The following is a 55922-nucleotide window of genomic DNA, read 5'->3' on the forward strand; positions in this document are numbered from 1 at the left end:
TTACGCCGTCAATGTCAAGACGTGGGAACCCATATGACAATGCTTTAGCAGAAAATTTCTTTTCTATACTCAAAACCGAATGCATTTACAGGACGAAGATAAAGACATTTGATGAAGCACGGCAGCTCATTGATGATTACATCTACTTTTACAATCACCAGCGTATTCAACTCAAAACAAAACTGACTCCGCTTGAATTGCGAAGCCAGTTCGTTGCTTGATTTAATTATCCATAGGGGCTTTTTTGTGCTGTACGCACAAAGTGGTTCGGTTCAGTACAGGGCGTGGGTTTTAGATTTACCGCCTACCATGCCGCTCAGAAGTTCGGCGTGACAGGCTGGGTGAAAAATCTTTACGACGGCACTGTTGAGGCTGAATTTGAAGGCACTGAAGCCGATGTGGACAGTACACTTATGGAAATAGATAACGGCACATTTATACGCATTGAAAGCATGGATGTAGAGCGTATCCCTCCTGAGGGCGACTCCATGTTTATAGTACGATGAAAACGGAGTAGACGAACCATGAAAAAGATAAACATCAATAAACTAAACAGCAAAGTAGCAGAGCAGAGCGGATTCATCGCTGAATGTAATGAAAAGTACGAAAAGAAACTCCGCCGTGCAGCTGAAAGGATAGCTGACGAACACCGCGAGCGTCCCATAATCCTTCTTGCAGGTCCTTCGGGCTCGGGCAAGACCACCACGGCGCTTAAAATAGATAATATGCTGGATGATATGGGCATACATACCCATACCATATCAATGGACGACTATTTTCTGCCCAAGGGCTTTTTTGAGCACGTTGTAAACGAGGACGGCTCGCCCGATTATGAATCTCCCATGCGGATAGATATCAACAAGCTCAATGAGCATATGGAGAAGATATCACGCTGTGAGGAAGTAATGATACCTAAATTCAATTTTGCTGAACAGTCATCTTCCGACGGCTTCCTGTTCAAGCGCGGCAAGGACGATATCATCGTTTTTGAGGGCATACACGCTCTCAATCCGCAGGTAACAGGCGGTGCAGGGGAGTTTGCAAGATGTATGTACGTCAGCGTCCGCACCCGTATCGAACTGAGCAGCGGTGCGCTGGTTCATCCCTCGATGATAAGGCTCATGCGCAGACTTATCCGCGATGAAAGGTCGAGAGGAAGAGGTCCCGCTGAGACTTTTGATATGTTCAAGAACGTTTCCCGCGGTGAGGAGAGGTTCATACTGCCTTTCAAGTACCGCGCAGAGGAAGAAAAGGAATTCTCGCTGGATACCTATATAGGCTATGAGCCCGCCGCATATAAGGGACTTCTGCTGGATAAAATGAGAGATGCCAGCAAGACCTACAAGGACTTCGACAAGTACAAGAGCATACTTGGTCTGCTAGAGGAAGTTGACCCCATAGATACCGACCTCATCGGCAAGGATACCCTTGTCAGGGAATTCCTCGGCGGAAGTATATATACCGATTAGGAGAAACATTATGATAGGTAAACTGCTTTCACGCGAGGAATGTGCAAAATGCAGGCTCTGCTGCTGTTTTGACAGCTATGACCTCTGGGAGACTCCCGTGATAGAAAAAAGCACCCGCCAGAGTATACTAGATGATTTCAAGCCCGATCAGGATTTTCTCGATCTTGAAGATCACAGCCTGCTGAAAATGCAGAAAGAGCCCGACAGGGACTTGTATTACTGCTCGCTGCTGGATCATGAAAAGGGCTGTATCATGGGCACCGAAAAGCCTTTCGACTGCCGCATATGGCCTTTCAGGGTGATGGACTTGAACGGCACAAGGGTCATAGCACTTTCAACGGTGTGTCCCGTTGTGCAGACAAGACCCCTGTGCGAGATACAGGCGGTGGCTAAGGAGCTTGCACCACAGATATTCGCGTATGCGGACAGAGCACCGTTCGCGGTGAAAAAATATATCAGCGGCTATCCCATAATGGTCGCGGAGGAGTGTTGAAAATGACAGAAATAGATGTTGCCTGCCCTATGTGCGGGGACATTAACCGTATAGACAGCGGTCTCACCGCTGCGGTATGCCAGAGCTGCGGCGCGGCTTTTGCCGTACCAATGCAGAAAGCGGAGGTGTTTATCCCCGAAGAACAGCCTGTAAATAACGGTCCCGAGTTTGCCATGCGTGCAGGTGTGCTTGAAAAGTATAACGGCAGTGACCCTGTGGTGTACGTCCCCGAGGGTGTTACCGCCATCGGCGCACAGGCTTTCAAGGACTGCGTTAACGTTCACAGGGTAGTTCTGCCTGAGGGCTGTACCGAGATACAGAGCGCAGGCAATGGTATGTGGGGCGCGTTTTTCGGATGTACTTCCCTTGAAGTGGTGGATATTCCCCAGACTCTCACAAGGATAGGCTCAAACGCTTTTAACGGCTGTGTAAAGCTTTCGGCTATGGATATCCCCGATTCAGTCACCCAGATAGGCGCAGGGGCTTTCAACGGCTGTTCCGAGCTTGCTTCGGTCAAGCTGCCAAAGGCTATCCACGAGCTTGCAAATGATATATTCCGCGGCTGTGTGTCCCTGACCACCATCAAGCTACACGGCAATATCAAGAACATCGGCAGCTATGCCTTTGCCGACTGCCGTGAGCTTCGTGCCCTGACTATCCCACCGGGAATAAAGACCATCGGTGCTTACGCATTTTCGGGCTGTTTCGGTCTCACGGAGATTCTTCTCCCCGGCACGGTGATATCCCTAGGTGCTTCCGCCTTTGCCGAATGCCGCAATCTTTCGGTGATAACCGTTCCCGCTTCCATCGAAACTTTCGAGAACGACGGCTCAGGTGTAAGGACATTTGCTGGATGCAGTGCCCTCAGAAATGTGAATATGGGCAAGCTTCCCTATAATTATATGGACGTTTTTGCCACAACACCGTGGCTCGACCAGTTCCTTGTAAAACAGGGACTTTGCCGACACTGCGGCGGACATTTCAAGGGCGTTTTCAAAAAGACCTGCGAAGCCTGCGGTCTGCCCAAGGATTACTGATATGGATATAAGAATCGAGCTTGAAGCTGTTGCTGATAAGGAATACCGCGATTTCCAGAGCAAGCTTCTGCCCAATGTGCCGAAGGAGATATTCTTAGGCGTGCGTACCCCCGATATCAGGAAACTTGCGAAAAAGCTGATAAAAAGCGGTGAAGCCGACAGATTTCTTTCTGCCGTGCCTCATGAGCTTTTTGACGAAAATCAGCTCCATTCGCTGACTATCACCGAGATAAAGGACATTGACAAAGCACTGGAAGAAACTGATAAATTTCTGCCATACGTCGATAACTGGGCGACCTGCGACCAGCTGAATCCCAGAAGCTTCAAAGGCAGGCAGAAGGAACTTCTGCCCCATATAAAGCGCTGGATAAACAGCGGAAAGTGCTATACTACCCGATTTGGCATGAAAATGCTGATGATGCACTATCTGGGTGAACACTTCAAGCATGAGTATCTTGAATGGGTAGCTTCGGTGCAGTCGGAGGAATACTACGTAAAAATGATGCAGGCATGGTTCTTTGCCGAAGCGCTTGCACAGCAGTATGATGCCGCGCTATCCTATATCACCGAAGCGAAACTCAGCCCGTGGGTCAGCAATAAAGCCATTCAAAAGGCGAAAGAGAGCCTGAAGATACCCGAGGACAGAAAGACTTATCTTTCGGGCTTTAAGCGGAAAATGCCCAAATAGACCTTATTTCGGGGCATCATTTTTCTGCAAAAATGACATTGACAATCCCGCAGGGATATGTTAAAATGATAACAATAAAACAAGTAAGGCAAGGACGCTGTAATAAATTATTACAGCGTCTTTTTATATTTTTACGGAGGTGAGGTAAAATGACAGCTACAATAAAAGTACTGCTGGCGGAGAGTGATTCCGCCAGGCTGAAAAGGTATAAGTCCATGTCATTGTGGCGCGAGCTTGGTATGACGGCAGAGCAGACAGCTATGACTACCCACGAAGCACTTGCTGCACTTGAAAGCGGCAGTATAGGTATAGTTGTGATAACAGACCGTCCCCCCGAGACCGATGCAGCTGTTATACTAAGAAAATGCACCGAAAAGGGCATAGCAGCCGTTGTGATAGTCCCCCGCACAGAGGGCGCAGGTGTAGGCAGATATTTCTCCATGGGTGCCTGTGATGTCATCGCAGAACCGCCCTCCCGCAGCAGACTTCGCCGCGCTGTAATGAGAGCACGGTGTATCGCAGCAAAGGGCAAGCCGGGTGAAGAGTACTGCCGTGCAGCCGAAAAGGCATTCGCTGTTCTCGACAGGGGAAATGCAGGCTTCATATCAAAGCTCCGCGATTTCATCGCACACAGCGAGGGCGAAACAGCCACCACAGGCTCAGCCGCTGAGTATTTCAGCTTCAACCGCGATTACTTCGGCAAGCTGTTCAAGCAGGAAACAGGAATGACCTTCAACAGCTTCTACAATAAATTCCGCATAGAATACGCAAAAGAGCTCCTCGGATCAGGAAAGCTCCGTGTATGCGAGATAAGCGAACTTCTGGGCTTCTCGTCCGTTGACTATTTCACAGGCGTATTCAGAAAGCAGACAGGTCTTACCCCAACCCATTACCGTGAGATCACAGCACTCCGGTAAATAAAAATAAACGAGCCCCGTGCCGCAAGCAGGGACTCGTTTTGCTGTATCAGATTATAAATTTTTTCGCCTTATTGACGATGCTCCTGTCATTCTCGTAAGCGAGGACCTGATTGCAGCGGTCGATCTCGACCCAGCGTATCTCGGATATCTCGTCTTCCTGAGGGCGGTAATCGGTATTTTTTGCCTTGCCGATGAAGTATACCACGATCTTCTGGGTATCCTTGCGCGGCGAATAAGACACTATCTCACGGAACGTGGTGTCAAGGTTGACTTCAATGCCCGTCTCCTCGAAGATCTCGCGCTTTGCGGTCTCCTCCTCGGTCTCATCACCCTCAACATGGCCTTTAGGGAAAGACCAGTGTCCGCTGTTGATGTGCTTTATCAGCAATATTTCCGTGTTGCCATGGTACTTGCGGTACACAATAGCGCCACAGGATTTTTCATGCAGCATTATTATAGCATCCTTCCTTTGCGAGCCTGCCCATGCAGCAATAGGACAGCTCCTTAGATATATCAAATTAATTATATCACATTTGCCCTTATTTGTCTATACCTATCGGCAAAATTGTCATAAAAAAATCCGAAATTGCAAGCAAAAAGCCGACAGCACAGGCGAGTTTCCGCGTGCTGTCGGCTTAATATTTTGTTGGATTCAAAGAGCCTTTCGCCCCGTTATTTCAGGGTGATATAAGGTGTCCAGTATGCCTGATCGTATATATCAGTGAACTTGTAAGTCAGCCTTACGCTGCCGTCGCCGATATCGGTATCGCTGAGTTTCAGCGCACCCTTTACAGTTATCTGCTCGCCCAGCTTATAGCTGTCCTGATATACGCCGTCGTAGCTGTAATAATCGCAGAGCAGATCGATGGTGTCGCCGTCCTTGATCTCTATCTCGCCCTTTGCGATGGTATCGGTCTCGCCCTCAACATAAGCATCAGTCGCACCGATGACCTCACCGTTGGGGTTCTCATCGGTGAATTTCAGTATAAGATCAACTCTGTCATCGTTGAGAAGAGCAGGAACATAGCCTGTGGTGATGTAATCATCCTCGCCGTTTTCCACTGTATCGGTGTGATAGTATGCCGCAGGCTGACCGTTGATGGAGAGCCATGTCTTGTCGGTGTCGGCAACAAGCTTGCCGTCCTCAAAGCTGTACATATTATCAAGACCAAGGTCGATATATCCGTTTCCGTCATCGTAGAAAAGGTTCAGGTCGAGGCTCTGTACCAGTGACCACTGATTCTCGGGAAGCTCCATAAGGTGCTTGCCGTCCTTTTCTTCCCATACCAGATTGTTTACATCGAAATAATTCAGCGAGAGATATTCCGAAGCGTCGCTGTCAGATATGGTAGATTCGTTCATGAAATCGGTGTTGCTTCTGTCAAGACCGTCAATGCTCTTGCCAGAACCGCCAAGGAAGGCGCCCAGAAGATCGCCGATGATGTCAGCACTTCCGCTTGAACCGCTGCTGCCGCTGCCAAAGAGGGAGCCAAGAGGTGAACCTGTGCCGCCCGCAGCTATCTGACCGCTGGTCTCAAGCTTTGCAAACTGGCGTATGCACTTGCTGTATTCGTCGCCCATGCCGATAGCGCTGTAGGTGCTGCAAGCCGAGTCAACAAAAGATGTTCTCTTATAAGGGAAGTATATGGAAACACCGTAAGCATTTGTCATGCTGGCAGATGTTCTGTTGTACTTTATAGCACCTTTGAGCGCATCACAGAGCGCCTTGCCCTCGGAAGTTCCCACCTTGTCCGCAAGATCCACCAGATCAACCTGATCTATCTTTGAGCTCTTTGCAAATTCGCGGGTGTTGTTTCTTGCTGTTGATACTGATTTATAGTCCTTAGCAGTTATCTTTCCGCTTACGGAAGTTGCAAAAGCGGAAAGCTTTGAAGGTACTGTATTGGAAAATTCAGCCAGGTCGATGACAGAAAGTGTGGTCTGTGAGCTGGGGCACTTCTTGCCGCAGGCTGCCACAAAATCATCGACTATATTCTTGCCCATTTCGATAGTGGGTATAGATGTATTCTCGCCCAACTTTGAGAGCCAGTTGGTGTAGTACCAGCCGATACCGGGCTCGGTCTCTTCGGAAGCTATCATATAGTCGGCGTGCTGACCCAGCATGAGAGCTGTCTCAGCAGTAGCCATAAGGCAGGCATCAAAGCCGATGAAATCGAACTTTACACCGCCGTCTTTAAGCGCCTTGTTTATGCCAGCAAGATCCATGGAACCCGATGACTTGTTCTTTTCATCGTAGCCGTAACCGCTGACAGATCCGCCGCCGTGATCCCAAAGGATAAGCTCGTTTCTGTTCGCAGGAAAATTCTTGCTGCAATACTTTATAAAGGATGAAAGATTGTTGGGGTCGGTCATGGGCTTTGAACCGTCGTCCTTTTTAAGAACTTTCAGTCCGCCGTCCTTTACCTGATATATCTGGTTGACATCGCTGCTGACACCCTTTGTCTTCCAGCTCTTGCAGCCGCCTGTGTATACTATGACATTTACGTTGTCGCCGTACTTTGAAGCAGCCATCTCAGCAAGGTCGGAAGAAGCCATACCGTACTTGGATTCAAGGTCGGTGCCGCACATATATATCATTAGTGTAACATCGTCCTTGCCGTCACCCTTTATTGAGGTGTACTTTGCGCGGGAACCCTCAGCTACCGTGGTATCCAGTTCTGTGCTGTTGTACGCGGTGAATCCCGAAGTGTCCACAGCTTCATATCCAGAGGGTGAGCCGCTGCCACCGTTTGAAGTGCTGCCGCCCTTTCCGCCTGTCAGCAGATTGAATACTACTATCGCAATAACTATCAGCAGCGAACCACCGCCGCCAAGTGCCGCACGGCTGGGACCTCCGCCCGAGGAACTACCTCCGCCGCTGCCCGAACCTACAGGACCACTGCCGAGACCGCTGCCGCGCCTGTGAGCGCCGCTTCCGCCCGACTGATAGTTCTTTTGTCTTGCACGGGGACGATTGTTATTATCCATTCAAATTACCTCCCGCTAAAAATATTATATATACTAAATAGTTTACACGATTTTTCTCTTGTTGTCAAGAAATGCAGTTTCCTAAGCCTGCCGATACCCGCAGATACTTCCCGCATTTATCAGATATCACGAAAAGTGCTGATGCTTATATTATGCTGCCAAGAGGTTCGTCAGCAAGTATCTTTCTGCCGTTGTTCTCGGCATACTCGGCAAAGTCATCGAACTTCTTGTTGCCGGTTATGATATTGTAACCGATATCCACCGTAACATCTCCTCTGCCGATACGGTGATAATCCGACCCCAGAACATGGACATATCCATGCTCGATAAGCTTCATGCAGCGCCTTTTCGACATGAATGATGTGAGGGACTTGGCATTTATCTGTCCCAGTACCTCAAGGCGCATAAGCTGTTCAAGGCGCTTCATCGAGGTGAAGTTGAGATATCTTTCGATATGGGCGATAAATACCTTTACATCGCCTCTTTCGGTGATGGAAGCCACACCGTTGATTATCTTGTCATCAAGGTCGGTGTAAGGCATTTCCAGAAGAAGCCAGTTAGTGCCCTCGATGCAAAGCTGAGGGAGCTTCTCATAATTCACCAGGGAATGATCGTAAAGTACCTCAGCACCGAAGTGTATATCGGGGTGCTCGGGTCTCAGATTGGGTTTAAGTTCTTCATAAGCCTTTGTGCGGTTCTCCAGAAAAGACTCCACCGACTGCTCGGTGCAGTAAAAATGGGGAGTCGCCACAATGGTATCGATACCGCCCTTAGCCATGATATCCAGTATCTGCAAGGATTCATCGATACTGCGTGAGCCGTCATCTATTTTTGGCAGAAAATGCGAGTGAAAATCGATCAGCATAGTTTTTCTCCTGTCTATCGGCATAAGCCGTCTGAATATATACAACTTATAAGTATATCACAACTTTGTGTAAAAGTAAAGACGCACGGAAGCATTTTTCCGAATATTCCATGTTTTGAGAACTCAAAGCTCGTAACAAGGCAAAAAAGACACTCCTGCCGGTTGGCTGACAGAAGTGCCTATTATACATTATAAATAATCAGCGGTAATCGCCCCAGAAGAACAGCGCCAATGTGCCGGGACCTGAGTGGGCACCGATAACAGGACCTGTGTACGCCATAACTACCTCGGTATCCTCGCCGAAGATCTCTTTGAGCATCTTTTCAGCGTATTGTGCGTCCTCAATGCAGTCGCCGTGGCTCAGGGTGACTATCTGATTGAGACAGTTGCCCTTGCGCTCTTTTATCATCTGTCCCAGCCTGTTGATGGACTGCTTTCTGCCGCGGACTTTGTCCTGGGGTACAAGATGACCGTCGTTATCCACCGTCAGTACAGGCTTTATGCCAAGCACCGTACCCGCAATAGCCGAAGCACGAGAAACTCTTCCGCCGCGGAACAGGTATTTCAGGTCATCAACCGTGAATACATGGCAGATATGATAACGGTTGACCTCCAGCCAGCTTGCAAGCTGGTCGATATCCATGCCCTCACGCTTTTTCATCTCAGCATATATCAGCAGAAGTCCCTCGCCTGAGGACGCACTCAGCGAATCCACAATAACTATCTTGGCATCGGGATACTGCTCCGCAAGATTGTCTTTGGCTATCAGTGCACTGTTGTAAGTACCGCTGAGTCCCGAAGAAAAAGTGAGATACAGTATATCCCTGCCCTGCTTCAGCTCTTCCTCAAAAGCATCCTGACATACTCCCACGGATATCTGGGAAGTCTTGGTAGAAGCATCCTCACGCATACGTCTGTAAAACTCCTGCATTGAGATATCAGCAGTGGTGTATGGCGTACCGTCTATCTCAAATGTCAGTGGGATTATCTTGCAGTCCATTTTAAGAAGCCTTTCTTCAGGCAGATCACAAGTCGAATCACAGAAAAGGGTATATGGTCTACTCATAACATATCACTCCATTTATATAGTTGTCTCAAAATCGTGAGGGATAGCTGCTTAATTTTATGTAATTATACCACACTTTGAAGTGTAATTCAATAGTTTTTATGAAAATATTTTGACAGCTGTCTGAAAATTTAACACCTGTTTATGTGAAAAATGCATATCGGGATCAATCCCAGGAAATTGGTTTTTATTGATACATACAAAGCGTATGCTGCCGAGGGTAAATGCTATTGACATTTTTGAGAAAATGTGATATTATTTTGATATCACAAAGAGATTATATAGAGTGATAACAATATCAACAGACAGAAGATAATTCAGGAGGCAAAACAATGAAAAACAATATCAATGAATTCTGCACACAGTTCATTACAAACCGCGATGCGCTGAAAAAAGCAGTCCGCTTTGAGAGTTCATTCATCTACCCCGCAGCAGCAAATAAGCTGACAGCCGCAGGTGTCAGCGTAAATGCAGATGAGTTCAAGGAGTGCAAAACGATACTTAAAAAGAGTATCAGCTCCGCCTCGTATCTGCGAGGGCATTCCGAGCTCCCCATACTTACGGAGATGTACCTTTCGGGCGACCCGCAGGGCGCGGCTGAAAGGATCGAGGAGACCTACAGCATATTGAAAAAGCATTTCAGCCGTTCCGAGTATCTGGCATTCCTCGCAATACTGGTCGGTAATAATGCCGATGCAAGGCAGTCCGAGGAGATAGGCACCCGCGCAAAAAGGCTCTACGATATGATGAAGAAAAAGCATCCTTTCCTCACAAACAGTGCCGACAGCACCATGTCGGGATTTATGGCGATGTCGGATAAAAGTGATGAACAGCTCATCACAGACTGCGAAGAATGTTTTGATATACTGAAAAAGACATTCTCCGATAAGGATGCAGTACAGTCCTGCGCACAGCTTTTCTCCATCACCGAGGGCAGTAATCAGGAGAAAGCCCGGAAGATGACTAAGCTGTACAATACCCTGAAAGATGCAGGCAGAAAGTTCGATAAGCATTACGGACTCCCCGTACTCGCCGCAGTTTCCATCTGCGAACGTGACGTTAAAACAATAGCCGATACGATGTTTGAGGTTGACGAGTTCCTTTCAAAGCAGAAAGGCTACGGCATACTAAGCACCGATAAGCGCACAAGACTTCTCCACGCAGCCATGCTGACATTGTCATTCTACTGCGGCAGCGAGAATTCCCAGACATCCACCCTGGCAATGATGGCGGCACAGCAGGCAGCCGAATGTGCAATGATAGCCTGCGTAATAGCAGCTTCAAATGCAGCAGCTGCTTCATCAAACTAACAAGGAAACAACATATAAAAACATAACAGACATAAAGGAGACGATCGTTATGACAGAGAAAATTATTTCGACCAAGAAGAATGGCATGGGAATGATGATGCTTTTCATCATACTCTATATAGTAGCATTCCTCGGTATTCCCGCTTCACCCGCTATCGGCGGCGGCGCAGGTATCCTGATAGGCATTCTTTCAGGACTGTGGATCACTTTCGGCTGGATAGGCTTCATGGGTCTAAAAGTTCTCCGTCCTCAGGAAGCTCTGGTACTCACCCTCTTCGGCAAGTACAAGGGCACTCTCAAGGGCGATGGCTTCTACTGGGTAAACCCCTTCTGCACAGCCGTTAACCCCGCAGCAAGTACCAAGCTTCGTCAGAGCGGCGATGTAAAGAGCGACTCTGCAAAGACTTCCACCACAGCAGGCGGACAGGGCGCTGTAAACCCCGCAACAGGCTATGTAAAGATCGATAAGAGGATATCCCTGAAAATGATGACCCTCGACAACAACAAGCAGAAGATAAATGACTGCCTCGGCAACCCCATCGAGATCGGCATAGCAGTTATCTGGAGAGTTGTTGACACCGCAAAGGCAGTATTCGAAGTAGATAACTATAAGGAGTACCTCTCTCTCCAGTGCGATACCGCACTGAGAAATATCGTAAGGCTCTACCCCTATGATGTTGCACCTAACGTTGATACCACAGGCGACGGCGTTGCCGACGAAGGCAGCCTGAGAGGTTCTTCCGAGATAGTAGCACAGCGTATCCGTGACGAGATACAGGAAAAAGTTAAGAATGCAGGCATCGAGATCATCGAGGCGAGAATCACATACCTTGCCTATGCGCCCGAGATCGCAGCCGCAATGCTCCAGAGACAGCAAGCAAGCGCAGTCGTTGATGCAAGAAAGCTCATAGTAGACGGCGCAGTCGGCATGGTAGAAATGGCACTTGAACAGCTCAGCGAAAAGAACGTCGTTGAACTTGACGACGAGCGCAAGGCTGCAATGGTATCCAATCTGCTGGTAGTTCTCTGCGGCAATCACGATGCACAGCCCGTAGTAAATTCGGGCAGCCTGTACTGATATGGCAGCAAAGAAACAGATACCGCTGCGACTTTCAGAGAAGCTGTATAACGATATAGCTTCCTGGGCAGAAGATGACTTCCGCTCCGTAAACGGGCAGATAGAGTATCTACTGACCGAATGTGTAAAGCAGCGGCGTAAAAACGGCGGCTATGTAGGCAAGGACATAGATGCCCCACCCGATTTAGATGTCGAGGAATTTGAATAAAAAACGGCACACCAGCGGAAACTGCCAAGGAAGAGAGCTTTGGCTCAAGCGTTTCGCGGCAACAAACCTGCGCACTAAACAAACTATGCCGCGAATCAAAGCTTTTGGTCAAGCTTTTCACGAAAAGCTTGCGAAGAGCTCGAGAGGCAGAGCCTCTCGGTCAAGACACCAAAGTGACGTGACAACTGTGCTTTAAATAGCACAACAACCTTCCGACCAAAAAGGCGCGGCAATATTTTCCGCACATAGAAAGAGCGTGGACATTTGTATTGTCCACGCTCGATTTTTTGATATTGCCGCGCCTTTTTGACAGGGGCGGGAGTTCGCTGTTCTCTTATTGTTCGCTGTGCATTTTGGTTTCGTGCCTTGGTGATTGAGGGACTCCGCCCCTCAAACTCCTCGCAAGCTTTTCGCGAAAAGCTTGACCAAAAGCTCTCTTCCTTGGCAGTTTTTCCTCGTTTGCTTACACCCTGCACTTAAAATCCTCATACCCGAAACGCTTAACACTCTCGGTAGATCCGTCAAGTTTTTCCAGATAAATCTCAGGCAATGGCATACCGTTGAATGTGTTGTTCTTGCACATGGAGTATATCGCCATATCGCAGAAAACCAATCTGTCACCTGCTTTCAGGGGCTCGTCAAAAGCGTAGTCGCCAATGATATCACCCGCCAGACAGGTAGGACCTCCAAGGCGGTATACGTGCTTTTTCTCCCCTGCCTTGCCTGCGCCTATTATCTCGGGACGATATGGCATCTCCAAAACATCAGGCATATGGCAGGCAGCAGAGGTGTCCACTATGGCAAACTCGATACCGTTTTTGCCGATGTCAAGTACCTCAGTTACCAGCCAGCCCGCATTCAGCGCACAGGCTTCACCCGGTTCAAGGTATACCTGAACTCCGTACTTCTGCTGGATACCGTCAACTGTTTTGCAAAGCAGGTCAACATCGTAGCCCTCGCGGGTTATATGGTGACCGCCGCCGAGATTCAGCCATTTCATCTGCTTTATGTACTCGCCGAAATGCTCCTCGATGTGGGGCACAGTCCTGGCAAGAACATCAGCACCCTGCTCGCACATGGTGTGGAAATGCAGTCCCTCGATTCCGTCAAGCTCGCCGTTCTCGAAATTCTCGGGTGTGACACCAAGCCTTGAACCCGTAAAACAGGGGTTGTATATGTCAGTGTCTATCTCCGAATACAGAGGATTGCACCTTATGCCGCAGGAAACTTTCCGACTGCTGTTCTTAACAGTGCCGCGGTGGAGCTTCCACTGGGAAAAGCTGTTGAAGATGATGTCGTCGCATATCTTAACCAGCTCAGCCATATCCTCTTTTTTGTAAGCAGGGCTGAAAACGTGGGTCTCTCCGCCGAATTCCTCATGACCCAGCTTTGCTTCAAACAGACCGCTTGCCGTTGTGCCGTCGATATAAGGTCTCATCATCGAGTAAGCCGCATACATCGAGAATGCCTTCTGGGCAAGAAGTATCTTGCACCCCGTCCTCTTGCGGACGGAGAGCAGTATCTCCATATTGTGTTTCAGCGCCTTTTCGCTGACTAGATAGCATGGCGTTCTCAGGGAGTATATATCGCTTTCAAAAGGAAAGTCCATAGCCCCTCCTTACCACGGCTTAACTGTGCCGACTATCTCGGATATGTTGTTTATGCCCTTGTCCTCGCAGAATTTCTGCAAGCCGTCAACTATCTTGACAGGAGCAAACGGGTCGTTGAAAATTGCCGCGCCTACCTGTACAAGGCTGGCACCTGCCATCATTATCTCAACAGCGTCTTCCCATGTGGAAACGCCGCCCATTCCGCATACAGGGATATTTACGGCATTAGCCACCTGCCATACCATTCTGACAGCCACAGGGAATACCGCAGGACCCGAAAGTCCGCCCACGTTGTTCTTCAGTATGGGTCTGCCTGTGTTTATGTCTATCCTCATGCCGAGAAGTGTGTTTATCAGCGATACAGCATCCGCACCGTTAGCCTCAACGCTCTTTGCTATATCCACGATGCTGGTAACATTCGGCGAAAGCTTTACCATAACGGGCTTGTCCGAGTTATCCTTGACAGCCTTTGTTACCTGTCCTGCAATAGTGCAGTCAGTACCGAAAGCCGCACCGCCCTGCTTAACGTTTGGGCAGGAGATATTCAGCTCTATCATGTCGATGTCGCTGCCCTTGAGTTTAGCCGCCAGTTCAGCACATTCCTCAATGGTAGAACCTGCTATATTCGCGATTATGCGTGTATCCTTTGTTACCAGATTGGGCAGTTCGTAGCTGAGGAATTTATCCACACCGCCGTTCTGCAAACCAACGGAATTCAGCATACCCGAGGGAGTCTCAGCAACTCTGGGGGCGGGATTTCCCTCTCTTCTGTGCAGTGTGGTACCCTTTACGGAGATTCCGCCCAGCTTTGAAAGGGGATAAAGACACTCATACTCTCTGCCGTAACCGTATGTACCGCTTGCGGGTACTATCGGGTTCTTGAAATCAACACCGCAGAAATTCACATTCAGCCTGTTCATTCAAAAACCACCTCCTTGCTGTCAAATACAGGACCGTCCTTGCATACGTGAGAATGTATCTCCTTGCCGTCCTTAACTGTTCTGCAGGCGCATACCAGACAAGCACCCACACCGCACGCCATTCTCTGTTCAAGGCTGACCTGACATTCAATACCGTTCTTCTCAGCGATATCCGCTATCCTTTTCAGCATTACCATAGGACCGCAGGCAACGATGATATCGGGCTTTTCCTTAGCTATCTGCTCTTCAAGTGCATCGGTGACAAAGCCCTTTCTGCCTGCCGAACCGTCATCTGTCCAGAGTATAGTCTCCACTCCCGCAGCCTTGAAATCTTCCTGTAAGATAACAGCAGCCATGTTCCTGAAACCGCTTATAGCCACAGCATTTTTGCCGTAAGCCTTGGCGATGCCCACCATTGGGGGAACACCGATACCGCCGCCGACACATATGGCTTTCTTGCCCTCCATCACCTTGAAGCCTTTGCCAAGGGGCGCAATAATGTCTATCAGCTGACCCTTGTTAAGTTCAGCCAGCTTCTCTGTGCCCTTGCCGCGTATCTCGAATACAAGGCGTATAGTGCCCTTGTCCTTGTCGATATCGCATATTGAGATGGGTCTGCGCAGGAAAAATCCCTCCGCTGCCACCTGTGCAAACTGACCTGCCTCAGCAAGTTCAGCCACATCGGGACAAAGCACCTCGATATCGAAAATGCCCTTAGCTAAGGTCTTTTTCGATACTATCTGATATTTACCTTGTTTGTACATTCTACCAACTCCCGTTATAATTTTTGTATCTTATGTTTCGGTTGTACCGTTATTATCAGGTTTACAATTTTCAGCCTAGATCAGCGTTCTCTTTCTCCCACAGTTCATCAATGTCCTTGAAATTATCGGGGAAAAAGTAAACCGATGTTTTGATGTATCGTTCTTCACCCACCAGACGCTGCCACTTCACAACTTTGTAAGTCAGTGCCGCGTATTGCCTTGTGCCGCCGTCTTTCAGAGGAGATAAGGGTATCGGAACGAACAGTATCAGCAGAACAAGCGTTATTACTGCCGCGATGATCTTCTTTTTCATAAAACTGCCTCTTATTTCTCAAAAAAAGCTGTCAGGTTCTCCGCGCAGAATTCTTCTTCTTCGTCAATATACTCCATCAGAAATATCTTGCCGTCAGGTTTCAGCACATAGGAATCCCCTGCGCCGTTACCTGCAAATGCTACACCGTCACCGCCGTGAACCTCGTGGTACCTTTCTGTTTCGGAAAGTATATCATCAAAGGGGTCAACTATGTAGTATATATCCATGATCTCGCCTGTTTTCGGGTGGGGCATGGTTTCAAGTATGCCGTTTGATATACGCAGAAGTTCTGCAAGTTCTTCGGGCAGGAGTTCTTTCGCCTGTGCATACCTTTCATCATCAAGCGGCGCACAAAGCTTTATATTTCCGCCATACTTTTTTCTGATAGCTTCGATAATATCCATATCGGCAACACCTTTAAATATTATATCCTATAACAGTCTTTGTGTCAAGCATCGGGAACGTCCTGCCAGTAGTTCACGGCGATATCGCCGAAACGTTCGTAGTCATCAGCATCGGATATGATATCAATGAACATTTTTTCAACATCGCAGTCGTCATCGAAAATCAGCAGATACCTCAGCGCCGCCGCCACAAGCACATATCCCCCGAACCTAGTGCGCACAATCTCAGCGGCAAGTTCTTTCAGCGACCTGTCGCCCTCTTGCTCAGCTTTTATCAGCATTAGCTTTATCGCGGGTATCTCCATGCCCTTTTGCCGGTCAATGCCGAAAACATTGTCCGCCAGTAATGGGAGCGTTTTGCCCTCTGCCAGACCTTTTCTCAGCTTCTCGCTTATCTCGCCGAAACCATTGTCCGGCCCGAAATATTTTTCCAGTGAAAGCTGACGTACTGTCGGGTATTTCTTTGCGTTGTCGGAATATACTTTCTCCCACTCCCGCACTCTGAATCTCGGTTCGCTGTGTTCGTGCTTCGGCGGAAGCTTTTCTTCCTCACGTTTTGCAAGCCATTTTTTCAGGAACTCGGCTTTCTCTTTCTCGGTGAATTCCTCAGCCTTTAAGAAGATATCCTCGGTGAATACCTGTCGCCTGAATTCCCAGTCACCCTCCGCAGGTTTGAAAAACTGCTCAAACGCGGGTATTATCAGCAGGCACTTCACCCGCTGACCGTTGAGTGCCGCCGCAGCAGCCTTGTGGTGACCGTCCAGCAGCGCACTTATGCCATAAAAGCCACCGTATGCGATGGCACGGGGAGCGTTCTCGTTGGCATTGTTGTGTATGCGGTAGTACTCGGCACGTTCGGAATTGTAAAGCGCCGCCGACTGCGTAGGATACAGAAAAATCGGCTCAACGCTCTCACAGGCGTACATATCGAAGCCGTCCTCTTCAAGTAAATAGTACATCTGTACTGCCGCGTCGTACTCTTTCAGCGCGGGGTCTATATCCCAGAAGAAATGACCCTCGCCGTTCGTGGGTATGCATTCCGCGTCCGCCAGAAGATAGTATCCGTCATTCAGAAGCCCCAGCAGAGGTCCCATTATCTCAAATGAATGTTCAATATCTATGAAATCGGCGTTGACAGCCTCGCACACCGCCCGCAGTTCGGGACAGTCTGCATTTTCTATGCCGTAGCCCGCCATCAGCAGGCTTCTGCAAGTCGGGCACCAGGGCTCCTGCGACTGCACAACAGGTGTGCCGTTCAGCATGGTGATGCTGTTGTTTGCGTAGTCATCATGGCAGAACGCGCTGACGTTACAAAGTCTGCCAAGCCCGCCGCTGACGCTGAATACTATACCGCTCCTGATCGCTCCGTGTGGGACGATCTTTTGGCGTGCTTTTATTGTGGGCGCTCTTTTTCCTGAAAATAACATACTGTACTCCTTTCTCCGGGGTCGAATATTATATGTTTATCCCGCCGACACACTATTCTATACGACCGTTTGACAGGCAATATCAATGGTTTGCGGTCTTCTTCCCCACGCCGCAGGCGGGGGGAAGAAGACATCCCATTATTATACGGGCGTATGAAATGGTGTGCTAAAGGGACAGCCATATTAAAGTATTACAGTATATCACAAGCCATATATTTTGTCAAGTCTTCCTGCGCATTTTTACATGAGGTATGCCGTCTTCGAGAAATTCCTCCGAGCATACCTCAAAGCCCTCCTTGGCATAAAAACCGATGGCATATACCTGTGCTTCAAGATAAAGCTGTTCAACACCCTCATACATAAGCGCCTGCTTTACGCCCTCATGCAGGAGCCTGCCCCCAAGACCAGTGCCGCGCTCGGTGGTGACAACTCTGCCTATCTGCATGGTGTGGGGCTCATCGGGCTTGACGAATAATCTCAGGCAGGATGTACATTCGCCATTGTCATTCAGGGTGAACAGGTGCCTGCATATTGGGTCTATACCGTCAATATCCGTGTAGGCGCAGTTCTGCTCCACCACGAATACATCGCACCGCGCTTTCAGTATGGCGTGGAGTTCGTAGGGGGTCAGTTCTGCAAATTCTTTGCTTATTATATCACTCATATCTTCACCTTAAAAAGCGGCGCCCCCGCTTATCAGGAGCGCCTGTATTATTCAATCATTAAAGCTTATGGCTATCACATCGCCGGAATTAAGCTCTATGGTCAGCAGATCGCAGTCATCTTTTGACACGATGTCCGAGGATGCCACATAACTGCCCTTGCCCCAAGGTTCGTTGCGGGTCATGCTCAGAGAGAGCACATTTTCCACACAGATCTCCACGGGTTCATTGGTCTTATCGAACAGTGTAAGTATCACCCGTGCATTGTCATAGTCTGTATAAAGCCCTATAAACCTTGCATCGTGCAGTGCCGATGAACGTACCAGTGATATGTCCATCAGTCAGGGAAAGCTATTCTGGGCAGGTAGGAGATTATATCCTCTTTCATGCGGATAACTTCTCTTCTTGCTGCCTTTGCGAAATCCTGCTCGTCGCACTCGTCTTTCTTGTAAGCACACATAACGCCGCGGGAAGAGTTAACGATAGCGCCCAGACCGTTCTTGTCGAAGCCCTTGCTTACGCCCTCAGCGCCGCCGCCCTGTGCACCGTAGCCGGGTACAAGGAAGAATGTGTGGGGAAGTGCGGCTCTCATTTCAGCCAGCTGTTCGGGATAAGTAGCACCAACAACTGCGCCAACACCGCTGTAGCCGTACTTGCCCATTACTTCACTGCCCCATTTTTCGCACATATCGCCCATGGTAGCATAAACGGTCTTGTCGCCGATCTTCAGATCCTGAAGTTCGCCCGAAGACTTGTTGGAAGTCTTGACCAGTACAAAGATGCCCTTGTCATACAGCTTGCACTGTTCCAGCAGAGGATCAATACCGTCAGAACCCAGATAGCCGTTAACTGTCAGCGCATCAGCACCGAAAGCCTCTATCTTCTCGCCGCCAACATCGGTAAGACCCAGATGTGCAGCCGCATAAGCTTCCATAGTCGCACCGATATCGTTTCTCTTGCCGTCGGTCATAACGAACATACCTTTTTCCTTAGCGTACTGTATGGTCTTGTAAAGGGTCTTCACGCCCTCGTAGCCGTACATCTCATAATAAGCAGCCTGAGGCTTGATAGCGGGGCATATATCGTGTATCTCATCGATGATGCACTTGTTGAATTCAAGGATAGCCTTAGCCGCAGCTTTAAGTGTGCGGTCATACTTCTTGAACTTCTTCTCCTTGATGAATTCGGGAACATACTCCAGCTTGGGGTCAAGTCCCACCACCGAAGGGTTCTGTGTTTTTACTATGTTTTCAATAAGTCTGTCCATTGACATCGTCAATTCCTCCTTAAATATATATCATGCTATAAATACGGATATATCCCCGTTCTGCCGCACTCCACCGCGAATCTTATATGGTATCCGATGTTTATCGCAGGCGGGTCTTTTATATCCAGCATCGAAAGTCCGTCATATGTGAAGCGCAGATAGTATATCTCATCGATATCTTCTATCTCGGCGGTGAATACATTCACTTTTCCGTCAGTTGAAATGCCTGTACTTCCGCCATTTAGTACTTCTATACTACTGCCGTCTATTGGCTCATTGGCATTGAAAGAAAGTTCTATACTGTAGCTTTTGCCCGTAACAGGAGCTTCGCGAAAATGCCATACACCGCGTATACTGCCGATACCGCATTCTGCCGTAACGATGGTCATGCAATTCTCTTCGGATATTTCTAACACTTTTATACGCATATCATTTTCCTCCGAAACCGTTGAACCACGCTCTTTCCTCAAAAGCCTTTTTCTTCGGGGCGGCGGGTTCTTCAACGCCTTTCCCCACAGGCAGGAAGCATACCAGTTCGTAATCCTCGGGGACATTCAGTATCTTCGCCATTTTATCGCATATCCTGTCATCATCGGTGATATGCCCCTCGTACCAGCAGCTCTGATAGCCCAGAGCGGTTATGGCAAGCAGCATATTCTCAATGGCGGCAGAGTAGTCCTGAACCGCAAAGCATTTGTCGCGGTAGGCGTTTATGCGCTGTGTCAGCACACATATCGCCGCGGGCGCAGTCTCACCAACAGGCGGGTCAATGACCTCATGCAGTTTCGCAAGAATCTCGCTGTTGTCCACCGCGATAAGGCTTGTGGTCTGCTTGTTGCACCCCGAGGGCGCACTGAGACCTGCTTCCATTATCTTTACAAGGTCTTCCTGCGGCACAGGGGTATCCTCAAATTTTCCGCGGTAGCTGTGCCTTGCGGATATGGCGTCAATAACGTTCATAGTTTTACCTCTGTTGTGTCACAGATTTCCGTCAATGCAGAATATCGTGCTGATATCTGCGGTGCTTTCGATATAGCCTGCAACTTCATCGCAGAAAGCGCGTTCGTCTTCATTATCCGAATTACCGAACTTCGATCTCAGCACCTGTGATATTTTCAGCCAATCCTCTCTACCGAACCAGTTGAGCGAGCATCGGTCAAAATACTCCTGCACCCCCCAGCCCTTAGGGTCGGGGTCTGTTACGGGGAATATCTTATCAAAAACGGGTATCATGAAATGTTCGTAGTCGGCTCGGTAGATCCGCAGGCTGTCGTATCTGTCCCAGAAAACATTTCCGTCCTCCGTCATCAATGCAGGACAGAGTTCGATATTTACAAGCTCGTCCTCCGCCGAATACAGCCTGAGTATACTTACTTTTATAGTACCGAAATCCTCGGACTTCATTTCTGTGAACGTTTTCCTGATACCCATTTATTCTCCTTTACAGGCTGAATACCACCTTGCCGCGGCAGATGGTATACATATTCCTGCCTTTGAGTTTTTCGCCCTTGAATACAGTGTTCTTGCTCTTGGAATTCAGTTCCTCGGGGATAACTTCCCACTCGTAGTCGGGGTCGAATATGCAGAGGTCGCATCTTTCGCCCACAGCTATCTTTATCGGTTCAAGACCAAGTATACGTCTGGGATTTATGCTCATGACTTCGGCAAGCTTTGAAAGGCTCATTTTGCCTGTGTGGTAAAGTTGGGTCAGCGTTACCGCAAGAGAAGTTTCCAGACCTACAACGCCGTTGGGTGCTTTTTCAAAGTCAGCCTTTTCCTCAGCGGAATGTGGTGCGTGGTCTGTTATTATGCAGTCGATGGTGCCGTCCAGCAAAGCTTCCTCGATAGCCTGTCTGTCCTTTTCAGTCCTCAGCGGCGGCGACATTCGGTAGTCAGCATCGCGGCTGAGAAGCTTTTCATCAGTATAAGTGAAATAGTGGGGGGCAGTTTCGCAGGTGACTTTCACACCGTCACGCTTTGCAGCCCTGATGATATTCACAGAACCCCATGTGGAAACGTGGCATATGTGTATCCTCGCATCACAGCTCATGGCAAGGGTTATCTCACGGGCAGTGATGCTGTCCTCGCTTGCTCTGTCCATGCCTTTTACACCAAGCTTTTCCGACACTTCGCCCTTGTTGATGATGCCGCCGTTGATGATATTAAGGTCTTCACAGTGAGAGGTTATTATAAGTCCGTTCTCATTGGAAAGCTCCAGAGCTTTTCTCATAAGTTCGGCGTTTTCAACCGGTCTGCCGTCGTCTGATATCGCGGTGATACCAGCCTTTTTAAGTTCATCGTAATCGCAGAGCTCTTCGCCCTTCATGCCCTTGGTCACGCAGGCGTAGGGGATAACGTCTATGCCCGTTTTCTGTGCCTTTTCAAAAACGTAACGTATGCCCTCTGCCGAATCGATGGGGGGCTTGGTGTTTGGCATACAAGCAACACCCGTGAAGCCTCCCGCCTTAGCCGCATTTGCACCTGTGAGGATGTCCTCCTTGTAGGTAAGTCCCGGGTCGCGGAAATGTACGTGCATATCAAAAAGTCCCGGCACAGCGCAAAGTCTGCCCTTGCCGTCGATAACTCTTGTATTTTCCTCAATATCTGTAATTACGCCAATGGCGGTTATTACACCGCCATTGACTGCTATATCCGTGATCTTGTCCAGCCCGCTCTGAGGATCGCAGGCTCTGACATTTTTTATCAGAAGTTCCATCTGCTTACTTGTTAGCTGCGTTGTCTACACGCTGATCAGCCTTTTCGTCACCATTGAACTCCTTGATGGTTCTTTTTCTTTCGCAGTTATATACATTCTCATCGGAATTCGACATGATGAACTTGCAGGATGCAGGAGCATTCATTATCTCATCGCGCTGTGCCTGAGAAAGGAAAGTCCAGCCCTTGTCGGAATAAGGCTCTTCAGCTTCCAGATTTCTGTAAGTGATCTCGGAGAACAGCTTCAGCTTTTCGCCCATATCATAGGATTCATCTCTTTCAGCTTTGGGGTTGAGCATCAGCTTGATCTTGCCTGCCTTCTCATTTACCTTGAACCAGCCCTGTGCGTAGATATGATCTTCGTCGCTGAGCTTAACTATCTTAAATTCACCTGAAACATCAAAATAGAATCTGATATCATCGTCCTCATCTGTCCAGTAACCGAGTAACAGCTGTCTGGAATCAGTGCCTCTATCGTGTGAGGGTTCGTTGAATACGTATGTGCATACAAAAACGCCGCATATCACTATAAGTACGAACAATACGCCAAGTATGCCTGAAACTGCCTTTTTCATTTGATTTCCTCCGTTCGGTATGTTAGTTGATGATTTACTTTATTTCCAGCACTGCGCCTCTGTTGGCTGATGTTACCAGCGAAGCATAACGTGCAAGATAACCTGTCTTGATCTTGGGCTCTCTGGGAGTCCAGTTCTTTCTTCTTTCAGCGAGTACTTCATCGCTTACCTTCAGCTCGATCTTGTGAGCATTGATATCGATAGAGATGATATCGCCCTCTTCTACCAGTGCGATGTTTCCGCCCAGAGCAGCCTCGGGAGAAACGTGACCGATAGCAGCACCTCTTGTAGCACCGCTGAAACGTCCGTCAGTGATAAGAGCAACTGTCGAGCCCAGACCCATGCCCTGGATAGCGGAAGTCGGGTTGAGCATCTCTCTCATTCCGGGGCCGCCCTTAGGACCTTCGTATCTGATGACAACAACATCACCGGGAACGATCTTGCCGCCGCGGATTGCCTCGATAGCCTCGTCCTCGCTGTCGAATACTCTTGCGGGACCTTCGTGGCTGAGCATCTCGGGAGCAACTGCGGATCTCTTTACTACGCAGGTATCGGGAGCCAGATTACCTCTCAGCACAGCGATACCGCCGTTGGGCATATAAGGATCATCGATAGGTCTGATGATGTTGGTATCCTTGTTTGCAACACCTGCGATGTTCTCTGCAACGGTCTTGCCTGTGCAGGTCATGCAGCTTGTATTGATGAGATCCTTCTTAGCCAGCTCGCCCAGTACAGCGTATACGCCGCCTGCTTCGTTCAGGTCTTCCATATAAGCGTGACCGGCAGGTGCAAGGTGGCAGATATTAGGTGTTTTCTCGGATATCTCGTTTACCAGCTCAAGGTCGAGGTCGATACCGCATTCATGAGCGATAGCGGGCAGGTGGAGCATGGAGTTTGTGGAGCAGCCCAGTGCCATATCAGCAGCGATAGCGTTCTTGAAAGCGTCCTCGGTCATTATATCGCGGGGACGGATATTCTTCTTCAGCAGTTCCATTATCTGCATACCTGCCTGCTTAGCCAGCTTCAGTCTTGCAGAATAAGCTGCGGGGATAGTGCCGTTTCCTCTAAGACCCATACCCAGAACTTCTGTCAGGCAGTTCATGGAGTTGGCAGTGTACATACCCGAACATGAACCGCAGGAAGGACAAGCCTTATCCTCAAATTCCTGAACGTCTTCAAGGGTCATCTTGCCTGCGTTGAAAGAGCCTACTGCTTCAAACATACTTGAAAGGGAAGTCTTGCTGCCCTTTACTCTGCCTGCCAGCATAGGTCCGCCCGATACGAATATTGTAGGAACGTTTACTCTTGCAGCAGCCATCAGCAGACCGGGAACGTTCTTGTCGCAGTTGGGTATCATGACAAGAGCGTCAAAGTGATGTGCCAGAGCCATACATTCTGTGGAATCTGCGATCAGGTCTCTTGTTACCAGCGAATACTTCATGCCCTGATGTCCCATAGCGATACCATCGCATACAGCGATAGCAGGGAACATTACGGGAGTACCGCCTGCCATAGCTACACCCAGCTTTACAGCTTCGGTGATCTTGTCGATGTTCATGTGACCGGGTACGATCTCGTTGTAGGAAGAAACGATACCTATCAGAGGTCTCTCCATTTCCTCCTTAGTAAATCCCAGCGCATTGAACAGCGATCTCTGAGGGGCTTTTTCAACGCCCTCGCAAAAATAATTGTTTGACATTCTGATTACCTTCTTTATTAAATATTATTTCACCCTCAGGTGACTATTTTGACTATTTTATACGCTCATAGGGTCTGCCGCCCAGTATGAACAGTGCTATACCCGCAAACAGGAATGGTATTGAATACAGCCACCAGTATTTGCGTGTGCCGAGAGGTTTTAGTTTTATGCAGCAGTCGGATACCGCATCGGGACTCATATCCATTATATATTTTGAGTTGTAATAGAGGTCGGAATACTTATCCTTCCACTTTTCGACGCCTTCTTCGATAAGCTCCTTATCAGCTTTGTTGCAGGTAATGATGCCCTCAACATCGTAGCTGAGGTTATCAACTTCTCTGTTTCCGGAGAATATCTGATTGTACAGATCGGTATCAAAATACTGATCTATGACTACGCATACATACTTTTCAGGATCGTTTTCCAGTTCCATAAGAAAATAAGACTTGTATGCACCCTCGCTTGTCTCCTCCGAATCTGTAACATAAAGTTCAAATGGTTCAACGTTGTAATCGGTAGCCCCTATAGGATAACCTCTTACCACAGTGGAGATCTTTCCCTTTACGTATGATCCGCTTTTTATATCATCAAATTTCAGCTTTGAAAGATCGCGGATATTGAGACATTTATAAAATATCACCAGACCGAATATAAGCACAGTGATACCGACCACGAAGGCTGCAATAGCTATTTTGTGAAGTATGTTGAGTTTAAGTTTCATAAGCGTTCAGTCCAATCGGATAAATATTATTCATTTTTATTATCCTCATCCTCCTCGGGGACTTCTGCCACGGACTCGACATCCACTATCTCGCCCTCAGGTCTGCCCTTTTCTTCAGCCTTGCGGCGTGCCACGGCATCTTCTCCTGTGAAAACGCTCTTTACGTTGTCCATAGTTCTGGCAGCATCGCTTTTCAGCTTGCCGCTGCCCACGTACTCCTTAGCGCCCTTGACAGCTGCGCTTGCCTTGTCCTGTATCTTACCGCTGGTCACGAATTCCTTTGTCTTCGTGACAGCCTTGCCTGCTTCTTCGCCAAGTTTTCCGCTGCCTAAAAATTCCTTGGTGCTTTTGACAGCCCTGCTGGCATCGTCATGCATCCTGCCGCTCTGTACATATTCACGCATGGGGGCAACTGTCTTATCGAATCCTTCTCTGAGCTTTCCGCTCTCGACAAAGTCCTTTGCGTTACCCGCAGCAGCGGCGAGTTTATCCTTAATACTCATCTTAAAGCCTCCTCAGCTGACAGTGGGCGGCAGCACAAAAGCTGATACCGTCTGCCGTATGCGTTTTGTGATACTTTTGATATTACTTGTTCAGACCCAGGAACGCAGCGCCGATTATGCCTGCATCGTTGCCCAGCTTGGCAATAACTATCTCTGTGTTCTTTTCGGAGTTTCTTGTGTAAACTTCCTTAGCCACCAGTTCCTTCAGGGGCAGCAGCAGAGGATCGCCCTCGTTGCATACACCGCCGCCGATGCAGAGGATATCGGGCTGGAAGATATTGATGGTGTTAGCGATACCGCAAGCGAGATACTTGATGTAATCATCAACTACCTGCTTTGCAGCAGCGTCGCCTCTTCTCATTGCGTTGAAAGCTGTTCTCGCGGATACCTTGCCGTGATCGTCAGCCTCTTCTTTGAGTATGCTCTCGGGGTGCTTAGCGATGGCTTCGTTAGTCATGCGGATAAGTCCCGTAGCAGAGGAATAGACCTCAAAACAGCCTCTTCTTCCGCAGGTGCACTGGGGACCGTCAACATTTATAACTGTATGACCGATTTCAGCACCTGCAAAGTTGAAGCCCGAGTATATCTTCTTGTTTATGATGATACCGCCGCCCACGCCTGTGCCGAGGGTGATGCAGACAGCATCGTTAGCGCCCTTTGCAGCACCTGCAACGAACTCGCCGTATGCAGCTGCATTAGCATCGTTTTCAACGTAGCAGGGCTTGTTTATATGTGTCTTCATAAGTTCAACAACAGGGAAATTCAGGAAACCGAGGTTGTTTGAATACTCGATAACGCCTGTCTCCGAGTTTGCAGTGCCGGGGGTGCCGATGCCCACAGCCTCGATGTCATCAAGGGTAAGACCTGCTTCCTTAACAGCTTCAAGGGCTACCTTAGCCATATCAGCGCATATCTCCTCACCGGGTCTGGGGAGGTTAGTCTTGCAGCTTGCCTTAGCTACTATCTCAAAATCCTCGCTTACGACACCTGCTTTAATGTTGGTGCCTCCCAGGTCGATACCAATGTAATATTTCATCAAACTCCAACTCCAATCGTAAATTTGCGGATATTCCGCCTTATTTTCATATTATTTATGTAAAGACCGCAGCGGGTCTTATTACCTCTGTTTATTCCGCCTGAATTTTTGTGATAACAGGCGGTTCGTCAGTTGCCACATTGATGATATGATCAAGACATCTTATCTGGTAATGCCTTATGCCGTCCATTATCTGAAAAGCAAAAGTGATTTTCTTTAAGTAGTCCAGCCAGTCTGAATCATCTGCTGTGACAACAGGTTCGTGTCTTTCAAGCGTTGCCCTGTCACCGTTATCAAAGCTTTCGTTTATCACCGAATAGCCTATATAGCTCTCAAACCTCACCAGCCAATGTCTGTTTTCGTTGACATCGATAGGTTCAGCGCTTTTCAGAAGCTCAGCCACCTGCTCGCCCACCTGCTCACCGAATTCACCCGCGATCGCGGCTATATCGGCTTCATCGGAAGTGCCCCTGACAGTGCCGTACAGCTCTATCATCAGCGAGCCGTCATCTTCGCGGATGTTTTCCGCATACAGATACTTTTCGCTGTTTATGTCTTTAAGGAACTCTTCAAAACTCATTTGCATTCGTCTATCCTTGTGAGTATCAGACTGCACTTGCCCTCTACCCAAAACTTGCCCGAACCTGCGGGAATGAAAAGGCTGTCGCCTTTTTTTGCATTTACAGCCTCGTCTGCTGTCTCCTCGGGCTCACCATCAGTTACGAAAGGTGTGCCTTCCAGTATCAGCAGGCTCACAAACGAACTGTCGTCCGCGCATAACTCTGCTTTTTCATCTATATCAACTTTGTATGTGGTAAAATACTCGCATTTTGACAAAAGCTTTATCTCAGCACCATTCTCGCGTACAGCGGGAGTATCGGGATAACTCTCAGCAGGAGCAAGCTTTGTAACGTCCTTCGCCTTTTCTACATGAAGCTCGCGGGGCTTGCCGTCCTTGCCGACTCTGCCGTAATCGTAGATGCGGTAAGTGGTATTTGAATTCTGCTGTATCTCAGCGATGAGTATACCCTTGCCGATAGCGTGCAAAGTACCCGACTTGATGAAGAAAACATCGCCCTTGTGTACAGGGACATTGTTCGTCACTTCCAGCAGAGTATTATCAGCTATCCTCTGCGCGAATTCTTCCTTGCTTATCTCATGCTTGAAACCGTAAAGAAGCTCCGCACCCTCGTCGCAGTCAACTATGTACCACATCTCGGTCTTGCCGTACTCACCCTCGACACGCTGTGCGTAGTCATTATCGGGGTGTACCTGCACCGAAAGATTATCCTTAGCATCTATCAGCTTTATAAGTATGGGGAAATTCTCAAACTTCTCGCAGTTTGTACCCAGTACCTGCCTGCCAACCTTGTCGATGTACTTCTGCAAAGTCAGCCCGTCGAATGTGCCGCCTGAAATGACGCTGGCACCGTCCTTGTGGCAGGAAAGTTCCCAGCTTTCAGCGACCTTGTCATAATCGCATTTTTTGCCGTACTCATCTCTCAGTCTAGTGCCGCCCCAGATATAATCCTTGAAAGCAGGCTCCAGTTTAAAAATACCCATATCATATACCCCTTTTTACATTAAATGCGAATAATCGCACTCTTTATAATAATAGCATAGTTTTGATATTTAGTCAATATTTTTTCTAAATATTTCACCGAAATCGCTTATCATCGTAAAACATAGTAATATCGACATAATAGTGTGTGTCCGTGATGCTCTTCATTGTCCCTTATACAGTATGCACGCCGCCTCATATGCCGTGGTCATAGTCGGCGGCTGCCTGCGATCGTGCGCACAAGGGGGAAGATCTTTGTGACGTCGGTCGGAGAAACGTTTTTCACTATCAGCGATTTTGGTCGAAAAGTTGTACGTTTTTGTACAACTCTTGCAGAAATATGTCCGAGTAAAATGAAAAAACAGTTGTTTGCACAATGTCACAGGCGCGAAGTTGGAGAGTTTGATGAGAGCAAGGGGATAAAAAGGGGTGAGTTAAAGAGCGTGGCACGCAGAACTTGCAGGAGCATGGCAAACAGCGAGAGCCTGAGCGCGAACTTGACCGAGTACGCGGAGTGAGGTACGAACGGAGCGCACGCAGCGTCAAGGTTGCTCTAGCGCGAAGGTCGAGCGTCGGGGGTATGGCAGAACTTGCAGGAGCATGGCAAACAGCTTCAAAGCCACCGTATGCCAACGCATAAACTTCGTATCGAATAACAAGGAAAATCGCAGAACATTCTATTGTGCATGGTGACGAATTAACTTTTATAAATTTTGTTGATAATGTTAATTGCTAACAATTGGGAAATGGAGTATAATTAAATTGAATAGAAGTTGCTGTTTGCAGACCTGAGACGGAAGTAAGATACGTAAAAATGTTGTGAGATCAATGCGTGCCGATGATATTGCTTCGGCAGTCGCGGCATAACGCGGAGCGGAGGGCCTGACTATGAAAACTGTATACAAACGGTTTGTATGGTGCTGCTGTGTGCTCTTTGCGGTGATGTGTATTGGGTCTGTGTCGGTGGTGACGGCATTTGCCGATGGCGGCAGAATGGCGCAGACTGCACAGGTACAGGTCGAGGGACACAGCGGTTCGGCGCGGCAGATGTTCGGCAGTATGGGCGCGGGAGCGGTCATAGTTATAGCTACGATATGTCTGCTTGCAGATAAGAAAAAGAAATAGGCTTGTAAAACGGCTTGTTTCGGCAATTGCTGACGGAGGTGAACACAATGAAAAAAGCGCCGTTTCTGGCAGTGCTGGTACTTCTTCTCGGGGGCTGTACTGCTGGCGGTGATGTTAACGACAACCGCGAGGAGAATAACTCGGCGGCTGTCGAAGAGCAGATCGGTAATCGTGAAAATGACAGGTTATATGTTAATGGGGATGGCGATGGATATGTTATCTACGCTTCCTGGGACAGCGGACTGAAAGAACGGTTATGTGATGAACATTGTGTTCTGTCCATCAGCGTAAACAACAGGATATTTTTCTGATATGACGCTGAAATAAAAACACGATCAGTGGAATAACACGCCTTATCGGAATACTTTGATCACCCGATTTCTGGAAAAGTTCAAAAAACAGGACTGCAAATATTACAAGATGGTTAAATTTGCAAAAAGCGCTTGCAAAAGCGCGTAAGATGTAGTATAATTATCTTGTAAATATTCGGCAATATGCCGTTGGTCGGATAAAGAGAACATTCTCGGAAAGAAGCGTATAACTATGGAGAAGACTTTTTTCATCAGCAAATCAGCCTCTTCAGATGAGAATAGCGCACCTGCATATGACAGGTTCCAGCGGATAGAGAAACTCAACCTTCTGGTTGACAGCGGCTGGGTCATCAAGAGCTTCAAGTGCGATGCACATGAAGAATACTTCATTCTGGAGAAAGCAGATCAGTAACACGCAGGGGGAATGACCGCAGGGTCTTTCCCCTTTTTTATTTACAAAGTCCTTTGTGCTGCTGTAAGAAATATTCGGGATCTTCGGAGGGATAGTAATGGCTTCAAAAAGTGTTTTTGTCGGTAAGTGGTCTTATTTGATGTCCGATACAAATGCAGACCCGGATGGGCGCATCGTCCTGATCGAAATGTTATCATTCGGACCTTGTGAAGTATATGAATGGGGCATAGATAACAATGGTCTGCCTTATGAGGAATATCAATGGTGCGAGAATGAGTTTTTTTAGGATGAAAACTATTTTAAACACATAACGAAAAAGGAATTGGCAGAACAAATAGAGAGTGTCATCCGTGTTTTTTCGGAACATGAGCTGTCGGAATGGGCGAACACCTATTGTAAAATACTTGATCGGCTGAATTCCGATCTGTTTTAGGAACACTTTTTAAAGAATGAGTTTAAAAATAAGGCAGGCGGAGATACTGCCATAAAAAGGAGGAATTTTCATGGACATGAAAGTAATGAACAAGATATCCTACGGATTGTATGTGCTGACGGCGAGGTGCGGCAACCAGTATAATGGCTGCATCATCAATACGCTGGCACAGGTCACAAGCTCGCCTAACCGCGTATCCGTCACGGTGAATAAGGGCAATTTCACAGAATATATGATACGTTCAAGCGGCAGGTTCAATGTCTCCATGATAGATGAAAGTGCCGATTTTTCCCTGTTCACCCACTTCGGTTTCCAAAGCGGAAGATGGGGCAACAAGTTCTATGACTATGCCCTGAAAAAGGCGGAGAACGGTCTGCCGATTATTGAAAAAGGCGTCTGCGCCTACGTTTGCTGTGAGGTGGTGCAGACCGTTGACCTCGGCACCCATACCATGTTCATCGCCGACGTTGCCGACGGTGAAGTGATATCCGAGAAAGCCCCCATGACCTATGCATACTACCATGCAAACGTAAAGCCCAAGCCAAAGCCTGCGGCTGAAAGCGGAAACACAGGCGAAAGATGGGTGTGCAATATATGCGGCTATATCTATGAGGGTCATCTCCCCGATGATTTCATCTGCCCCCTCTGTAAACACGGCGCGGCAGATTTTTCAAGAGTAGATACTCCCGCTGAAGCTGAAAATACCGCCGCATCAGCCGATGAAAAGTGGGTATGCGAAGTCTGCGGATATGTCCATGAAGGCGCACTGCCCGATGACTTTGTCTGTCCCCTCTGCGGAGTTGGTTCCGACAAGTTCAAACGGCTGGACTAGCCGCGCAATAATCGGTCAGCATCAAGCAAGACAAGGCTTGACATAAATTGCGAGTATATTGTAATATAGGAAAGGAAGATGAATGATGGATTGTCCCAAATGCGGAGACGCAATGACGGACGGTGTCCTGACAGGAAGCGGAAAAAGCGGCATCGGTGTACAGTGGATAACCAAAGAATACCGCATGAAACACGCTTTCCCGCCAATGACGCCAAAAGCATTGGAGGAAGCCCAGCGAATAAGCTTACGCATGGCTGAACTCAATACCCATATGGCAGACGTTTTCTGGGTGTGCAGAAAATGCGGTGTCATTATGGCTGAACTTCCTCGTATAAAGGAGGAAAACAGCCATGAGTAACTGCATTAAATGCGGCACAGCCTGCAAAAAAACGACTCTCGGCGGAGAAGACGGCGTACTCATTTATAAGTACTATGCCGAAAATGATACCGTTGAGCATTATGCAAGGTACGAACTTTGCTGTGAGGAATGTCCTGACTGCGGAGAACTGTCAGCACCCGAACTTTGCGCAAAAGCAGAGGGCGGAAGCCTGACTTCGCTTGTCACGATACTCGACGGCGAGGGGTACAAATACGAAGTCTGCCCTGTCTGCGGTGGACGGCTTATAAAAGATATGGCAGGAATGGGCAGTGCGGGAAATCTGCTGAAAAAGTTTGCAGAAAAAGAATTTCCGTACAGCTTTGCGCTGTTTGACCTGTGCGCGGACTGCGGCAGGATATCTGATGTTCACGAAAAGCTGATGGGGGTATAGAAAAATGAATGCTAAGCTTAAAGAAGAGATACTGGCGGTACTTAAAAACGGAAATGTGAACGGTCTTGATGCTGAATCGCTGAGCGACGATGATCTGCGTACTTATATAACTCTGCAAGCCCTTAAAAATGACAGTCATGACGGAAAGTACGAGTATGCGGTGGAAACTGTCCGCGACCGTGACAACGGCGGCGCTGATGAAGCATCGCTTGCCGATGTGCTGACGATGTACGGCGAAAGGGGCTGGCGGCTGAAATTCTGCTTTACCGATGAGATGAGGGTGGAGCGTGATGCAGAAGCTGACGCGACGATAAACGATATTGTGCTGATATTTGAGCGTAAAATGTGATATGGAACACGAACTCTTTATAAAAGAAGTCCGCAGTGGGATATACCTGCTTGATGAAGGACATGAAGCAACCGGATATCTGGTGGTCGGTGAAAACAAAGCTTGTGTCATCGATACTATGAACGGCTGGAACGACCTCTGCGCCGCTGTACGGAAGCTGACGGACAAGCCTTTAGTATTGGTGAACACCCACGGTCATCCCGACCATATACTCGGCAATGCATATTTCGACAAGGAAGTTGACCACGCGCTCATAAGTCCCCGCGACAGGGCGCTGGCGGAAAGTTTCTATGAAAGCATACCCGAGGTCAAGGAGATGTGCCGCAAAAGCGGACACAGTATACCGCCTTTTGCGGATATCCGTGAGGGCGATATCATCGATCTTGGCGGACGCACGCTGGAAGTATTCGAGCTGGCAGGTCATACCGACGGCGAGCTGTTGCTCCTGCTTCGTGAGGACAGGATACTTTTCACAGGGGATGGCGTAAATCATCATCTGTGGCTGCAGCTTGACGGCTGTCTGCCTATGAATGAAGTGCTTGCAGAATTCGACCGTCTGATATTCCTTGAAGACAGGGCAGATGTTATACTGCACGGTCACGCAAGGAATCTCGATGACATATCACTTATGCGCTGTATGCGCAACGGCATCGCGGAACTTTGTGAGGGCAGGACTGAAAATGACAAGCCCTATCACTGGTTCGGAGGCACGGATCTTCAGCACAGTTTCAGCTGTCTTGCCGATAAGCATTATCAGCAGGCTGACCATGTGATATGTTACCGAAAAGAAAATCTGCCCACTGATATCAGGTAATGGTAATTAAAATATGGTTATCCCTTTAGCACACCATTTTATACGCCGGAAGAATACCGCCACCAATTGATATTGCCTGTCAATTGGTTTTATAGAATGGAGTGTCAGCGGGATGAGCATAAAATCTTATTATAAAGGAGTAGAAAAACTATGGCATACGTAATAGGAGTTGACTGCGGTACAAGCGGTACCAAAACAGTCCTTTTTGACGAGAAGGGTACAGTGATAGCCTCCAAGACTATCGAGTACCCCATGTATCAGCCGAAGAACGGCTACGCAGAGCAGGAGCCCGCAGACTGGGCTAATGCTATGATAAACACCATTAAGGCTGTTATGGCACAGAGCGGTGTTAAGAAAGAGGACGTTAAGGGTATCGGTATATCAGGTCAGATGCACGGTCTGGTAATGCTGGATAAGGATAATAACGTGCTGAGAAAGTCCATCATCTGGTGCGACCAGCGTACCGAAAAGGAAGTTGCTTGGATGACCGAGAAAGTCGGCACCGAGAAGCTCATCCAGATAACCGCAAACCCCGCACTGACAGGCTGGACTGCCGCAAAGATACTCTGGGTGAAGAAAAACGAACCCGAGGTATACGAGAAAGTAGCACATATCCTGCTGCCTAAGGACTACCTGCGTTTCGTGCTGACACATGAGTATGCTACCGAAGTATCCGACGCATCAGGTATGCAGCTGCTGGATGTTCCCAACAGAAAGTGGTCTGATGAACTGCTGAGCGTTTTCGAGATAGATAAGAACTGGCTGGGCAAGGTATATGAGTCCTGCGAGGTAACAGGCAAGCTGACAAAGGCTATGGCTGATGAACTGGGTCTCTGCGAAGGCACAATAGTTGTGGGCGGTGCAGGCGATAATGCAGGCGCAGCAATAGGCACAGGCGTTTGCGAGGACGGCAAGGCTTTCACAACCATAGGTACATCGGGCGTTGTGTTCGCTCATACTTCCAATATCTCCATCGACCCCAAGGGCAGAGTTCACACCTGCTGTGCTGCTGTTCCCAATAGCTGGCACGTAATGGGTGTTACTCAGGGCGCTGGTCTGTCCCTGAAGTGGTTCAGAGATAACTTCTGCAATGCCGAAAAGGAAACTGCAAAGTATATGGGCGTTGATGAATACTACCTGATGGATAAGCAGGCTGAAAGCGTACCTGTGGGCGCTAACAGACTTCTCTATCTGCCTTACCTGATGGGCGAGAGAACACCTCACCTTGACCCCAACGCAAGAGGTGTATTCTTCGGACTTTCCGCAATGCACACCAAGAAAGAGATGCTCCGTGCCGTAATGGAGGGCGTATCCTATTCTCTGCGTGACTGCGTAGAAGTATTCCGTGAGATGAATATAAACGTATCCGACATGATGGCTTGCGGCGGCGGCGGAAGCTCACCGCTGTGGCGTTCAATGCTGGCAGACCTCTATAACTGCCCCGTAAAGACAGCTTCCTCCAAGGAAGGTCCTGCACTGGGCGTTGCACTGCTTTCAATGGTAGGCGCAGGCATCTACTCCAGCGTACCCGAGGCTTGTAAGGCAGTAGTACGTACCGATAAGGTACAGGAGCCCAACGGTGCAACAGTACCTGAGTATGAGAAGTTCTATCAGCTGTATCGCGAGATCTATCCTGCACTGAAAGCAGAGTTCTCCAAGCTGGCAAAGCTGTAATAACAAAAAAGCAATCTGGCGGAAACTGCCAAGGAAGAGAGCTTTTGGTCAAGCTTTTCGCGAAAAGCTTGCGGATGAGCACACAGTCAGCAAAGCTGACTGTTAGAGGCGGAGCCTCTCGGTCAAGGCACCAAAGCGACGCGACAAGAGTGCTTTAAATAGAACAGCAAACTGCCCGTCCTGTCAAACAGGCGCGGCAATAAAAGAATTTCAGAGCGTGGACAATCAAACAGTCTACGCTCTTTCTGTTTGCGTAAATATATTGCCGCGCCCGAAATCAACGGCGGAACGCTCGTTGATTTCTCGACCCGTAAGGGGCGACAAAACGTCCATCGCATTTCTTTGGATAAGAGTGCCGAATAAAATAAAATCGGGCTTTTCGGGTATAATAGGATATTTGCTGTGGTCGATAGCTTGCTAGTTTTCGCCCCTCGTCCCTCGGGTCGAGAAATCGGATTCGCTTCGCTGTCCGATTTCGGGCGCGGGCAATATTCACGCGGATAGTTTGTGCGGTGGCATACGTTTGCACACGCTCGTATCGTTTATTATTGCCCGCGCCCTATTTGGACGTTAGTTTGCTATGATATTACAGCACCATTGTCACGATGGTTTTGCGCCTTGATGCGAGGGCTCTGCCCTTAACAGTCAGCTTTGCTGACTGTGGCTCCCCGCAAGCCTTTCGCGAAAGGCTTGACCCAAAGCTCCCTTCGCGGCTCAGCTTTGTTTTGATCGCAGGTTTGCTGCCGCGGTCGTTCTTTCTTGTTTCATCTTCTGTTGACAACCTCGCCCCGATATGCTATATTTGGTGTAATAAAGGAGGCATCAAAATGGCAAAAGTAATATCATTGTGCGGGCTTATCTGCACAGGAAAAACAACCTATGCCCAAAAGCTCCGCAAAGAAATAAAAGCCGCGCTTCTCTCGGTAGATGAAATAACCTTAACGCTTTTTCATGACGATGTAGGCGAAATGCACGACACATACGTCGAAAGGGCAGAAAAATATATCTACGCAAAAGCAGTCGAACTCGCCGAAGTCGGCATAAACAGCGTACTTGATATCGGATTGTGGACAAGGGTAGAACGCGATGAGATACGAGCATACTTCGAGGAAAAAGGCATAGATTTCGAGATACACTATCTTACCGTTCCTAGTGAAGAATGGCACAGACGAATAGAAAAACGCAATGCGGATATCACCGCAGGAAAATGCCGGGCATATTACGTTGACAGCGGACTTGCTGAGAAATGTCTCGGCCTGTTTGAACCGCCGCAGGCTGACGAAGATATCTACAACGTGTGTGATAACTGAAAAGGAGACCAAATGGATATTATTTTCGATATCGGCAAAGTGCTGATAGATTTTGACTTTGAGGAATTTGTAAAAAGATACGTCGGCGAAGACAAAGCCCCCCGCGTAACAAAGGCAATGTGGGGCAATCCCGATTGGATAGAACTCGACAGGGGAGTGCTTCCCGTGGAACAGGTTCTCCGGAAATTCATCGACCAGGCCCCAGACTGCGAATGGGAGATCCGCCGCGTTTTCTCACAGCTCGGCAATATCCCTCAGCTGCGACCAACTACCATTCCTATGATAGAAGAGCTCAAACGCCTAGGTCACAGGGTATTTTATCTCTCGAACTATTTTGAGTTCCTCATGCACGCAGCACCCGAAGCCCTGAAATTCACGCGGTATATGGATGGCGGCATATTCTCCTGCAACGAAAAGATCGTAAAGCCCGACCCCGCCATATATGAGCTTATTTGCAAAAGATATGGTATCGCCAGGGAAAACGCTGTCTTCATCGATGATAGCCCGAAGAATGTCGCGGGTGCTGAAAATGTGGGAATAAGAGCTATACTCTACAAAAATCAGTCCCCGGATGAACTGTTTGCACAGATAGGTGTATAGGGCGGAAAGTCTGTGTAAATTCAGCAATAATCGGTCAGAAGAATGTGATATATGTCTTGCAAAAAAAGCGGGTTAATGGTACAATATCCTTAAATTTATCGGCATAAGGAGCTGACAATATGTTAAGGATAACTAATACAGAAAACGGCAAAGTTCGCGGACTTCCTGCCGCTGACCCTAGAATAACCTCATTTAAAGGCATACCATTCGCAGCGCCACCCGTGGGCGAAAACCGCTGGAGAGCACCTCAGTGCTGTGAAAACTGGGAAGGCACCCGCGATTGTTTTGAATTCGCCCCTATCTCGGTGCAGGATACCCCGGGTATCGGTGATGATATCTACTGCCGTGAATGGCACGTTGACCCCGAGATACCCATGAGCGAGGACTGCCTTTACCTGAATATATGGACTAATGCGAAAACAGGCGACGAGAAGATGCCCGTGCTGGTATGGTACTTCGGCGGAGGTTTTCAGTGGGGCTATACCGCTGAGATGGAGTTTGACGGCGAAAGGCTGGCAAGGCGCGGAATCGTTGTTGTTACCGTGAATTACAGACTTGGCGCTTTCGGATTTCTGGCACACCCCCAGCTTACGGCTGAACAGCCCGATGCCCCCTGCAATTTTGGTAGTCTCGACCAGCAGGCAGGTCTCAGATGGGTGCGCAGAAATATCGCTAATTTCGGCGGCGACCCTGATAATATCACTATTGCAGGACAGTCTGCAGGCGGCGGAAGCGTTTTGTCGCAGATGGCTTGCAAGGGCAACGCAGGGGATTTCCAGAAGGCTGTTGTCATGAGCGGTATGTTCAAAAGCCCTTATGTCAGAAACGATTTCTTTATCCCACGTTCTCTTGAAGATGCAGGAAAACTGGGTGTTGAACTGTTTGATGCCCTTGGCGTAAATACTCTTGAAGAGGCAAGAAAGCTCGATGCGCAGTTTATCCGCAGAACCTATTCCGACCTCAGGAATGAGACCAATGTAATGTTCACCATCGTCAATGACGGTTTTTTCTGCACAGGCGACCCCTTGGATCAGTTCTGTGACGGTACCCGCAACCGTGTACCTGTAATGGGCGGCAATACAGGTGACGAGTTCTTTGAATTCATACACGCCGAGAACGATGATGAACTGAAGTCGCTGGCGGCTAAGTATTTCGGCGATAAGGCAGATGACTTCCTTTCTCACCCCGAGGCTAATATACACTGCGAACAGGGCTATGCCCCTGTATCAGCCCCCGAGATCGGTGTCAAGACCGCATTCCTCGCTGAAAGCAGGATGGCTGATGCAAAGCCCTGCTACTATTACCGCTTTGTTCCCGATATCCCCGGTGATGACCACCCCGGTACTTTCCATTCTGTAGACCTCTGGTTCTTCTTTGAAACGCTGGCTAAGGATAACAGACCCTTTGAGGGCAGACATTATGATATCGCAAGGCAGATGTGCGACTACTGGGCTAATTTCATAAAAACAGGCGATCCCAACGGATACGATATAAACGGCAATAAGCTTCCCGAATGGAGACAATATACCGATGCCGACCGCGCCGAGATGGAGTTCACTCCCGATGGTGCAGTTGCAGGCGTTGAAAACAGCTCATTTACTAAATTTTTGCTTGACCATGTAAAATGAAGGAGGACATAATAATGAGCAAAAAACAGGCTTTTAATCCGTATCTTCCCAGCTGGGAGTACATTCCCGACGGCGAACCATATGTGTTCGGTGACAGGGTGTATGTGTACGGTTCACACGATTTCTGGAACGGCTATGTGTTTTGCATGGGCGACTACGTATGCTGGTCAGCCCCTGTAAATGACCTTGGCAACTGGAGATACGAGGGTGTTATCTACCCCCGCAACGCTGACCCTCTCAATAAGGACGGTCATATGTGCCTTTATGCCCCGGATGTTACCGTGGGTCCAGACGGCAGATACTATTTATATTATGTGCTTGACAAGGTGGGAGTAATGTCAGTTGCAGTATGTGACGAACCTGCTGGCAAGTACGAATTCTACGGATATGTCCACTACAAGGACGGCACAAAGCTGGGTGAACGCGAGGGTGACGAACCCCAGTTTGACCCCGGTGTTATAACCGAGGGCGATGTTACCTATATGTACAGCGGTTTCTGCGGTGCAGGGGACAAGTCCCGCACAGGCTCAAAGGTAGTTCCCCTTGATAAGGATATGCTCACTGTACTCACCGAGCCGAAACTTATCGCACCTGGCAGCTGTTACAGCGCCGGCACCCAGTGGGAGGGTCACGCATTTTTTGAAGCCTCCTCTATCCGCAAGGTAAACGGCAAGTACTATTTCGTATATTCTTCTGAAGTTATGCACGAACTCTGCTATGCAGTAAGCGATAACCCCTTGGAGGGCTTCAAGTACGGCGGAGTTCTCGTCAGCAATACCGACCTGCATATCGATACCTATAAGCCCGCCGATATGCCTACCTGCCGCGGCGCAAACAATCATGGCAGTATCATCGAGATAAACGGTGAGTGGTATATCTTCTATCACCGCCACACCAACGGCACATGGTTCTCACGTCAGGGCTGTGCCGAAAAGCTGACACTGAAAGAGGACGGCAGTTTCCCACAGGTAGAGATAACTTCCTGCGGACTCAACGGCGGACCTCTTGAGGGCAAGGGCGAGTATCCCGCTTATATCGCCTGCTGTCTGTTCACCGAAAAGAAAGAACTCTACATCGGCGACCTGAACTCTCCCCGCATAGTGCAGGACGGCAAGGACGGCGACGAGGAGATAGGCTATATTGCAAATATCTGTGATGGCACGAATATCGGCTTCAAGTATTTCGACTGCAAGGGCATTAAGAGAATCAGCATAGCCACCCGCGCATACGGTGACGGAACTTTCCGGATAAAGACCGCATGGGACGGCGAAGTGCTTGGCGAGATAAATGTTGTCGGCAATAATGTCTGGACGACATCAGGCACAGATGTTGCAATACCCGACGGCGTAAATGCAATCTGGCTGACCTACAAGGGCAGCGGCGGACCTCAGCTGAAGTCCATAACGCTGGAATAAGCCTTTATATTGTATGATTAACGCCCGAAGAAAATACGGGTGGTACTGATACAGAAGTTTTAAGCCATAGTATTTCTGACTTAAAGTCAGAAATACTATGGCGTTTTTTATTGACAATACAGCCGCGTTGTGTTAGAATTATTACAAACATAAACCAAACGGGATTTAGAGGTGAAAAGACATGAAAAACTGGAACGATCAAGCGGAACGTATCATGACTGAACGATTTGGAAAAGATACAGTTATTTCATTAGCAACTGTCGAAAATGGAATTCCTTATGTCAGATATGTGAATGCATATTATGAAAACCACTGCTTTTATACGATCACCTATGCTCTTTCCAATAAAATCAGGCAGATCGAAAAAAATCCCGTTATAGCTATTGCAGGTGAATGGTTTACTGCTCACGGACAGGGCACCGATCTTGGCTTTTTCGGAAAAGAAGAAAACATTGAAATTGCCGCAAAACTGAAAACAGCTTTTGCAGCGTGGATAGATAATGGGCACAATGATCTTAATGACCGAAACACAGTGATATTATGTGTAGAATTAACAGATGCTGTGTTATTGTCCCACGGAACAAGGTATGAGCTTAATTGACATATTCTGATCTGTCTTAGCAGCTATGAAATGTACAATGCCCCGAAGCACATTCAAATGCTTCGGGGTAAAACTTCTATATGGTATCCGTGGGCGTTTTGGATTTTTCTGAAACTTTTTTGCGGGCAGATAAGTCTATAAATACGAGAGGACAAATCCCCACGCGGAACAACTGCAAAAAAATTTTTTAGAGTGAAACTTTTGAGCAGACAGGTTCGTCTATTATTACGAGAGGGCAAAAGCCCCGCACCCGCATCTGAAAAAAATTTTTTCAGGATTGAAACTTTTTTGCAGGACAGTCCGTCTATTAAAGCGAGAGGGTAAAGTCCTCAAAGAAAGGAGGAGGTGAGAGCCGTGAGCGAGGAAAACGTCAGGGAACGCTTCGAGATGATATACAACAAGACCTATGACTACATATATAAATACCTTATCATCAAATCCGATTCCCGCGAAACTGCCGAGGATATCCTGCAAAGCGTCTATCTCAGCTTTTACAAGCGAATGCTGGCGGGTGAAAAGATACTCGACCCGAAGCACTACCTGTTGAGAAGCGCCAAGCACGGTCTGGCAGACCACTACTCATCAAAACGCATAACGGAAAGTCTTGATGACAGTATCGAGATAGTAGACGAAAAGGCGCTGGACAGTCTGGAGAACTACGACGGCTTTGCTTATGAAGAGATACTTCAAAGCCTGAAAGAATCGGACGAAGTCACTTACAGGATATTCCTTTTGCACTTCGGTCACGACTACACTATCGAGAAGACAGCAAAAACGCTGGGGCTGGCGGAATCCACGGTTAAATCAAAGATGTACCGTGCATTGAAAAAGCTCAGAAAACAACTAAAGGAGGGTGAGAGATATGCGGTTTTCGGAAGGGATAAAGAGATACGATGAAGAGACAAAGAAAAGGATATTCGATGAGATAATCGTAGCCGCAGAGAAAGACAGCGCGTCAGTAAACTCTCACGCAGACAACGAAAAAGCTGTCATAGCACAGCAGAATTTGGAGGACAACACTATGAAAAACATAGAAGAGAGAGCAAGGATAAGAAGCAGCAGAGGCGGTATGATAGCAGCAGCTTGTGCTGTACTGGTAGTCGGCGGAGGCATCTTCGCGGCAGGACACATGAACGGAGGCAGCAAAGGAACAGCTCCCGGCTCAGCGGGAACAACATCATCAGTCTATACAACAGATGCCGAAGATGAGGTATCGTCTGAGAGCACCGCAGAAAAAGATGAAGCTTCGACCGTGGATGAAACAGACAGTATGACGACCGATGATATAGATTATGACAGATGGGAAAAATGGCGCGAAGAAGCGGACGAGGATACTATCAGACTTGTAGACAGTTCCGACTTCATAGGTATGGTGCAGATCGAGGACATTCGGCAGGAAACAATAGACGGAGTAGAATATACTGATTATCAATGTGTGCTCGAGGATGAAGAAGGTCATTGCGGTTTGGTTTTCGCGCTCCGTGGAGATGAGCTGCCCACAAAGTTCGGTTTACTGGAGAAAACTTATGAGGGAGATCAAGTCCTTGCTAAGGGTGATAAGATCTTTGTGTTTGCAAAAAACGGCGTTCAGAACGGAATAGACGAATTTTGTTATGAACTGACCGATGATTATACGATGTTCAGATGGGACGATGAAGTTAAGAGGTACACCAATGTATACCGTCCGGGTCATATTATAACCGATACTTCCGAGGGTATATACGGCGATTATCTCTGGGGACTATATGAGATGGGTCTGGATAATTACTACAAGGGTATGCTGTGGGCAATGTGCAGCAGCAGAAATCTTGATGCAGCTAAAAACTGGTGCGCTTACTATGGTCTTCCATTTGAAATCGTTGTTGAATCCGGGCAGGATTTTAAAGAGGGTTCTTTGATCGGTATTTCATGGGCAAATACCGATCAAAACGGAATAACTGTTTCTGTAAGCGATGGTCTTAGCTTTATAGGCGAAAATGATAAGGGCGAAGAATCTCAGGTCGCGATCGAACTCAACGTAAGGGACAAAGGCACAACTATTAAGGAATTTGCAGACTACAACCTCGAACTGGGCGGACTTTTTTATGAAAAGGACGAAAACAACTACGGCGTGGTCATAGATGTTACCAAAAAGGACGGCAGTAAATTCTCTTACGAAGACTGGGCTGAAAATCACATGGATCTGGTCTACGGAGATCTTGATCCGATAATGTCGCTGACATATTCAAGCTATATGGATTCGGGACTAAGCTGGCTTGCAGACGACGGTTCAAAGATGAGAGTTGCTTGCGTATTCCATGCTAAGGCGGACTTTTCCTATGTGGACAGCAGTGTTCCCGTTACATTGCAGGTCAATAAAATAAGAAGAGAAAAGGGAGAAGAGGAAGAAGGCCTTTTCGAGGCGACATTCAATATAGATATAACCGATGTCAAGTGATCTTTTCAATATACAGACAGCAAAACGAAAAACGGAGCACCGCAGTGATGCAGTGCTCCGTTTTTATGTTATCCCGAGGTTATCCCGAGGGATGGCTATATGCACACAAAACAGACCCCGTGCAGGGCACAGGGTCTTTGTTATCAAAGTTATTCAGCGGTGACTATGAAATCAACCTCGCCGAAGCTGAACACTACAGGTATGCAGAAAGCAGGCTTTTCAAAGCTTATCTTCTTATCCTGAATGAACTGCTGTGGTGTCATGGTGAGTTCAGCGCCGCCCTCGTTGGACTGGTTTACTGCAAACAGACCGTTCACCACATTCAGGAACTCGCCCACGGTCTCGTTTTCAAAGCCCGTGATATCCCCGAAGTTCTCGCCTGCGAATCTCTTTGCAAACTCATAGTAAACGTCCTTGTCAGCGGTGATGCAGGTAACTGCATCGTAACTGCCAGTGATACGCTGTTCGATGAGATTCTCGGCATCGAATTCACGGATAACGATAGCTTCCAGCGGAGTGAAATCTGTATCGATGAATCTGATGATGTTCTTGAACATCATGGTAACGTAGTCAGTCAGCATTCTGGCGTTTGAAGCTTCTTCAAGGTGATAGAACTCTGTTACCAGCTTGCTCAGGCTCTCGTTCTTGCTGCCTTCAAGGTCGCTGTCCGTAAGCTCATTATCGGTCTTGTAATCATTTATAGCCTGTTCAAACTGGGCATTTGAAAGCACGCCGTTGTTCACAAGGGTCTGTCCGAGAAGCAGATATTCCGTGGGCTGCTGAGAAAGCAGCTTGTCAACCTGTTCTTCGGTCACATATCCAAGTTCAACAGCAAGGTCGCCGAAACGCTTATCAACGCTCTGCTGAGTGATATTAACGTGCTCGACCTGATCTGCGGTCATAAGTCCCGCATTTATAGCCAATACGCCAAGGCGCATTCTTGTATGCTTCTTATCCTCAAAAGCCTGGGTCAGATCTTCCGAAGTGACCAGCTTTTTATGGAGAAGATAGCCTCCGAAAAATTGAGCAAACAATCACAGCACCCCCTTAGCTGCGTTTTCAAGGATAGCTCTGGTATCTTCATCAGATATGGGTTTCTGAAGAAAATCCGCAGCACCTGCGCGTAAAGCCTCCTTTAAGTGCCCCTGAGTACCAACGCTTGAAGCCATAACGACCTTAGCATCGGGGTCAAATTCGATTATCTGCTTGAGAGCCTCGATACCTGTTATTCTGGGCATAATAATATCCATAAATACCACATCGGGCTTGTTTTCTTTGTATTTTGCAACAGCCTCTTCACCGTCAGCTGCTTCAAATACTTCGTTTATACCCAGTGCAGATATAGTCATGTTCATCTTTTTTCTTGCGAACATGGAGTCGTCGCAGATGAGGACTTTAAGATCTTGTATAACCATATTGTAATTCCTCCTTTATATATTTGTAAAGGCAGCAGATATCAGTAAACTTAATATTTTCATTATATACCAAATGAATGGTTCTTGATAAAATTTTTAAATGACATTTACTTTAAAATCATACCTACCTCGTCTTAATAATTCTAACATATTTCTCTGTAAAAATCAACCGTTTTTTAGGCTGTTTTAATAGTGATTATGCATAAATTTTAGTGAATATAATTTTGCCGGATACTACTTGACTTTCTTGACACTATATGATATAATATTATGGTCAATTAACACAGAAATACGCCGCTGTGGCGAAATTGGCAGACGCAGCAGACTCAAAATCCTATCAGCATTTTTTCAGGATTTGAGTTGCCAACGATTTGCTTAATCTCACAAACAGCGTGATTTCCGTGGAATTTGGTGTTCTTGGTAGAATGAACTTGTCAGTGTGTTCGATTTTTCTACCAAATTTCTACCATTTTTCCGTGGCTTTTCTGAAAAATGCGGTTTGATTCAAAATCCGCTTGTGGTTTTTGGCTCTTTTTGAATCCGCTTGTTTTTCTTAATCGCTCTAACGGCTAAACTATGAGGAAATTTGATGATTATGGTAGAAATGACTTGTTAGGGTTTTTAGTATTCTACCGTTTTTCTACCGAATTATCAATGACCTTTGAAAGTGGTCTTTCAGAAGAAAAAACTTAATAATGCCGATGTGGTGGAATGGCAGACACAGTAGACTCAAAATCTACCGCAGCAATGTGTGCGGGTTCAAGTCCCGCCATCGGCACCAAAAATCAATGTTGAATCGAGCTTTTGAGAAAAGGCTCGGTTCTTTTTTTATGCCAAGTGAAATACAGCTCAGTTTTTGCTGTCACCCGACAGGCTTGTGCCATTGTTGTTCTGAGCTTTATCTCCGCCTTCCTCCGAAGCATTGCAAGCTCCAAGAGCCTGAGCAATCGCATCAGCAGAGTCGAGCTTTGAATTGAACTCAAGATGACTGTAAAAGTCAGCAGTGACCTGGAAAGTGGAATGACCTAACCATTCCTGAATCGCTTTCATAGGAACACCACTTGCAAGCAAGAGACTTGCACAGGAATGTCTCAAATCATGAAAGCGGAGCTTCTTGAGCCGGTGTTTCCTGATCATACTTGCGAAGTGGTCAGTAACATATACAGGGGTAATCAGCTTTCCAAAGTTATCGGTGCAGATATAATCGTCATAATCATGACAGTAATCGTGCTTCATGATCTTGCCGAGGTACTCATTCTGCTCCTTCTTCTCTTTCAGAAGATCCCTGATAAACGGAATAAGCGGAAGCGTTCTATGACTTGCTCTCGTTTTAAGCTGATTGTGGAACTTCGTTACACGGCTTCCGTCATCGTCCTTCACCACATAAGCCTTCTCACGAATAGTGATAGTACCCTTTTCAAAGTCTATCGCATCCCATCTGAGACCGATGATCTCGCTGCGACGAAGCCCGTAGTAGGCTGCGATGAGTACAACGATTTCCATTCGATCGCCCCTGAAAGCATTGAACAGAAGTCCAAGTTCGTGTTCATTATAGAACATAGCTTCAAACTTCTCCATCTTTGGACGCTCAGTCTTTTCCGATTCATTCACTGTAATCAAGTCCATCTTTACCGCATATTTCAGCGCTTTATGGATATTTGCGTGATAGTGCTTGATCGTGTTAGCTGAAAGACCGCTTGCATACATATCATTGTAGAAACGCTGAAGCTCCATTGCTTTCAGCTCACTGAGCTTAATATCAGGAAATACTCTGTCGAAATAAGAGATGATACGGTGAGAAGTGTGTTCATATCCCTCAAACGTAGTCTCTGCGACCGTAGGTCTGATTGATTCGAGCCACACCTTGAAAAACTCCGTGAATGTGTATTCTGTCTTAGCTGTTTCAAGAGACTGTCCGTCCTCAGAAATCCTCATCTTTACGGTGTTTTCGTGTTTAACAACATTACCGCTGATGTATTCCTTATAGAAATTTGCTACAATCTCGTCAACCTTAGCTGACAGTTCCTTTTTCTTGCAGTTTTCAGGGAGATCAGTTCCCACCCATTTCCGCTTTCTTTTACCTTCATTGTCTTTGTAGTCGAAAACTACATAGTGTTTTCCGCCTTTTACAGCGGTGATGTACTTAAAGGGCAGACTTGCTTTCATTATTATTATCCTCCTTGCATTGTGAAAGCTGGTAGAAAGTCTGCATCAAGTTTTGGTTGGTAACACCATTATAGCGCGCATTGGCGGTATATTCAAGTGTTTTCAAAAGTCTTGTATGCGATTCTACTAACTTGTCATCACAACGCTTGTTATTCGCCCCTTTGTTGTGCGCATTGCAGAACGTAATTTATTACTTCAATCTTAGTTACCAGAATTTTCTTACAGCAATTCAGAGAATGAAGTTTACCGTCAGAGAATAGCTTATAGGTGTTTCTGATACCTAATCCAAGCATTTCACTTACGTCCTTGACTGTCACAACATCAGGATATTTACTAAAGAGCTTGTCATAAGCTTCATACTCAGTCATAAGCCAATCCTCCTTCTTTGTATTTCCCATAGGTTATAGCCTTGATGAATATTCAATTTTCAAGATACTTTGCCGTAAAACGGCTGTACATCGTCTATCCGTTATTTTTATGCCCGAAATTGATGTACTGTTGGCAGCTCCTACTCCGAGGAGAAGAAGCTCCCGACGGCACATCAGCCGTCGTTCAAAACAAGGAGGTGTGTGAAGCACCGTGGGCAGTATCCGTCCCGCCGCAGAACGGATACTCCCGACAGCGTTTCAGCTATCGTCCTGTTCGATCAATGGCAGGATACCTTCTTTCTTTAACTGCTCATATATAAATAGTCTGCCGCGCTGCGTCCATTGAGTATTGGGTTTGGCGATAGAATCGCCATTGCTGTCTAAGACGGTGAAAGTCTTTGATTGAACATAACCCCTGTCAGCATACTTCTGATAAAGAAGCCATACAGTCCCCATTTTATACTGTATGCCGTGTTCATGAAGCCATTTGTTCAGCCATACCGCAGATTTTCCGTAATCCTTTGCGATAGTGCTTATGGGCATTAGTCCTGCGGAGTTTAACACAACATCGTAATAATTGGCTTTCGGCTTCATTTCCTCTATCTGCTTTGCCTGAACAGCAGTTGTCTCGATCAGACTTCCGTTTTGCTGTTTTGCAAGTTCCAGTTTCTGGTCTGCGATCTGCAATGCTCTTGCCATAACCGCATCGGGACTGTTCCACTGACGTTCAAGGTTCAGGAAGTATTCACGGCAGCGTTTGCCGATCTCGGTACGCTGTATCATACAAAGTTCCTTTGCCATATCAATGGTCAGGATATGATCAATCTGTTTTTGTGGCATTTCTCTGCCATCTTCACGGATAACATTTTTGTGATCCGTGAAATAGTCTATGTTTTCGCCAAAACCATACTCACACATTCTTGGAAACCACATTGTATATGGTGTTTTCACAAGTAATGCCTGATACAGCTCCCGTCCGCTGACAGTAGGTTTATCATTATCGTATTTCACGGCTATTGTGATCTCATTCATATAGAACACCCTCTTTCTCTCTTGTCGGTGTTTTGTGTTTGAAAGTGAACTCCTGCATAATGTCGGGAACGGAAGTACGCCCCCGACGCAGGAGAACAGCGTATTGCTGTCTATTTGAAAATAGGAGAAATGGAACAATCATATTCAGAGATGTTTTAGGCAGAACCCAAGCAAAATCTCAGGCTCTCCCGACAGCATCTCTGCTGTCTCAGTGAAAGGAGTCAATTATGCTTAGAAAAGCAATTCATTCGGATCGGGCTTGTATGGGACGGTACAGCCTGAAAATGGACAAAAAAGCAGTGCCGTCCCGAAGCCCTTATATATAACCCTTCATAACGAAAGGAGGATCGAGAGCTTGTCAGTCCTTCGGGAATCATTCTGAACCAACGCCCTCTATATACCTAATGAGAAATTTGCGTTTTCGGGAAAGATTTTCACGATTTTTTTGCTGTCGAAAAGAAAAATCGTCAATGTAAACAAATCTTAGTTCATCTTTTCGTGCAAATCGTAATATTCTCTTAGCTTTACTTTGGCAAGTCCGATTCTGTACCTGATTTTATCTACGCTCATAGCATGAACCTCTGCTAAAGCAGCCAATGTCACCTTATCCTGGGCAAAGAAGTATTCGATCACAAGGACATACAGCTCAGGATATTCTATTTTCAGAAGCTGTAATGCTTTCGGCAGATACTCAAGTCTTTTGTGGTGCAGGCGTTCTTTCTCCTGTTCAAGTTCATACATAGGGAGTGAGGCAGGATCAGGGAAAAACTCAGCCACTTCATAAAAATCCAATGTCTGCACCCGATTCCTATACTCCCTGACGTTCTGGTTATATTCTTGTATCAGAAGCCTGTTATACTCATTTTCTATGGATGCAGGAACATCATCACCGAAGTGTTTGTAGAAGAACTTATTCATTACCGCTTGCCCTCCGTTTCAGAGGTGAGCTTTGTAAGCGGTCTTTCCTTGTTAGCGATCAGGCGATCATTGCAAAATGCCACAGTCAGACTATCATCATAATAGCAGCCGTCAAGATATTCTCTTATGATATAGCTCCTGACAGTATGCTCGACTATACCGTCACGCAGATGATGCCGCAGTCTTCCGAGCAAATATCTCTGCTTTACGGGTTTGAGCCTGAGCGCTATGCATATCGCACACAGATAATCTTCCTGATACCGTGCAGTTCCATTGCAGTAACGGGTGATTGTGGCTTTGGGGATTCCAGTAAGCCGAGACAGCTTATTCGTGCCGATCTTAGCTTCCTCCATATATCGGGATATTACAATCGGCAATGTGTCTTTCAACTGATCTGCGTATTTTGTTGTTCCAAAGACATCAAGCTCGTATCTTGCCAGTTCTTCACTTTCGGTGTCCGGTATTTCCTGTCGAACTTTGTATGTATACTCCATAAAACATCTCCGTCCTTTCCTGCCGGACGGAAATGTACAAATGAACACAGTACGACTGTCATTCGGCATAAACCGTCCGACAACCAAACATCACTCGTTCATTTGATTGAATCCTATTTAGTTTCCATACAGTGATCGAGTAACCCCTTGCGCAATAGGTTCACTATATGGACTGCACACCCTTGAACGTGCATACTACCATTATGAACCATAACGCGCGAAAAAGCAAGATATAGCGTCGTTTCAAGTGTTTCAGTACTGAAACACCCTGATTTTTGAAAACCGCCAATTTTCCAGAGGTTTTGAGCTTTTTGTCTTTTTCGTCCATCTGAACGATTATACTCCTAAAAGCACTGTATCTACGATGAAAATATGCAATCGGAATGCAACTGCAAGTGTTCCACGCATCACATATCTTTCATCTATCTATCACAATACACACACAAGAAAAGGCGGCCTGTTACTGCACAGACCGCCCTTATGCCGTTGAAGCCGCATACTACTTCTCAATTTTTGTAACAGCATAGATAATCCGCAAGGCAATCAATGCAGAGCGAGATCTATTATCATTGTCCAGTACACGTTTACCACCTCCCATAGACTTAGTATCTTTCGACCTGTCTGTATGGAACTGTCAATGATCGTACAAAAACCGAGCTGTATGCTTGTCTATCCTAATTATACCAAATCAGTTCGACAGAATTTCATGTTCTGGAAAGGTTTTGCCTAAAATTTTCATTATACCATTTCAGATAGACAAAATTTGTGCTTCTGCGGAATTCACCAAAAAGAAAAGAGCCATTGCTTATAGCAACAGCTCAGATAATCGCTTATATTTATAGTCGGTATTCCTTCACATATTCTCTCACATCAACACCGCTTTCCATGTACCTCAGCAGTATCTCCGCACAGGCATGACTATCGCTGTCTGCCTGGTGATGATCGAGAGCAATACCGTAGTGATCGCACATCACATTGAGGTTATGCTTCATATCCGGCAGAACACGCCTGCCGATCTGGACCGTACAAAGGTATTTTGCAGTCGGTTTCCAAGAGATACCATAATCACGCAGACACGCACGGAGAACACTCATATCGAACACAGCATTATGGGCAACGAGGATACCCTTGTTCATGATAGGCTCTATTTTCTTCCAAAGCTCTGCAAAGTTCGGAGCGCCCTTGACCTTATCCGCATCTATCCCCGTGAGCTGAGTGTTGAAGTAGTCAAAGTGAGTTTCGGGATCAACAAGAGAAAAGTAGTTCGCCACGATCTTGTTATCCTTGATTGCAGATATACCTATTGCACTCATTCGGTCATTTGCCCGATTGGGCGTTTCAACGTCAAAGACTATGTAGACTGCCATATCGTATCACTCCCAAGCAAAGCAGATTATAGGGTAATTATACCACACTGGAACGGAAAGGTCAATCGGCAGAAAAGAAAACAGCCGACATTGCTGCCGACTGCATTTCATTATGCTCCGATTCGCTCAAAGCTATTCAATACCTGTTTATCCGAGAACGATGACAGCTTACCGTCAGACCATTCTACGAACACATTGTCCATCTCGTCTATGTAAATGATCGTTGCCGTAGAGCCGACAGGATAATCGCTGGTGACACTTGCTGTCATCATGATCTTAGCCCCGACTGTAATTGCTTCCATCATAGTTATAACCTCCCGATTTTCACACTTGTTCTATTATACTACAACGGGATTTGAGTGTCAAGGGACAGATCAGATATTATGGGGTTGCACAAGAGTTGCTTGTGAGTTGCAGAAAAAGCCGTCAGAAAGTAGTTACTTCTCAAACTCAGGATAAGCTCCGAGTATTTTTCTGACCTCTCTCAGATAACCTTCTCTTACTCTTTCAGGAGACAGCAGCTCGATACCGTCCCCGTAGCTCAATGCCCACAGAAAGAATCTACGGTTTACACCGACATGAACTGTCATGATAACGCTCTCGTCCTTTTTGGAGTATGGGGAAATCGAAGCATAGTCACCAAAATGTTCAAGCATATCGTCAAGCAGAAACCGCTTTACTCTGAGCTTTACATATTCAAAGTATTCCGGCTCAAACATATCGGTCACAAAGCCCTCAGCCTTCTGTTCTTTCGGCAGACGTGTACGGGATACTTCACCGCCCTCAATATACCTCATACGGTCAACACGATAGATACGCCAACGCTCCTCAGCTTCATTATAGCATTTTAGGTAGATACGCTCCTTGAAGTAGATGACCTTAACAGGCAGGAGTTCACGCTTCTTCTTATAATACTTCATACACTTGTCGGTATCATATTTGCCGTACTCAAAATTGATTTTCCGGCGGTCAGCAATCAGGCGATGTATCAAGTCCAAGTTCTCAAGCAGATCGAGTGACGGTGAACATCTCTCATTGAGCGTGATCCTGCTGATGAGCTGCCTGATCTCCGCATCGGAACACATACCCTCAAACTTCTTTATCAGCTTTTTCTTCTGAGATGCTGTCAGAAACTTATTGATAGATACCGAATCAACAAGGAAACGTATCTCGTTAAAGGAGAATCCCTTGTCTATCAGAGCATAGTAAGCCGTGTTATGCTCACGGCTATATTTGACAATATGATTTCCTGCACTGGTGAGCCGATCAAGGTCACGGCGTATGGTCACATCATTCACCCTTGTCAGGTTGCAGGCATGAGCAAGATGTTCCTGTATCTCCTTGATGGATACTGCCTTGTTCTCATCGGTATATCTTGACAGATAGTCGAGTATATAAATAATTCTTTCCTGATCCACTGAAACCACCTCCGCATATAATCAAATGCCCCGTCCTGAATGTATGTCAGAACAGGGTGAATATCGACCGCAGACCTCGCTCCTCTGGATACACAGAGCGGCGAGGTTTCTTCATTATTATTTTATCATATCGGACGGGGTTCATCAATCAGATTCGGAATAAAGCATTACTATGTTCGGAAAGTAGTAGCATACGCCTTTATAATTGTAAACTTTCCGTGAACTTTTGCGTTTTTCTTTCCCGAAAATATCTTTTTCTTATTAGGTAAGTGAGGGGGCATTGCAGCCGAAGTCGCACAGCTCCAATTCCTCTAACAGAGAGAAGAAACCTAACAGAGCCGTAGGCTCATATTGACTTTGCCCCGACAGGGGCAAATCAAAGTTCGCAAGCACGGCATCTCCGCATTACAATTTTGAGAATTGAATACGGCGATGCACAGCTTGTCAGAGGGCTCTGCCCCTAAAACCCCGTAAAGAAAGGAGAGATAAAAATCGACAAATCAGAGAAGCATATTCGATATATGCAGATACGCTTAACGCAGGAGGAGTACGAAGCTATCGAGAGAAAGTTTCGCAACAGCGGACTGAGGTCACGAAGCGAGTTTATCAGGGCGATGATCTTTGAGGGATATATCATTCATATCAGCGAGGACGAACTGAAGAAACTCAACAGACTTATCAGCAATATCGCAAGCAACATCAATCAGGTAGCTGTCAGAGTAAACAGCACCAACCACATCTATGCCGAGGACATTGCTGAGATCAAGGAGGGACAGGATAAGATTTGGCAACAACTAAGATTTTTCCAATCAAAGTTTCTGTCTCTGACGCATTAGCCTACATCGCTAACCCCGAAAAGACGGATAACGGCAGACTCATTTTCACATCGGGTTGCAGCTATAATCCGAGACAGGCAAGCAGAGATTTTGAAGCGATCCGAGCCAAAGGGACAGGTTTGAATACTGTTCTTGCCCAGCACTTCACAATGTCATTCAAGCCTGGTGAGATCATTCCTGAAAGAGCATTGGAGATCGGCAAGGAGTTATGCCAGAAATATCTCAAGGGCGAATATCAGTATTATCTTGCTGTTCACACCGACAAAGATCATATTCATGTGCATTGTATTTTCAATAATGTGAGTATGTGGAACGGACGTACTTTCGAGACAAACGAGAACCGCAGATTTACGGAGAAAGACAGGTCATATCACAAGCTCCGTACACTTGCAGACGAGGTATGCAAGCGGCATCATCTTTCTGTTATTACACGTTCTGAACAGACCAAAGGTATGAGCCATTGGGAGTGGGATATGAACCGTCAGGGACTATCGTGGAAAGCCAAGCTGAAATACACGATAGATCAGGTTGTAAAAGCAAGCGAGGACTTTGATGATTTTCTCAGGAAGTGTGCCGAGTACGGTGTGCTTGTCGAGTATAATCCCGACCACAAGATCGATCTGAAATTTATGCTTGCAGAGCAGAAAGAACACAATCCGAGAGCCAAAATGACACGCGCCCGGACACTCGGCTGGTTCTATGAGACACGGCAGATCAAAGACCGCATTGCTCAGTATCATGGAGTTATGATCTACACGCCGAGAACAAAGGTCAGAGTTCTCACCAAGAAGCCACCAAACAAGTTTGTTCAGGACGCTATCGACCGTGGCAATATGAAGCTCGCCAGTATCGCAAAGAACGTGATCGCTGAGTATGGCGTAGAGCCTGAGCAGATACCTACTGCGGCCCTGTCGGAATACGCAAACAGCCGTCAGTTACTCTCCGACCTGAACAACATGAATACCGAGATAGACGATCTAAAATTCAAGCTCAAAGTTCTGCGGAAATACCGCAAGCTGAAAGTGTACGCCGAGGAGGTGAAAAAACTCAGCGGAAGTGCTGCGAGAAAGTACCGCCAAAACAACAGCGATGAGCTTTCCGAATACGGGCAAATCCGTTCTAAGGTATTGGAGCTTTACCCATCGGGACATATCCCGACCGTGGAGAATCTGGAGCAAAAAATAAACGCCCTTATACAAGAGCGTTCAGAGAAAGATTTGCAGTTTCGTGAAGCGGATAAGCGGGCGCGTGATCTTGCTGACGCACAGCGTACTATTGAGGAATTTCTCAGGCAGGAACGCAACGAACAGCAGCAAGACCGCAAGCGTAAAAAGAATGGGGATTTGGAGTGATTATTTCTTTTTCACCCACCAGCCATTTCCGTCAAAATAACCGTGTTGTTCCATGAATGGAGCGAGAACCGAAATATAACCTTTTTCCGGAATCGTTATTCCCTCATCACGAAGATAGCTGAAGATGATTTCTTGCAATTCGTCCATTAAGGCAAACCAAGCATCAGTCTGTTCGCAGGCGTAGGTATAGGCGGTAGTACCTTCCTCATAGTCGTATTCATTATCTTCAATCCACCACGCTTTGTTATGTACGGCAGCATACGCATCTATTATGCTTTGTTTGTCAGTATGCTCAGAGAGCCATTTACGAATGTCATCGACACTCAAATCAGGGAGAGGTTCACTACCCATAATGAAATAATCTTGAATACTCATTGCACCCTCCGAATCTATTTATGTGATTGTTCGCAAATCAGATTTCCATTATAATCAATCTCATAATAATTATCCTCAAAGTCATAAAGGCATACACGATCTTCAAGCAACCGAAAAGCCTGTTTATTGTTTGGTGATACGAAAATATCTCTACCTGAAAAGCCCCACTTTTTATTGAAATCTTTATCATATCGTGCTACTTCAAGCTCACCATGAATAAAGTATCCGTCAGGTGTACTATACAGACCAAAGGCACATCCATACAAATCGGTATCATAGGTTGCTACTACTGTTCTATTATGAAGATTAAGTATAACAACTCGATTATCCTGAACTACGGTCAGAACCTCATCATCAAGAACGGCACAGTCATCAGGATATGATTGACCTGAACCTACTAAAGCAATCTTGTATTTGTCATAATACAGATTTACGGATAAGGACAGCACTCTATAAAAGTCCTGAGCAGTATATCCGTCAACATTCAAAATAAGATCATATTCACTATGATCGGGGCTTTTGAAATCAAAGTTGTCATCTAATGTGACCTCAACAGCACATCTATTATTTGTAAGTTTCATTGTTTATTCCCATTGTGTTTTTCTTTGTATTCCTCCAAAGCCGTGAGTAACAGCTTATTCACGCTCATACCCTGAGACTCTGCATAAGCCTTGATCTTCTCACGCTCTCCTTTCGGCACGTTGACACGGATATAATCGTAATGTCCTTTGAGGTATTCCGTGTTCGGAGCTGATTTCTTACGCTTCTTATTTGCGGTACACTCCTTGCAATACTTCTGCGAACCGGAAGTCACAGTATAGGTCTTACCGCAGATCGGACAAACCTGTTCGCTGCCGATCTTTACGGCATTGCCGGACTTCTTCTTCTCAGCGTATGCACGGTTACGGGCAGCCTGAGCCTTGTCACGGCAATAGATACAGTATTTTGCACGGGTGTTGTTCGTCTCAAACTCCAAACCGCACATCTCGCATTTATGCTTAAACAAGAGTATTCCCCCTTAATTTCGGTCTTTCCTCTATTCTATCAAAAGTTGGGTGCAAAGTCAAGTATAATCCGAAATTTATACAAATCACACTGGGGAAAATCAAAAATCGGGGTGCTGATTGCTGCGCTCCTACAAAGATTCCAAAATAAAGAAAATTATACTTGA

Annotated in this window: 67 protein-coding genes, 1 tRNA gene and 1 pseudogene; 31 read left to right on the forward strand and 38 right to left on the reverse strand. The window is 47.0% G+C overall.

Going from position 1 to position 55922, the window contains the following annotated elements:
- The 7 genes and pseudogenes from BM265_RS10320 to BM265_RS10350 all read left to right on the forward strand — a co-directional run.
- The coding region (locus BM265_RS10320; RefSeq protein ID WP_143098710.1) for an IS3 family transposase at positions 1-221 on the forward strand (221 nt) is incomplete at its 5' end.
- A gap of 57 nt (positions 222-278) precedes the next feature.
- Positions 279-506: pseudogene (locus BM265_RS10325) on the forward strand (acylphosphatase); the annotation flags it as partial.
- Positions 507-524: 18 nt separating this feature from the next.
- Entirely contained in the window at positions 525-1469 is a 945-nt protein-coding gene (locus BM265_RS10330) for a uridine kinase family protein (protein ID WP_074961560.1), read from the forward strand.
- 10 nt (positions 1470-1479) lie between these two features.
- Complete coding sequence (locus BM265_RS10335) at positions 1480-1962, forward strand: hypothetical protein (RefSeq protein ID WP_074961562.1); 483 nt, start codon at positions 1480-1482, stop codon at positions 1960-1962.
- Between the two features lie 2 nt (positions 1963-1964).
- Positions 1965-2999, forward strand: a complete 1035-nt coding sequence (locus BM265_RS10340; RefSeq protein ID WP_074961564.1) for a leucine-rich repeat domain-containing protein — start codon at positions 1965-1967, stop codon at positions 2997-2999.
- 1 nt (position 3000) lies between these two features.
- On the forward strand, positions 3001-3687 hold the full coding sequence (locus BM265_RS10345; protein WP_074961566.1) for a DNA alkylation repair protein: 687 nt from the start codon (positions 3001-3003) through the stop codon (positions 3685-3687).
- Positions 3688-3836: 149 nt separating this feature from the next.
- Positions 3837-4604 carry an AraC family transcriptional regulator gene (locus BM265_RS10350; RefSeq protein WP_074961569.1) on the forward strand — a complete coding sequence of 256 codons (768 nt, stop codon included), beginning with the start codon at positions 3837-3839 and terminating at the stop codon, positions 4602-4604.
- 49 nt (positions 4605-4653) lie between these two features.
- On the opposite strand, the gene BM265_RS10355 is transcribed toward BM265_RS10350, so the two are convergent.
- The 4 genes from BM265_RS10355 to BM265_RS10370 form a co-directional block, all read right to left on the reverse strand.
- On the reverse strand, positions 4654-5058 hold the full coding sequence (locus BM265_RS10355) for a bis(5'-nucleosyl)-tetraphosphatase (protein WP_024858634.1): 405 nt from the start codon (positions 5056-5058) through the stop codon (positions 4654-4656).
- Between the two features lie 221 nt (positions 5059-5279).
- Positions 5280-7595, reverse strand: coding sequence for a clostripain-related cysteine peptidase (locus BM265_RS10360; protein ID WP_074961571.1), 2316 nt, complete (start codon positions 7593-7595; stop codon positions 5280-5282).
- A 145-nt stretch (positions 7596-7740) separates the two neighbouring features.
- Positions 7741-8460, reverse strand: a complete 720-nt coding sequence (locus BM265_RS10365) for a tyrosine-protein phosphatase (protein WP_074961573.1) — start codon at positions 8458-8460, stop codon at positions 7741-7743.
- A 199-nt stretch (positions 8461-8659) separates the two neighbouring features.
- Complete coding sequence (locus BM265_RS10370) at positions 8660-9526, reverse strand: DegV family protein (protein ID WP_074961575.1); 867 nt, start codon at positions 9524-9526, stop codon at positions 8660-8662.
- A 332-nt stretch (positions 9527-9858) separates the two neighbouring features.
- Between BM265_RS10370 and BM265_RS10375 the strand changes: the two genes are divergently transcribed.
- The 3 genes from BM265_RS10375 to BM265_RS10385 are packed head-to-tail and all read left to right on the forward strand — an operon-like array spanning position 9859 to position 12122.
- Positions 9859-10836 (forward strand): DUF4003 family protein, encoded by a 978-nt coding sequence (locus BM265_RS10375; protein ID WP_074961577.1) that lies wholly within the window; start codon positions 9859-9861, stop codon positions 10834-10836.
- A gap of 49 nt (positions 10837-10885) precedes the next feature.
- A complete protein-coding gene (locus BM265_RS10380; RefSeq protein ID WP_074961579.1) occupies positions 10886-11914 on the forward strand; it encodes an SPFH domain-containing protein in 1029 nt (342 codons plus the stop codon).
- A 1-nt stretch (position 11915) separates the two neighbouring features.
- Positions 11916-12122: a type II toxin-antitoxin system antitoxin gene (locus tag BM265_RS10385; protein WP_024858667.1), complete on the forward strand. Its 207-nt coding sequence runs from the start codon at positions 11916-11918 to the stop codon at positions 12120-12122.
- Between the two features lie 463 nt (positions 12123-12585).
- Here BM265_RS10385 and nspC read toward each other — a convergent pair whose 3' ends face one another.
- The 20 genes from nspC to BM265_RS10490 all read right to left on the reverse strand — a co-directional run bounded on the left by nspC (position 12586) and on the right by BM265_RS10490 (position 28301).
- On the reverse strand, positions 12586-13731 hold the full coding sequence (nspC, locus tag BM265_RS10395) for a carboxynorspermidine decarboxylase (RefSeq protein WP_074961582.1): 1146 nt from the start codon (positions 13729-13731) through the stop codon (positions 12586-12588).
- A gap of 9 nt (positions 13732-13740) precedes the next feature.
- Positions 13741-14652, reverse strand: coding sequence for a dihydroorotate dehydrogenase (locus tag BM265_RS10400; protein WP_074832830.1), 912 nt, complete (start codon positions 14650-14652; stop codon positions 13741-13743).
- Entirely contained in the window at positions 14649-15416 is a 768-nt protein-coding gene (locus tag BM265_RS10405; protein ID WP_074961585.1) for a dihydroorotate dehydrogenase electron transfer subunit, read from the reverse strand. Before BM265_RS10405 ends, BM265_RS10400 begins: the two co-directional genes overlap by 4 nt.
- Before the next feature lie 70 nt (positions 15417-15486).
- Positions 15487-15729 (reverse strand): hypothetical protein, encoded by a 243-nt coding sequence (locus tag BM265_RS10410; RefSeq protein WP_074961588.1) that lies wholly within the window; start codon positions 15727-15729, stop codon positions 15487-15489.
- An 11-nt stretch (positions 15730-15740) separates the two neighbouring features.
- Positions 15741-16133, reverse strand: a complete 393-nt coding sequence (locus BM265_RS10415; protein WP_074961589.1) for an SMI1/KNR4 family protein — start codon at positions 16131-16133, stop codon at positions 15741-15743.
- Positions 16134-16177: 44 nt separating this feature from the next.
- On the reverse strand, positions 16178-17560 hold the full coding sequence (locus tag BM265_RS10420; protein WP_074961591.1) for a hypothetical protein: 1383 nt from the start codon (positions 17558-17560) through the stop codon (positions 16178-16180).
- 220 nt (positions 17561-17780) lie between these two features.
- Complete coding sequence (locus tag BM265_RS10425; RefSeq protein WP_074961593.1) at positions 17781-18224, reverse strand: GNAT family N-acetyltransferase; 444 nt, start codon at positions 18222-18224, stop codon at positions 17781-17783.
- A gap of 51 nt (positions 18225-18275) precedes the next feature.
- Entirely contained in the window at positions 18276-18560 is a 285-nt protein-coding gene (locus BM265_RS10430; protein WP_074961594.1) for a hypothetical protein, read from the reverse strand.
- Positions 18560-19495 carry an orotidine-5'-phosphate decarboxylase gene (pyrF, locus tag BM265_RS10435; RefSeq protein ID WP_074961596.1) on the reverse strand — a complete coding sequence of 312 codons (936 nt, stop codon included), beginning with the start codon at positions 19493-19495 and terminating at the stop codon, positions 18560-18562. Before pyrF ends, BM265_RS10430 begins: the two co-directional genes overlap by 1 nt.
- A gap of 29 nt (positions 19496-19524) precedes the next feature.
- Entirely contained in the window at positions 19525-19917 is a 393-nt protein-coding gene (locus BM265_RS10440; protein ID WP_074961598.1) for a hypothetical protein, read from the reverse strand.
- Position 19918: 1 nt separating this feature from the next.
- Entirely contained in the window at positions 19919-20449 is a 531-nt protein-coding gene (locus tag BM265_RS10445) for a nitroreductase family protein (protein ID WP_074961600.1), read from the reverse strand.
- Between the two features lie 18 nt (positions 20450-20467).
- Complete coding sequence (locus BM265_RS10450) at positions 20468-20920, reverse strand: hypothetical protein (protein ID WP_074961602.1); 453 nt, start codon at positions 20918-20920, stop codon at positions 20468-20470.
- A gap of 10 nt (positions 20921-20930) precedes the next feature.
- Positions 20931-22205, reverse strand: coding sequence for a dihydroorotase (locus tag BM265_RS10455; protein ID WP_074961604.1), 1275 nt, complete (start codon positions 22203-22205; stop codon positions 20931-20933).
- Between the two features lie 4 nt (positions 22206-22209).
- Complete coding sequence (locus tag BM265_RS10460; protein ID WP_074961605.1) at positions 22210-22779, reverse strand: hypothetical protein; 570 nt, start codon at positions 22777-22779, stop codon at positions 22210-22212.
- Between the two features lie 34 nt (positions 22780-22813).
- A complete protein-coding gene (gene ilvD / locus BM265_RS10465) occupies positions 22814-24478 on the reverse strand; it encodes a dihydroxy-acid dehydratase (protein WP_074961608.1) in 1665 nt (554 codons plus the stop codon).
- 52 nt (positions 24479-24530) lie between these two features.
- On the reverse strand, positions 24531-25199 hold the full coding sequence (locus tag BM265_RS10470; RefSeq protein ID WP_074961609.1) for a hypothetical protein: 669 nt from the start codon (positions 25197-25199) through the stop codon (positions 24531-24533).
- Positions 25200-25225: 26 nt separating this feature from the next.
- Positions 25226-25702: a hypothetical protein gene (locus BM265_RS10475; RefSeq protein ID WP_074961611.1), complete on the reverse strand. Its 477-nt coding sequence runs from the start codon at positions 25700-25702 to the stop codon at positions 25226-25228.
- Between the two features lie 82 nt (positions 25703-25784).
- A complete protein-coding gene (locus tag BM265_RS10480; RefSeq protein WP_074961613.1) occupies positions 25785-26738 on the reverse strand; it encodes an ROK family protein in 954 nt (317 codons plus the stop codon).
- Positions 26739-26829: 91 nt separating this feature from the next.
- On the reverse strand, positions 26830-27318 hold the full coding sequence (locus BM265_RS10485) for a hypothetical protein (RefSeq protein ID WP_074961615.1): 489 nt from the start codon (positions 27316-27318) through the stop codon (positions 26830-26832).
- Entirely contained in the window at positions 27315-28301 is a 987-nt protein-coding gene (locus BM265_RS10490; protein ID WP_074961617.1) for a type I phosphomannose isomerase catalytic subunit, read from the reverse strand. Before BM265_RS10490 ends, BM265_RS10485 begins: the two co-directional genes overlap by 4 nt.
- 363 nt (positions 28302-28664) lie before the next feature.
- Here BM265_RS10490 and BM265_RS20395 point away from each other — a divergent pair, with 363 nt between their 5' ends.
- The 11 genes from BM265_RS20395 to xylB all read left to right on the forward strand — a co-directional run bounded on the left by BM265_RS20395 (position 28665) and on the right by xylB (position 35019).
- Positions 28665-28817 (forward strand): hypothetical protein, encoded by a 153-nt coding sequence (locus BM265_RS20395; RefSeq protein ID WP_207646978.1) that lies wholly within the window; start codon positions 28665-28667, stop codon positions 28815-28817.
- Between the two features lie 370 nt (positions 28818-29187).
- Complete coding sequence (locus BM265_RS10500; RefSeq protein ID WP_074961621.1) at positions 29188-29424, forward strand: hypothetical protein; 237 nt, start codon at positions 29188-29190, stop codon at positions 29422-29424.
- Between the two features lie 47 nt (positions 29425-29471).
- A complete protein-coding gene (locus tag BM265_RS10505) occupies positions 29472-29735 on the forward strand; it encodes a hypothetical protein (RefSeq protein ID WP_074961622.1) in 264 nt (87 codons plus the stop codon).
- A 232-nt stretch (positions 29736-29967) separates the two neighbouring features.
- Positions 29968-30147: a hypothetical protein gene (locus tag BM265_RS10510; protein WP_074961624.1), complete on the forward strand. Its 180-nt coding sequence runs from the start codon at positions 29968-29970 to the stop codon at positions 30145-30147.
- A gap of 97 nt (positions 30148-30244) precedes the next feature.
- On the forward strand, positions 30245-30433 hold the full coding sequence (locus BM265_RS10515) for a hypothetical protein (RefSeq protein WP_074961626.1): 189 nt from the start codon (positions 30245-30247) through the stop codon (positions 30431-30433).
- A 217-nt stretch (positions 30434-30650) separates the two neighbouring features.
- A complete protein-coding gene (locus tag BM265_RS10520; RefSeq protein WP_074961628.1) occupies positions 30651-31412 on the forward strand; it encodes a flavin reductase in 762 nt (253 codons plus the stop codon).
- A gap of 85 nt (positions 31413-31497) precedes the next feature.
- Positions 31498-31770: a PF20097 family protein gene (locus tag BM265_RS10525; protein WP_074961630.1), complete on the forward strand. Its 273-nt coding sequence runs from the start codon at positions 31498-31500 to the stop codon at positions 31768-31770.
- On the forward strand, positions 31763-32182 hold the full coding sequence (locus BM265_RS10530; protein ID WP_074961632.1) for a hypothetical protein: 420 nt from the start codon (positions 31763-31765) through the stop codon (positions 32180-32182). Before BM265_RS10525 ends, BM265_RS10530 begins: the two co-directional genes overlap by 8 nt.
- 4 nt (positions 32183-32186) lie before the next feature.
- A complete protein-coding gene (locus tag BM265_RS10535) occupies positions 32187-32531 on the forward strand; it encodes a DUF4177 domain-containing protein (protein WP_074961634.1) in 345 nt (114 codons plus the stop codon).
- Position 32532: 1 nt separating this feature from the next.
- Positions 32533-33345, forward strand: a complete 813-nt coding sequence (locus BM265_RS10540; protein WP_074961636.1) for an MBL fold metallo-hydrolase — start codon at positions 32533-32535, stop codon at positions 33343-33345.
- Positions 33346-33495: 150 nt separating this feature from the next.
- A complete protein-coding gene (gene xylB / locus BM265_RS10545; protein ID WP_074961638.1) occupies positions 33496-35019 on the forward strand; it encodes a xylulokinase in 1524 nt (507 codons plus the stop codon).
- A 586-nt stretch (positions 35020-35605) separates the two neighbouring features.
- Here the strand turns inward: xylB and BM265_RS10550 are convergent.
- Positions 35606-35800, reverse strand: a complete 195-nt coding sequence (locus tag BM265_RS10550) for a hypothetical protein (RefSeq protein ID WP_074961640.1) — start codon at positions 35798-35800, stop codon at positions 35606-35608.
- A gap of 46 nt (positions 35801-35846) precedes the next feature.
- Here BM265_RS10550 and BM265_RS10555 point away from each other — a divergent pair, with 46 nt between their 5' ends.
- From BM265_RS10555 to BM265_RS10585, 7 genes are all read left to right on the forward strand, one after another.
- Positions 35847-36329 carry a P-loop nucleotide/nucleoside kinase family protein gene (locus tag BM265_RS10555; protein ID WP_074961642.1) on the forward strand — a complete coding sequence of 161 codons (483 nt, stop codon included), beginning with the start codon at positions 35847-35849 and terminating at the stop codon, positions 36327-36329.
- Between the two features lie 12 nt (positions 36330-36341).
- Positions 36342-36929 (forward strand): HAD family hydrolase, encoded by a 588-nt coding sequence (locus BM265_RS10560; protein ID WP_074961644.1) that lies wholly within the window; start codon positions 36342-36344, stop codon positions 36927-36929.
- A gap of 119 nt (positions 36930-37048) precedes the next feature.
- Positions 37049-38557, forward strand: a complete 1509-nt coding sequence (locus BM265_RS10565) for a carboxylesterase/lipase family protein (protein WP_074961646.1) — start codon at positions 37049-37051, stop codon at positions 38555-38557.
- 14 nt (positions 38558-38571) lie between these two features.
- Positions 38572-39972: a family 43 glycosylhydrolase gene (locus tag BM265_RS10570; RefSeq protein WP_074961649.1), complete on the forward strand. Its 1401-nt coding sequence runs from the start codon at positions 38572-38574 to the stop codon at positions 39970-39972.
- A gap of 181 nt (positions 39973-40153) precedes the next feature.
- Positions 40154-40573 carry a pyridoxamine 5'-phosphate oxidase family protein gene (locus BM265_RS10575; RefSeq protein WP_074961650.1) on the forward strand — a complete coding sequence of 140 codons (420 nt, stop codon included), beginning with the start codon at positions 40154-40156 and terminating at the stop codon, positions 40571-40573.
- A gap of 354 nt (positions 40574-40927) precedes the next feature.
- The gene (locus tag BM265_RS10580; RefSeq protein ID WP_074961652.1) at positions 40928-41470 is read left to right on the forward strand and encodes an RNA polymerase sigma factor; all 543 of its coding nucleotides are present in this window, start codon (positions 40928-40930) and stop codon (positions 41468-41470) included.
- Positions 41436-43010: a hypothetical protein gene (locus BM265_RS10585; protein WP_074961654.1), complete on the forward strand. Its 1575-nt coding sequence runs from the start codon at positions 41436-41438 to the stop codon at positions 43008-43010. The genes BM265_RS10580 and BM265_RS10585 overlap by 35 nt, the downstream gene beginning before the upstream one ends.
- Positions 43011-43159: 149 nt before the next feature.
- On the opposite strand, the gene BM265_RS10590 is transcribed toward BM265_RS10585, so the two are convergent.
- Together BM265_RS10590 and BM265_RS10595 are read right to left on the reverse strand one after the other, a co-directional pair.
- Entirely contained in the window at positions 43160-44044 is an 885-nt protein-coding gene (locus BM265_RS10590; RefSeq protein ID WP_074961656.1) for a chemotaxis protein CheX, read from the reverse strand.
- Entirely contained in the window at positions 44045-44425 is a 381-nt protein-coding gene (locus BM265_RS10595; protein WP_074834032.1) for a response regulator, read from the reverse strand.
- Positions 44426-45122: 697 nt separating this feature from the next.
- On the opposite strand from BM265_RS10595, the gene BM265_RS10600 reads away from it, so the two are divergent.
- Positions 45123-45206: transfer RNA gene (locus BM265_RS10600), tRNA-Leu, on the forward strand.
- Between the two features lie 68 nt (positions 45207-45274).
- On the opposite strand, the gene BM265_RS10605 is transcribed toward BM265_RS10600, so the two are convergent.
- The 8 genes from BM265_RS10605 to BM265_RS10640 all read right to left on the reverse strand — a co-directional run bounded on the left by BM265_RS10605 (position 45275) and on the right by BM265_RS10640 (position 52188).
- A complete protein-coding gene (locus BM265_RS10605) occupies positions 45275-46591 on the reverse strand; it encodes a tyrosine-type recombinase/integrase (protein ID WP_074961658.1) in 1317 nt (438 codons plus the stop codon).
- Positions 46592-46740: 149 nt separating this feature from the next.
- Positions 46741-46959 carry a helix-turn-helix domain-containing protein gene (locus tag BM265_RS10610; protein WP_074961659.1) on the reverse strand — a complete coding sequence of 73 codons (219 nt, stop codon included), beginning with the start codon at positions 46957-46959 and terminating at the stop codon, positions 46741-46743.
- A 258-nt stretch (positions 46960-47217) separates the two neighbouring features.
- Entirely contained in the window at positions 47218-47991 is a 774-nt protein-coding gene (locus BM265_RS10615) for a phage antirepressor KilAC domain-containing protein (RefSeq protein WP_074961661.1), read from the reverse strand.
- Positions 47992-48474: 483 nt separating this feature from the next.
- Positions 48475-48909 carry a hypothetical protein gene (locus BM265_RS10620; protein WP_074961663.1) on the reverse strand — a complete coding sequence of 145 codons (435 nt, stop codon included), beginning with the start codon at positions 48907-48909 and terminating at the stop codon, positions 48475-48477.
- Complete coding sequence (locus BM265_RS10625; protein ID WP_074961665.1) at positions 48909-49403, reverse strand: helix-turn-helix domain-containing protein; 495 nt, start codon at positions 49401-49403, stop codon at positions 48909-48911. Before BM265_RS10625 ends, BM265_RS10620 begins: the two co-directional genes overlap by 1 nt.
- Positions 49404-50239: 836 nt before the next feature.
- Positions 50240-50770 carry a 3'-5' exonuclease gene (locus BM265_RS10630; RefSeq protein ID WP_074961667.1) on the reverse strand — a complete coding sequence of 177 codons (531 nt, stop codon included), beginning with the start codon at positions 50768-50770 and terminating at the stop codon, positions 50240-50242.
- A gap of 110 nt (positions 50771-50880) precedes the next feature.
- Positions 50881-51075 (reverse strand): hypothetical protein, encoded by a 195-nt coding sequence (locus tag BM265_RS10635; RefSeq protein WP_081358428.1) that lies wholly within the window; start codon positions 51073-51075, stop codon positions 50881-50883.
- Positions 51076-51207: 132 nt separating this feature from the next.
- Entirely contained in the window at positions 51208-52188 is a 981-nt protein-coding gene (locus BM265_RS10640) for a helix-turn-helix transcriptional regulator (RefSeq protein ID WP_074961669.1), read from the reverse strand.
- A 521-nt stretch (positions 52189-52709) separates the two neighbouring features.
- On the opposite strand from BM265_RS10640, the gene BM265_RS10645 reads away from it, so the two are divergent.
- Positions 52710-53024 carry a plasmid mobilization protein gene (locus BM265_RS10645; RefSeq protein ID WP_074961671.1) on the forward strand — a complete coding sequence of 105 codons (315 nt, stop codon included), beginning with the start codon at positions 52710-52712 and terminating at the stop codon, positions 53022-53024.
- Entirely contained in the window at positions 52973-54376 is a 1404-nt protein-coding gene (locus tag BM265_RS10650; protein ID WP_074961673.1) for a relaxase/mobilization nuclease domain-containing protein, read from the forward strand. The genes BM265_RS10645 and BM265_RS10650 overlap by 52 nt, the downstream gene beginning before the upstream one ends.
- Here the strand turns inward: BM265_RS10650 and BM265_RS10655 are convergent, their stop codons facing one another.
- From BM265_RS10655 to BM265_RS10665, 3 genes are read right to left on the reverse strand one after another with little or no spacing between them, the layout of a single operon-like run.
- Positions 54377-54751, reverse strand: coding sequence for a hypothetical protein (locus BM265_RS10655; protein ID WP_074961675.1), 375 nt, complete (start codon positions 54749-54751; stop codon positions 54377-54379). It lies immediately after the preceding gene.
- A gap of 14 nt (positions 54752-54765) precedes the next feature.
- The gene (locus tag BM265_RS10660) at positions 54766-55332 is read right to left on the reverse strand and encodes a hypothetical protein (RefSeq protein WP_074961676.1); all 567 of its coding nucleotides are present in this window, start codon (positions 55330-55332) and stop codon (positions 54766-54768) included.
- The gene (locus BM265_RS10665) at positions 55329-55757 is read right to left on the reverse strand and encodes a hypothetical protein (protein WP_074961678.1); all 429 of its coding nucleotides are present in this window, start codon (positions 55755-55757) and stop codon (positions 55329-55331) included. The genes BM265_RS10660 and BM265_RS10665 overlap by 4 nt, the downstream gene beginning before the upstream one ends.
- Positions 55758-55922 lie beyond the last annotated feature (165 nt).

Source organism: Hominimerdicola alba (assembly GCF_900112155.1).
GTDB lineage: Bacteria > Bacillota > Clostridia > Oscillospirales > Ruminococcaceae > Hominimerdicola > Hominimerdicola alba_D.

Coding starts and splice junctions, on each gene's coding strand:
- BM265_RS10575 (WP_074961650.1), top strand. CDS start 40,154: ATGAAAAACTGGAACGATCAAGCGGAACGTATCATGACTGAACGATTT.
- BM265_RS10370 (WP_074961575.1), bottom strand. CDS start 9,526: ATGAGTAGACCATATACCCTTTTCTGTGATTCGACTTGTGATCTGCCT.
- BM265_RS10520 (WP_074961628.1), top strand. CDS start 30,651: ATGGACATGAAAGTAATGAACAAGATATCCTACGGATTGTATGTGCTG.
- BM265_RS10555 (WP_074961642.1), top strand. CDS start 35,847: ATGGCAAAAGTAATATCATTGTGCGGGCTTATCTGCACAGGAAAAACA.
- xylB (WP_074961638.1), top strand. CDS start 33,496: ATGGCATACGTAATAGGAGTTGACTGCGGTACAAGCGGTACCAAAACA.
- BM265_RS10375 (WP_074961577.1), top strand. CDS start 9,859: ATGAAAAACAATATCAATGAATTCTGCACACAGTTCATTACAAACCGC.
- BM265_RS10410 (WP_074961588.1), bottom strand. CDS start 15,729: ATGAAAAAGAAGATCATCGCGGCAGTAATAACGCTTGTTCTGCTGATA.
- BM265_RS10500 (WP_074961621.1), top strand. CDS start 29,188: ATGAAAACTGTATACAAACGGTTTGTATGGTGCTGCTGTGTGCTCTTT.
- BM265_RS10455 (WP_074961604.1), bottom strand. CDS start 22,205: ATGGAACTTCTGATAAAAAATGTCAGAGCCTGCGATCCTCAGAGCGGG.
- BM265_RS10585 (WP_074961654.1), top strand. CDS start 41,436: ATGCGGTTTTCGGAAGGGATAAAGAGATACGATGAAGAGACAAAGAAA.
- BM265_RS10620 (WP_074961663.1), bottom strand. CDS start 48,909: ATGAATAAGTTCTTCTACAAACACTTCGGTGATGATGTTCCTGCATCC.
- BM265_RS10480 (WP_074961613.1), bottom strand. CDS start 26,738: ATGAAATATTACATTGGTATCGACCTGGGAGGCACCAACATTAAAGCA.
- BM265_RS10615 (WP_074961661.1), bottom strand. CDS start 47,991: ATGAATGAGATCACAATAGCCGTGAAATACGATAATGATAAACCTACT.
- BM265_RS10655 (WP_074961675.1), bottom strand. CDS start 54,751: ATGAGTATTCAAGATTATTTCATTATGGGTAGTGAACCTCTCCCTGAT.
- BM265_RS10535 (WP_074961634.1), top strand. CDS start 32,187: ATGAATGCTAAGCTTAAAGAAGAGATACTGGCGGTACTTAAAAACGGA.
- BM265_RS10540 (WP_074961636.1), top strand. CDS start 32,533: ATGGAACACGAACTCTTTATAAAAGAAGTCCGCAGTGGGATATACCTG.
- pyrF (WP_074961596.1), bottom strand. CDS start 19,495: ATGTCAATGGACAGACTTATTGAAAACATAGTAAAAACACAGAACCCT.
- BM265_RS10475 (WP_074961611.1), bottom strand. CDS start 25,702: ATGAGTATTAAGGATAAACTCGCCGCTGCTGCGGGTAACGCAAAGGAC.
- BM265_RS10470 (WP_074961609.1), bottom strand. CDS start 25,199: ATGAAACTTAAACTCAACATACTTCACAAAATAGCTATTGCAGCCTTC.
- BM265_RS10385 (WP_024858667.1), top strand. CDS start 11,916: ATGGCAGCAAAGAAACAGATACCGCTGCGACTTTCAGAGAAGCTGTAT.
- BM265_RS10380 (WP_074961579.1), top strand. CDS start 10,886: ATGACAGAGAAAATTATTTCGACCAAGAAGAATGGCATGGGAATGATG.
- BM265_RS10630 (WP_074961667.1), bottom strand. CDS start 50,770: ATGGCAGTCTACATAGTCTTTGACGTTGAAACGCCCAATCGGGCAAAT.
- BM265_RS10440 (WP_074961598.1), bottom strand. CDS start 19,917: ATGCGTATAAAAGTGTTAGAAATATCCGAAGAGAATTGCATGACCATC.
- BM265_RS10605 (WP_074961658.1), bottom strand. CDS start 46,591: ATGAAAGCAAGTCTGCCCTTTAAGTACATCACCGCTGTAAAAGGCGGA.
- BM265_RS10445 (WP_074961600.1), bottom strand. CDS start 20,449: ATGAACGTTATTGACGCCATATCCGCAAGGCACAGCTACCGCGGAAAA.
- nspC (WP_074961582.1), bottom strand. CDS start 13,731: ATGGACTTTCCTTTTGAAAGCGATATATACTCCCTGAGAACGCCATGC.
- BM265_RS10350 (WP_074961569.1), top strand. CDS start 3,837: ATGACAGCTACAATAAAAGTACTGCTGGCGGAGAGTGATTCCGCCAGG.
- BM265_RS10645 (WP_074961671.1), top strand. CDS start 52,710: ATGCAGATACGCTTAACGCAGGAGGAGTACGAAGCTATCGAGAGAAAG.
- BM265_RS10660 (WP_074961676.1), bottom strand. CDS start 55,332: ATGAAACTTACAAATAATAGATGTGCTGTTGAGGTCACATTAGATGAC.
- BM265_RS10510 (WP_074961624.1), top strand. CDS start 29,968: ATGGAGAAGACTTTTTTCATCAGCAAATCAGCCTCTTCAGATGAGAAT.
- BM265_RS10530 (WP_074961632.1), top strand. CDS start 31,763: ATGAGTAACTGCATTAAATGCGGCACAGCCTGCAAAAAAACGACTCTC.
- BM265_RS10570 (WP_074961649.1), top strand. CDS start 38,572: ATGAGCAAAAAACAGGCTTTTAATCCGTATCTTCCCAGCTGGGAGTAC.
- BM265_RS10560 (WP_074961644.1), top strand. CDS start 36,342: ATGGATATTATTTTCGATATCGGCAAAGTGCTGATAGATTTTGACTTT.
- BM265_RS10415 (WP_074961589.1), bottom strand. CDS start 16,133: ATGGATATTATCGAAGCTATCAGAAAAAAGTATGGCGGAAATATAAAG.
- BM265_RS10330 (WP_074961560.1), top strand. CDS start 525: ATGAAAAAGATAAACATCAATAAACTAAACAGCAAAGTAGCAGAGCAG.
- BM265_RS10405 (WP_074961585.1), bottom strand. CDS start 15,416: ATGTACAAACAAGGTAAATATCAGATAGTATCGAAAAAGACCTTAGCT.
- BM265_RS10525 (WP_074961630.1), top strand. CDS start 31,498: ATGGATTGTCCCAAATGCGGAGACGCAATGACGGACGGTGTCCTGACA.
- BM265_RS10595 (WP_074834032.1), bottom strand. CDS start 44,425: ATGGTTATACAAGATCTTAAAGTCCTCATCTGCGACGACTCCATGTTC.
- BM265_RS10360 (WP_074961571.1), bottom strand. CDS start 7,595: ATGGATAATAACAATCGTCCCCGTGCAAGACAAAAGAACTATCAGTCG.
- BM265_RS10485 (WP_074961615.1), bottom strand. CDS start 27,318: ATGAGTTTTGAAGAGTTCCTTAAAGACATAAACAGCGAAAAGTATCTG.
- BM265_RS10635 (WP_081358428.1), bottom strand. CDS start 51,075: ATGATGGAAGCAATTACAGTCGGGGCTAAGATCATGATGACAGCAAGT.
- BM265_RS10400 (WP_074832830.1), bottom strand. CDS start 14,652: ATGAACAGGCTGAATGTGAATTTCTGCGGTGTTGATTTCAAGAACCCG.
- ilvD (WP_074961608.1), bottom strand. CDS start 24,478: ATGTCAAACAATTATTTTTGCGAGGGCGTTGAAAAAGCCCCTCAGAGA.
- BM265_RS10460 (WP_074961605.1), bottom strand. CDS start 22,779: ATGAAAAAGGCAGTTTCAGGCATACTTGGCGTATTGTTCGTACTTATA.
- BM265_RS10340 (WP_074961564.1), top strand. CDS start 1,965: ATGACAGAAATAGATGTTGCCTGCCCTATGTGCGGGGACATTAACCGT.
- BM265_RS10610 (WP_074961659.1), bottom strand. CDS start 46,959: ATGACTGAGTATGAAGCTTATGACAAGCTCTTTAGTAAATATCCTGAT.
- BM265_RS10335 (WP_074961562.1), top strand. CDS start 1,480: ATGATAGGTAAACTGCTTTCACGCGAGGAATGTGCAAAATGCAGGCTC.
- BM265_RS10490 (WP_074961617.1), bottom strand. CDS start 28,301: ATGGGTATTTTTAAACTGGAGCCTGCTTTCAAGGATTATATCTGGGGC.
- BM265_RS10425 (WP_074961593.1), bottom strand. CDS start 18,224: ATGAGTGATATAATAAGCAAAGAATTTGCAGAACTGACCCCCTACGAA.
- BM265_RS10420 (WP_074961591.1), bottom strand. CDS start 17,560: ATGTTATTTTCAGGAAAAAGAGCGCCCACAATAAAAGCACGCCAAAAG.
- BM265_RS10450 (WP_074961602.1), bottom strand. CDS start 20,920: ATGGGTATCAGGAAAACGTTCACAGAAATGAAGTCCGAGGATTTCGGT.
- BM265_RS10625 (WP_074961665.1), bottom strand. CDS start 49,403: ATGGAGTATACATACAAAGTTCGACAGGAAATACCGGACACCGAAAGT.
- BM265_RS10565 (WP_074961646.1), top strand. CDS start 37,049: ATGTTAAGGATAACTAATACAGAAAACGGCAAAGTTCGCGGACTTCCT.
- BM265_RS10365 (WP_074961573.1), bottom strand. CDS start 8,460: ATGCTGATCGATTTTCACTCGCATTTTCTGCCAAAAATAGATGACGGC.
- BM265_RS10505 (WP_074961622.1), top strand. CDS start 29,472: ATGAAAAAAGCGCCGTTTCTGGCAGTGCTGGTACTTCTTCTCGGGGGC.
- BM265_RS10355 (WP_024858634.1), bottom strand. CDS start 5,058: ATGCTGCATGAAAAATCCTGTGGCGCTATTGTGTACCGCAAGTACCAT.
- BM265_RS10515 (WP_074961626.1), top strand. CDS start 30,245: ATGGCTTCAAAAAGTGTTTTTGTCGGTAAGTGGTCTTATTTGATGTCC.
- BM265_RS10345 (WP_074961566.1), top strand. CDS start 3,001: ATGGATATAAGAATCGAGCTTGAAGCTGTTGCTGATAAGGAATACCGC.
- BM265_RS10430 (WP_074961594.1), bottom strand. CDS start 18,560: ATGGACATATCACTGGTACGTTCATCGGCACTGCACGATGCAAGGTTT.